This window comes from Flavobacterium sp. Root901 (assembly GCF_001429765.1).
Taxonomy (GTDB): domain Bacteria; phylum Bacteroidota; class Bacteroidia; order Flavobacteriales; family Flavobacteriaceae; genus Flavobacterium.
The window spans coordinates 578,975-636,645 of sequence record NZ_LMJB01000005.1 but is presented as its reverse complement, the minus strand read 5'-3'; the positions used below and the strand labels follow the sequence as shown (position 1 = coordinate 636,645).

48 protein-coding genes and 1 tRNA gene (1 of these 49 cut by a window edge) are annotated in these 57,671 nt (G+C 34.9%); 26 read left to right on the top strand and 23 right to left on the bottom strand.

The window, feature by feature from the left end:
- Positions 1 to 11 precede the first annotated feature (11 nt).
- Complete coding sequence (locus ASE21_RS06455; RefSeq protein ID WP_057121784.1) at positions 12 to 1,262, top strand: NAD(P)/FAD-dependent oxidoreductase; 1,251 nt, start codon at positions 12 to 14, stop codon at positions 1,260 to 1,262.
- A gap of 14 nt (positions 1,263 to 1,276) precedes the next feature.
- Here ASE21_RS06455 and ASE21_RS06450 read toward each other — a convergent pair whose 3' ends face one another.
- The 14 genes from ASE21_RS06450 to ASE21_RS06385 form a co-directional block, all read right to left on the bottom strand.
- On the bottom strand, positions 1,277 to 1,882 hold the full coding sequence (locus ASE21_RS06450) for a hypothetical protein (protein ID WP_057121783.1): 606 nt from the start codon (positions 1,880 to 1,882) through the stop codon (positions 1,277 to 1,279).
- 163 nt (positions 1,883 to 2,045) lie between these two features.
- Positions 2,046 to 2,612, bottom strand: a complete 567-nt coding sequence (locus tag ASE21_RS06445; RefSeq protein ID WP_128414662.1) for a hypothetical protein — start codon at positions 2,610 to 2,612, stop codon at positions 2,046 to 2,048.
- A 66-nt stretch (positions 2,613 to 2,678) separates the two neighbouring features.
- On the bottom strand, positions 2,679 to 2,951 hold the full coding sequence (locus ASE21_RS06440) for a hypothetical protein (RefSeq protein ID WP_057121781.1): 273 nt from the start codon (positions 2,949 to 2,951) through the stop codon (positions 2,679 to 2,681).
- The gene (locus ASE21_RS06435; protein WP_057121780.1) at positions 2,930 to 3,163 is read right to left on the bottom strand and encodes a hypothetical protein; all 234 of its coding nucleotides are present in this window, start codon (positions 3,161 to 3,163) and stop codon (positions 2,930 to 2,932) included. Before ASE21_RS06435 ends, ASE21_RS06440 begins: the two co-directional genes overlap by 22 nt.
- 867 nt (positions 3,164 to 4,030) lie before the next feature.
- Positions 4,031 to 4,285, bottom strand: a complete 255-nt coding sequence (locus ASE21_RS21555; RefSeq protein ID WP_410503558.1) for an IS1-like element transposase — start codon at positions 4,283 to 4,285, stop codon at positions 4,031 to 4,033.
- A 533-nt stretch (positions 4,286 to 4,818) separates the two neighbouring features.
- A complete protein-coding gene (locus tag ASE21_RS21550) occupies positions 4,819 to 6,630 on the bottom strand; it encodes an RHS repeat domain-containing protein (protein WP_057121774.1) in 1,812 nt (603 codons plus the stop codon).
- The gene (locus ASE21_RS22385) at positions 6,606 to 6,737 is read right to left on the bottom strand and encodes a hypothetical protein (RefSeq protein ID WP_262487401.1); all 132 of its coding nucleotides are present in this window, start codon (positions 6,735 to 6,737) and stop codon (positions 6,606 to 6,608) included. The genes ASE21_RS21550 and ASE21_RS22385 overlap by 25 nt, the downstream gene beginning before the upstream one ends.
- A 140-nt stretch (positions 6,738 to 6,877) precedes the next feature.
- Positions 6,878 to 8,131, bottom strand: a complete 1,254-nt coding sequence (locus tag ASE21_RS22225) for a 3-coathanger stack domain-containing protein (RefSeq protein ID WP_057121772.1) — start codon at positions 8,129 to 8,131, stop codon at positions 6,878 to 6,880.
- Positions 8,132 to 8,157: 26 nt separating this feature from the next.
- On the bottom strand, positions 8,158 to 8,489 hold a 332-nt coding region (locus tag ASE21_RS22220), incomplete at its 3' end, for a DUF6443 domain-containing protein (RefSeq protein WP_242410241.1).
- Positions 8,490 to 8,543: 54 nt separating this feature from the next.
- Positions 8,544 to 11,969: an RHS repeat domain-containing protein gene (locus ASE21_RS06405; RefSeq protein WP_242410234.1), complete on the bottom strand. Its 3,426-nt coding sequence runs from the start codon at positions 11,967 to 11,969 to the stop codon at positions 8,544 to 8,546.
- Between the two features lie 470 nt (positions 11,970 to 12,439).
- Complete coding sequence (locus ASE21_RS06400) at positions 12,440 to 14,125, bottom strand: sodium/sugar symporter (RefSeq protein WP_057121767.1); 1,686 nt, start codon at positions 14,123 to 14,125, stop codon at positions 12,440 to 12,442.
- A 247-nt stretch (positions 14,126 to 14,372) separates the two neighbouring features.
- Entirely contained in the window at positions 14,373 to 15,434 is a 1,062-nt protein-coding gene (locus ASE21_RS06395) for a UDP-glucose--hexose-1-phosphate uridylyltransferase (RefSeq protein ID WP_057121766.1), read from the bottom strand.
- A 16-nt stretch (positions 15,435 to 15,450) separates the two neighbouring features.
- Positions 15,451 to 16,611, bottom strand: coding sequence for a galactokinase (galK, locus tag ASE21_RS06390; protein ID WP_057121764.1), 1,161 nt, complete (start codon positions 16,609 to 16,611; stop codon positions 15,451 to 15,453).
- Between the two features lie 23 nt (positions 16,612 to 16,634).
- Positions 16,635 to 17,690 (bottom strand): aldose epimerase family protein, encoded by a 1,056-nt coding sequence (locus ASE21_RS06385; protein ID WP_057121762.1) that lies wholly within the window; start codon positions 17,688 to 17,690, stop codon positions 16,635 to 16,637.
- A 101-nt stretch (positions 17,691 to 17,791) separates the two neighbouring features.
- Here ASE21_RS06385 and ASE21_RS06380 point away from each other — a divergent pair, with 101 nt between their 5' ends.
- Positions 17,792 to 18,790: a GntR family transcriptional regulator gene (locus ASE21_RS06380; RefSeq protein ID WP_057121760.1), complete on the top strand. Its 999-nt coding sequence runs from the start codon at positions 17,792 to 17,794 to the stop codon at positions 18,788 to 18,790.
- Between the two features lie 311 nt (positions 18,791 to 19,101).
- Here the strand turns inward: ASE21_RS06380 and ASE21_RS06375 are convergent, their stop codons facing one another.
- Positions 19,102 to 19,791, bottom strand: coding sequence for an NUDIX hydrolase (locus tag ASE21_RS06375; RefSeq protein WP_057121758.1), 690 nt, complete (start codon positions 19,789 to 19,791; stop codon positions 19,102 to 19,104).
- Between the two features lie 567 nt (positions 19,792 to 20,358).
- Between ASE21_RS06375 and ASE21_RS06370 the strand changes: the two genes are divergently transcribed.
- The 14 genes from ASE21_RS06370 to ASE21_RS06305 all read left to right on the top strand — a co-directional run bounded on the left by ASE21_RS06370 (position 20,359) and on the right by ASE21_RS06305 (position 42,216).
- The gene (locus ASE21_RS06370; protein WP_057121756.1) at positions 20,359 to 23,415 is read left to right on the top strand and encodes a SusC/RagA family TonB-linked outer membrane protein; all 3,057 of its coding nucleotides are present in this window, start codon (positions 20,359 to 20,361) and stop codon (positions 23,413 to 23,415) included.
- 31 nt (positions 23,416 to 23,446) lie between these two features.
- Positions 23,447 to 25,009, top strand: coding sequence for a RagB/SusD family nutrient uptake outer membrane protein (locus ASE21_RS06365; RefSeq protein ID WP_057121754.1), 1,563 nt, complete (start codon positions 23,447 to 23,449; stop codon positions 25,007 to 25,009).
- A 166-nt stretch (positions 25,010 to 25,175) separates the two neighbouring features.
- The gene (locus ASE21_RS06360; RefSeq protein WP_057121753.1) at positions 25,176 to 26,186 is read left to right on the top strand and encodes an arabinan endo-1,5-alpha-L-arabinosidase; all 1,011 of its coding nucleotides are present in this window, start codon (positions 25,176 to 25,178) and stop codon (positions 26,184 to 26,186) included.
- A 50-nt stretch (positions 26,187 to 26,236) separates the two neighbouring features.
- Positions 26,237 to 27,784, top strand: coding sequence for an alpha-N-arabinofuranosidase (locus ASE21_RS06355; protein ID WP_057121751.1), 1,548 nt, complete (start codon positions 26,237 to 26,239; stop codon positions 27,782 to 27,784).
- 11 nt (positions 27,785 to 27,795) lie between these two features.
- A complete protein-coding gene (locus tag ASE21_RS06350; RefSeq protein ID WP_057121749.1) occupies positions 27,796 to 29,415 on the top strand; it encodes an arabinan endo-1,5-alpha-L-arabinosidase in 1,620 nt (539 codons plus the stop codon).
- Between the two features lie 301 nt (positions 29,416 to 29,716).
- Positions 29,717 to 30,658, top strand: a complete 942-nt coding sequence (locus tag ASE21_RS06345; RefSeq protein ID WP_128414660.1) for a glycoside hydrolase family 43 protein — start codon at positions 29,717 to 29,719, stop codon at positions 30,656 to 30,658.
- Positions 30,659 to 30,771: 113 nt separating this feature from the next.
- The gene (locus ASE21_RS06340) at positions 30,772 to 31,752 is read left to right on the top strand and encodes a family 43 glycosylhydrolase (RefSeq protein ID WP_057121745.1); all 981 of its coding nucleotides are present in this window, start codon (positions 30,772 to 30,774) and stop codon (positions 31,750 to 31,752) included.
- 273 nt (positions 31,753 to 32,025) lie between these two features.
- A complete protein-coding gene (locus ASE21_RS06335; RefSeq protein WP_242410233.1) occupies positions 32,026 to 34,008 on the top strand; it encodes a glycoside hydrolase family 127 protein in 1,983 nt (660 codons plus the stop codon).
- Positions 34,009 to 34,150: 142 nt separating this feature from the next.
- Positions 34,151 to 36,136, top strand: coding sequence for an alpha-L-arabinofuranosidase C-terminal domain-containing protein (locus ASE21_RS06330; RefSeq protein WP_057121743.1), 1,986 nt, complete (start codon positions 34,151 to 34,153; stop codon positions 36,134 to 36,136).
- 166 nt (positions 36,137 to 36,302) lie between these two features.
- On the top strand, positions 36,303 to 37,994 hold the full coding sequence (locus tag ASE21_RS06325; protein ID WP_057121741.1) for a ribulokinase: 1,692 nt from the start codon (positions 36,303 to 36,305) through the stop codon (positions 37,992 to 37,994).
- A complete protein-coding gene (locus ASE21_RS06320; RefSeq protein ID WP_057121739.1) occupies positions 37,978 to 38,679 on the top strand; it encodes an L-ribulose-5-phosphate 4-epimerase in 702 nt (233 codons plus the stop codon). The genes ASE21_RS06325 and ASE21_RS06320 overlap by 17 nt, the downstream gene beginning before the upstream one ends.
- A 159-nt stretch (positions 38,680 to 38,838) precedes the next feature.
- The gene (gene araA / locus ASE21_RS06315; RefSeq protein ID WP_057121736.1) at positions 38,839 to 40,347 is read left to right on the top strand and encodes an L-arabinose isomerase; all 1,509 of its coding nucleotides are present in this window, start codon (positions 38,839 to 38,841) and stop codon (positions 40,345 to 40,347) included.
- Between the two features lie 103 nt (positions 40,348 to 40,450).
- Entirely contained in the window at positions 40,451 to 41,635 is a 1,185-nt protein-coding gene (locus ASE21_RS06310) for an aldose epimerase family protein (protein ID WP_057121735.1), read from the top strand.
- A 119-nt stretch (positions 41,636 to 41,754) separates the two neighbouring features.
- Positions 41,755 to 42,216 carry an OsmC family protein gene (locus tag ASE21_RS06305; RefSeq protein WP_057121733.1) on the top strand — a complete coding sequence of 154 codons (462 nt, stop codon included), beginning with the start codon at positions 41,755 to 41,757 and terminating at the stop codon, positions 42,214 to 42,216.
- A 21-nt stretch (positions 42,217 to 42,237) separates the two neighbouring features.
- Here the strand turns inward: ASE21_RS06305 and ASE21_RS06300 are convergent, their stop codons facing one another.
- Together ASE21_RS06300 and ASE21_RS06295 are read right to left on the bottom strand one after the other, a co-directional pair.
- Positions 42,238 to 43,011: a hypothetical protein gene (locus ASE21_RS06300; protein WP_057121731.1), complete on the bottom strand. Its 774-nt coding sequence runs from the start codon at positions 43,009 to 43,011 to the stop codon at positions 42,238 to 42,240.
- 143 nt (positions 43,012 to 43,154) lie between these two features.
- Positions 43,155 to 43,234, bottom strand: a tRNA-Leu gene (locus tag ASE21_RS06295).
- Positions 43,235 to 43,524: 290 nt separating this feature from the next.
- On the opposite strand from ASE21_RS06295, the gene ASE21_RS06290 reads away from it, so the two are divergent.
- The 4 genes from ASE21_RS06290 to ASE21_RS06275 all read left to right on the top strand — a co-directional run bounded on the left by ASE21_RS06290 (position 43,525) and on the right by ASE21_RS06275 (position 46,799).
- Positions 43,525 to 44,466 (top strand): ribose-phosphate pyrophosphokinase, encoded by a 942-nt coding sequence (locus ASE21_RS06290; RefSeq protein ID WP_053472911.1) that lies wholly within the window; start codon positions 43,525 to 43,527, stop codon positions 44,464 to 44,466.
- Between the two features lie 55 nt (positions 44,467 to 44,521).
- On the top strand, positions 44,522 to 45,133 hold the full coding sequence (locus ASE21_RS06285) for a 50S ribosomal protein L25/general stress protein Ctc (RefSeq protein WP_057121729.1): 612 nt from the start codon (positions 44,522 to 44,524) through the stop codon (positions 45,131 to 45,133).
- A gap of 284 nt (positions 45,134 to 45,417) precedes the next feature.
- Entirely contained in the window at positions 45,418 to 46,047 is a 630-nt protein-coding gene (gene pth / locus ASE21_RS06280; RefSeq protein WP_057121727.1) for an aminoacyl-tRNA hydrolase, read from the top strand.
- Between the two features lie 140 nt (positions 46,048 to 46,187).
- Positions 46,188 to 46,799, top strand: coding sequence for a superoxide dismutase (locus tag ASE21_RS06275; protein ID WP_057121726.1), 612 nt, complete (start codon positions 46,188 to 46,190; stop codon positions 46,797 to 46,799).
- 461 nt (positions 46,800 to 47,260) lie between these two features.
- Here ASE21_RS06275 and ASE21_RS06270 read toward each other — a convergent pair whose 3' ends face one another.
- The 4 genes from ASE21_RS06270 to ASE21_RS06255 form a co-directional block, all read right to left on the bottom strand.
- Positions 47,261 to 49,159, bottom strand: a complete 1,899-nt coding sequence (locus ASE21_RS06270; protein WP_057122352.1) for an amidophosphoribosyltransferase — start codon at positions 49,157 to 49,159, stop codon at positions 47,261 to 47,263.
- 83 nt (positions 49,160 to 49,242) lie between these two features.
- A complete protein-coding gene (locus ASE21_RS06265) occupies positions 49,243 to 50,166 on the bottom strand; it encodes a PfkB family carbohydrate kinase (protein ID WP_057121725.1) in 924 nt (307 codons plus the stop codon).
- Positions 50,167 to 50,437: 271 nt separating this feature from the next.
- Entirely contained in the window at positions 50,438 to 50,833 is a 396-nt protein-coding gene (locus ASE21_RS06260; RefSeq protein WP_057121724.1) for a hypothetical protein, read from the bottom strand.
- Positions 50,817 to 51,404 (bottom strand): RNA polymerase sigma factor, encoded by a 588-nt coding sequence (locus ASE21_RS06255; RefSeq protein ID WP_057121723.1) that lies wholly within the window; start codon positions 51,402 to 51,404, stop codon positions 50,817 to 50,819. Before ASE21_RS06255 ends, ASE21_RS06260 begins: the two co-directional genes overlap by 17 nt.
- A gap of 303 nt (positions 51,405 to 51,707) precedes the next feature.
- On the opposite strand from ASE21_RS06255, the gene ASE21_RS06250 reads away from it, so the two are divergent.
- Positions 51,708 to 52,052 carry a DUF6249 domain-containing protein gene (locus ASE21_RS06250; RefSeq protein ID WP_057121722.1) on the top strand — a complete coding sequence of 115 codons (345 nt, stop codon included), beginning with the start codon at positions 51,708 to 51,710 and terminating at the stop codon, positions 52,050 to 52,052.
- Positions 52,053 to 52,112: 60 nt separating this feature from the next.
- Here ASE21_RS06250 and rnhA read toward each other — a convergent pair whose 3' ends face one another.
- Both rnhA and purN read right to left on the bottom strand, forming a co-directional pair.
- Positions 52,113 to 52,589 (bottom strand): ribonuclease HI, encoded by a 477-nt coding sequence (gene rnhA, locus ASE21_RS06245; RefSeq protein ID WP_057121721.1) that lies wholly within the window; start codon positions 52,587 to 52,589, stop codon positions 52,113 to 52,115.
- A 102-nt stretch (positions 52,590 to 52,691) separates the two neighbouring features.
- Complete coding sequence (gene purN, locus ASE21_RS06240) at positions 52,692 to 53,255, bottom strand: phosphoribosylglycinamide formyltransferase (RefSeq protein WP_057121720.1); 564 nt, start codon at positions 53,253 to 53,255, stop codon at positions 52,692 to 52,694.
- 175 nt (positions 53,256 to 53,430) lie between these two features.
- Here purN and ASE21_RS06235 point away from each other — a divergent pair, with 175 nt between their 5' ends.
- From ASE21_RS06235 to pyk, 5 genes are all read left to right on the top strand, one after another.
- Entirely contained in the window at positions 53,431 to 53,667 is a 237-nt protein-coding gene (locus ASE21_RS06235) for an acyl carrier protein (RefSeq protein WP_007137004.1), read from the top strand.
- A 240-nt stretch (positions 53,668 to 53,907) separates the two neighbouring features.
- Entirely contained in the window at positions 53,908 to 55,161 is a 1,254-nt protein-coding gene (fabF, locus tag ASE21_RS06230) for a beta-ketoacyl-ACP synthase II (protein ID WP_057121719.1), read from the top strand.
- A gap of 9 nt (positions 55,162 to 55,170) precedes the next feature.
- A complete protein-coding gene (gene rnc / locus ASE21_RS06225) occupies positions 55,171 to 55,911 on the top strand; it encodes a ribonuclease III (RefSeq protein WP_057121718.1) in 741 nt (246 codons plus the stop codon).
- 125 nt (positions 55,912 to 56,036) lie between these two features.
- Positions 56,037 to 56,525: an IPExxxVDY family protein gene (locus ASE21_RS06220; protein ID WP_053472898.1), complete on the top strand. Its 489-nt coding sequence runs from the start codon at positions 56,037 to 56,039 to the stop codon at positions 56,523 to 56,525.
- A gap of 5 nt (positions 56,526 to 56,530) precedes the next feature.
- Positions 56,531 to 57,671, top strand: partial view of a pyruvate kinase gene (gene pyk, locus ASE21_RS06215; RefSeq protein WP_057121717.1) — the 5' portion only. 293 nt of this gene lie beyond the right edge of the window; 1,141 of the gene's 1,434 nt are visible here — the first part of the coding sequence; its start codon is at positions 56,531 to 56,533; the stop codon falls past the right edge of the window.

Here is a 57,671-nt window from a genome sequence, read left to right as displayed (position 1 = left end):
ATATTTTTATTATGACAAAGGAGTTTGTAGATGTTTTAGTAATAGGCGCCGGACCATCCGGATGCGTATCGGCATCGTATCTTCATAAAAACAATGTTAAGGTAAAAGTCGTAGAAAAACAAAAGTTCCCGAGACTTGTTGTTGGTGAAAGCTTAATTCCAAGAGTAATGGATCATTTTGCAGAAGCAGAATTGTTTGACGCTCTTAATTCGATGAACTTTGAAAAAAAACTTGGAGCTCGCTTTATCAGAGGTGAAGAAATCTGTGTTTTTGATTTCAGTAAAAAATTTGGAGAAGGCTGGGACTGGACCTGGCAGATTCCAAGAGCTGATTTTGACAACACAATGGCTCAGGAGGTGATTCGAAAAGGGGTCGATCTGGAATTTGAAACCGAGGTTTTGGAGGTTTCTTTTGAAGGTAAAAATTCGAAAACAATTGTAAAAGATAAAGACGGAAATCTAAAAGAAATCCATGCAAAATTTATTGTCGACTCCAGCGGATATGGACGCGTTTTGCCAAGACTTTTAGATTTGGACACACCTTCAAAATTAGATCCGCACTCATCGATTTTTACGCACGTAAAAGACATTAACAGACCGGAAGGTGAGGAAGGAACGCAGATTTCGTTTGATATTCTTGAAACAGAAGTCTGGCTTTGGGTAATTCCTTTTTCTAACGGAAACACCAGTTTAGGAGTTGTTGGTCCAACAGATTTTATTAATTCGCTATCCGAAAATAAAGATAACGCCGAGGCTTTGAAGAACGCTATTCAGCTATCAGATTATTATATTCAGAGATTTAAAGGGACAGAATTTTTGTTTGAGCCTGTAAAACTGGAAAATTATTCACGGGCAGTAAAAAGAATGTACGGCGATGGTTTTGCCTTAACAGGAAATAGTTCTGAGTTTCTTGATCCTGTTTTTTCATCAGGAGTAGCTTTTGCAACTGAATCCGGAATGCTGGCGGCAAAATTATATTTAAAAGAATCGCAGGGAATTCCTGTAGACTGGGAAGTTGAATTTACACAATATATGAAACGCGGTATTTCGGTATTTACAACTTATGTACAGGAATGGTATACCGGAAACCTGCAGACTTTGTTTTTCCATCAGCCGGAAAATATTGAGGTAAAAGAAAAAATTTGTGCTGTTTTAGCAGGTTATGTCTGGAATGAAGACAATTCGTTTGTCAAGAAACATGACCATGTAATTAAGAACATGGCGTATTTATTAAATATGCAAAAAGAACAAAGCCCTGAATAATCAGGGCTTTTTTATTATTTGAATGCTTTTTTCAGTAAAAGTTTAGATAACGATTTTGCTGTTTTTGCATATCCTTCTCCAATTCTTGATTCATTACTGTAATTATTTCCCCATTGATCTCCGGGAGCTTCTTCACTTGTAATTTCAAGTAAAACATTTGATTTATTTGCCGTTTCAACAAATTTTAAATTTGTAGTCACTTTTGCAGGTTGTTTCATAATTCCTGCATCCCAGCCCGGATAAATCCAAACCGTCTGAACGATTAAAGTGTAAGGTGTACTTAAACCTTCCTGAAAACTTACATCTTTATGTTCTTTAGTCAATACTGTGTTAGCAATTTCTAAAAATTTTGGTGTCCAGATCTGGTCTTTTGCTGCGACCCATCTTTTGTACCAAAGATTTCCATTTCCTTTTGCTTTTTGATCTAAATCAGCTTTGTGTTCTTCTATATATTGTGCTTCAGATTTTTTTTCTTTCATCATAGTGAAGCTGCTATAATCAAATACTGTATTGATTTCTTTTTGATCTTTTAAAAAATCAAAGTTTCCTTTTACTACTTCCATGTCCTGAGCAAAAGCAGTTCCGGAAATAATAAATAAAGCAAAAATTAGTTTTTTCATTTTTTTCTGTTTTGGTTAATTACGACGCTAAAAATAATTAAAATGTTTTGATAAATACTTTTTTCTTGTTAAATTATAATTATGTTTGGATTCATTACTGCATTCCAATATTTCAAATATATTATAAATAAAAATATATACTTACTTTAAGATATTATCAAAATTATCTATTAGTTACTTCAAATATTTCGCCATCATTACTTTCATACTTTATTAAACCGTCTATTTTGTCCCAAAAAAACGTTTTCATATAGTTATTGCCTGAATTATCAGCGTTTATTTTATCTTGAAATAGGTAAGCTGATTTATAGACTTTGCCTGTAGTGGATAACACCACTTTTCGTTTAATTAATCTATCTACGTTTTTAGAAAATTCAAGCCCAAAAATTCTAAAGAATGGTGCAGTCTCATCATCAACGTTACTTTTTATTATTGAAACCTCGCCCTTACAGTAAAATTTATTATGACATATATTGGGCTTTAAATCAATATTTATGCCTTGGTTTTGTGTGTCTCCAATGGTAAGCCATTGGCAATTCTCATTTGTAATAAATTCTGTTTTATCTATAACTTTTACAGTGTCAATGCTTCCTAGGTTACTTTTAAAAATCAAAATGTCTCCTTTTTTATATGGATTTAGCCATTCCTTTTCATTTTTGGTCAAATTTACTTGCTTACAAGTACATGAATATATAGCAAAGCAAATTGTTATTAAAATACATTTTTTCATAATTTTTAGACGTTTGCATTGGTTTATGAGGAACTCTTTGCATATCGAGGACTTTGCGCACTAGTATTAATATTTTTGAATATATTCTATCCAATTACTAGGGTATTTCTTTTTAATTTTTTTTAAAGTCATTTCAGGAATAGGCTCATCAAAATAATTATGGCCTTTATTTTTTAAATATTGAATGATTTGTTTCTTTTGCTTGTATTTGGTTGATTCCAAATCAAAAACACATTGCCTTAAAGCCTTTAAAATATAAATGTTTTGACCTTTTGCATGTTTTGACATCGGTAAATTATAATTGGCTCCTCTCATAATTAAATAAAGTGCAACATCCATTTTTCTAATGTAATTGACAATCCAAGAGGTAAGTCTGTATGGCCTTCATTATAATAATTTAAATCAGCCCCTGCATCAACTAATAATTTAACTTTTTCAAGACTAGTGGAATCATAATAAGAAATAGCAGAGGTCAGTACTGTTTTTCTGGTTTGATCACCTTCTTTTGTTTGAACATTTTCTATTGAATTGGATAAAAGATCAAATCTCAATTTTACAGCTTTATCGACTTCATTTTAATTCGTAATAATTTCTTTTCTATAATCAAAAGAATCTTCAAATCTAGCTAATATCGTATAATCTTTGTTAAGTAATAAACTCTCCTTTTTAGGTTCGAATCCTTTTTCATCATAGTATATTTTATAGACATTTTTATACTCTTTGAAGTTTACTACCCCTTTTGTACAAATGAAAAAAATGTCAAGTTTTCTATCCACAAAAAAGCATGTATCTTTCTTTGTCTTCCTAAAGTATAAATACTTTTCATTGTCATCTTGCACATTTAAAAAAATAAAAAGATCTGATTCTTTCTTATAAAAAACTTGCTTAAAAGCAATGAGTTTTTTCCCTTTTAAATTAGTTGATATATATTTTTCTGTAATCGAATCGTTCTTAAATTCATATTCCCTGAGCGAAAAACCTATTACAGAATCATTTTGAGAACTAATTTTATAATATATTTTTTACTACTATTTGATTTTCTATTTTGCTACAAGAGAAAAAAATAAAGGGGTATAAATATTAAATAAATCCACAATATTATTTTATTCATTTTACTTCTTTTTTTTAGGATTAGTTTCTTGACCCCGTTACCCGCCTGTTAGTGCAGATTTGTAATCTGTGCCCGCCAAGATTATTCTCAATATATCACAAAATTATTCTTATAATAGTTTTTTAAACCTGAATAATTCCTTGCAGGAATAAAATAATAATCTTCTGCTAAATTAACCGTTTATCTCTTTACTAAACATCTTTTAAAAATAAAAAGTACAGTATAAAGCTGTACGTTTTTATTCATTATTGAGTTACTTTGAGGGCACAGATTGCAAATCTGCGCTATCGTTGTCGACATATCCGCGCTATCTTTCAATTGATATAATTCTTTTCAATAATGTCGTAGCAGATATTTTTAGTATTCTTGCGGTGCTTCTTATTCCTAGTCCTTCTTTTATGAACAGCACTATCTCCTGATTGATATCCCTTTTGTAGGCGTTGTAGCTATAGTCAAACTGCTGTCTTCTTTGACAAATACAACATTTATAGCGTTGATTTCCGTTAGATTGAAATCCATTTTTTATGCATTTGCCATTGCAAAAATTACATTTTATTTTCATGACCTTATTTGAAACACTAAGGTAAGGCAAAAGCATTTTAAGGCTTATTTAAAGACAAAAAAAGAAAGAGACGGCCAGCAGGCCGTCTCTTTTTCTATTCAATAAATAAAATTTATATTCTTTTTCAGTAAGTTAAGTGGTTAAATTATAAAAAACACCTAATCTGTAACACTACCCGTTTGAAGTGGCTTTTTTAAATATTAGCAGAGTTCTATATTTAGTTAGATTTATTATCATTTAATAATTGTTCTTTACTTTCTTTATCATATTTTTCAGTAAAAATTTATAACACAAATACCAAAAAATAACAAATGTAATTAATTGGACAATTATCACTGCAGTGTAATATTTACCAGCTATTAGTATTCCAAAACTTAGAATACTCACAGGAAATGTAATTAGCAGTGCTACTAGAACCCAATCTCCATAAAAAGGGGGATATGAACACAAAACAGCTATTGTTCCTAAACCAACATATAATAAGGACACTAATAATGAATTTTTTTTTGCTTTTCTTTTTAAACTTTCCATAATTATTTACTTGATGGTTGATTATTTACTCCTTTATTAGCCACACTATCCCATATTAAAACCGTACCCAATCCTCCATTATAAGGACTACTTAATTGGATTATTGTCTTACCTGCTGAAAATAAGCCTAAACCAACACCTAACAAACCAGCTTGTACTTTTGTTTTTATATCTACTGGTAACGTTAATATTGATAATTCTTGTCCCACGAATCTCCAATCTGCACCTATAGCTTTGGAGTCACCAAAAAGTCCTCCCGCTCCTGCTGTTCCAATATTTGCATACCTTCTGTCGTGTCCGATAGCTGGATATTCTGCAAGACTGGAAGGAACATAAGAAAAATCATCAGCTCCACTATATGTTTTTGGATTATTTCCTCCAGGATAAGTTAAACCTAATAGATTTTGTCCAATTGTTCTAGTATCTAAACCATTGGGAGTTAGGTTTTTTTGAACTCCATGCCAAAAATTACCAAACGACTTTTCATCTTCATAACCCATAATTCCACCGCCTTCTTGTTTATATGTCGTAACCGAAAATTCATCTGCTAAAGTCGAACCATCGCTTAATTTACCTTGTCCACCTTCTGACATCTCTCCCTCAATAAAAGTACTTTGTTGTGCAAATGTAGGAGAATTATTCAAAGCATTATTTTCAAATCCTAAGTAAGACATGTAACGTTTTATGTCCTCTGCTTTATTTGTAGTATATCCACCCGCAGTAGTTTCCCATAATCCACTTGGGTCTATAAATCTAATAGGATTATTAAAGCAATAACGATTAGGTGTTAAGTCATAAGCTAATTCAGCTAATGGGTCAGGATTTTGCATTCTGCCAATTGCAGGGTCATAATTTCTCATACCATAGTCATAAACATTAAGCCCCAGCTCGTCTTGGAGCTCTTTCCCGTTGTACTTATACTTATTCTCAACACCTATTTTTACATTATTATACCCTTCCTGTTTCAAACCAAACGGGTAATAGTTGCTTTCTTCCTTTATGGCAAGTGTCTTGTCATAACTTAGACGGACATTGCCCAGATGGTCTTTGTACTGGTAAACATACTTATAAGAACCCGATACAGGCTCTACATAACCTTCGGCAGTTGGAAAGAATTTCAATACAGCATTATCATACTGATAACCTCCCAGATAGTCTGTTGTTATGGCAGCTTTACCTGTTTCATTTACAATTTTCTGCACTTTCTCTCCCGCAGCATTGTAAATATAAGCAATGTTTCCTGTTGCGGCAAAGGTTATTTTGGCGGGCAGGTTTAACTGGTTATAGGTTATGGACGTGATGTTTTTGTTGTTGTCTTTGATCATGTTCCCATTGGCATCATAACTGTAATCATCAACGGTGTTTGCTGCGCTGTCTGTAAAGCCATACCCTTTGTAGGCTGCAGGTGCGCTGTCTGTAACTTTCATTAATGTGTTGCTGTTATTGTTATTGGCATAATCGTACTTTAAATTATCGATCTGCTGCGTGGTCTCGCTGTTTCCGTTTCGGGTAAGTTTGGCAATATTTCCGTTTTTATCGTAAGTCAGGGTTTCATCGTAAGCATTTAGTACAGTGCCTTTTTTATAAATACCTTCTTTTAATCTGTTAAGATTGTCGTATTTGTAGCCGTAATTTCTTATTATGCCGTTGTCTGAATTGGAGGCCCAGTAAGTTTCAGCAATATTTCCATTGTATAAAGGTTTTACATCCGTAATTCCGGATTGAGCTGTATTATAATTGATCTTAAAGGCAAACAAATCTTTTGGGTCACCGGTTTTGGAAAGTGCATTTATATCGTTATAGCAGTCAGCCATCCGCGGATGTTATACGCATAATTAACATTCTGTGCTGGCGCTGCTTCTGTATTCCCTACTTTTTTAGAAATGAGCTGTCCGAGTTCATCATAACTGTTGCTGGCCATAAGCTCGACAGTACCGGAGTTTATCTGATGGGTTTGTGTAAGCAGCCTGTCCTGGGCAGAATAAGTAAAGACGTCTTTGGTGATAAGCTCGGTATCTGTGCTGAGCCTTTTATGTCTGGTGATACTATATTGTGGTTTGCCTAAAAAGTCCAGTTTACTGTCTGTATACGTATAACCTCCGCAGTACTGGTGGTAAGAACCCTTGTCCAGGAACCCGCCGTCAGGCCTTTTATCTGCCCGGTATTCAGCACAGTCTGTGTTTCTACAGCTGTCGGGACAGCAATGGCGCCGCCGCTTAGAAAAGCATAATTATCATAATAACTTACAGTTAGAAGCTTGAAGGCCTTTGGCTCTACAGCATTGGTATAATAAACGGTAATACCATCGATAGTTATACTGGACTGTCTGCTTTCGTTAATTACAGCTGCACCATTCTGTGAGGTCTGCAGGGTAATCCTTCCGGCTGGGGTTGCAGCAGCGGCTGTTGACCACCCTGTATATACCGGACGGTTAAAAGCATCGTATTTGGTAATAAGCCATCCTGCGGCAGTTAAATCGGAGAAAGGGGAATTGGCAGGGCCTGTTGCCGCAACACGGTCCAGTTTATCATACACAATAAACTCCCATTGCTTACCCGGAAGTTTTTTCTCAGCCAGACGATTTTTAGTATCGTATTTGTACTGATAACATAAATTATCCAGGACACTCTGTGTCCCGTTGTCTATTACAGCACTGAAAGTGCTTCCTGTCTGTGCATTAAACCCCGGCAGCAGACGGATCGAATTGGAGGCCGTCAGCTGGAGTGTGTTTCCGGAGGTGGTTACAGCCGTTGAGGTGATATCTGCCTGCAGTCCCGATGCAGTTCCTATTAAATCAACAGCCTTTGGCGGGATTACATAAGTCAGGTTTCCGTAAATGTCATAGACATAATAAGTATCATGTTTGACCCCGGCATCGTAAGTTCTTTTTAAAACAACCTGCCCTTCTTTATTCTTAAATTCTACTGTTGATCCGGCACTCTCTACAGGACTGGCTGCGGTGTTTTCGTCATAAGTAACGGTTTTGAAAAGCTGTGCAGCAGCATAATACCCGCCGTTTACAAATGAAATGTCATATAGTCCGGAAGCAGCATTCCATGTAGTTGTGGCTGTAAGAAGTTTTACATCATTGGCAATATTGGTCTGGTAATCGAGTTTTATCTCATGTCCTGATCCTGATTTCCAGTCATTTCCAGGAGCAGCTTGTTTCAGGACACGGCTTAGGGGAGAAGATTCGAGTTCTTTTCGGCTGAAAGGATTATTTGTGGCTTCAAGTGCTGGGTTTCCGTTTACCGCCTGGTTAGGGCTTCCGTAATAAGATACCAGTTTTGTTTTGGCGGCAGCATCAAAAGCCATGGCAGAAGTTTCGGCCTTAAAAGGCNTTTCCGTTTACCGCCTGGTTAGGGCTTCCGTAATAAGATACCAGTTTTGTTTTGGCGGCAGCATCAAAAGCCATGGCAGAAGTTTCGGCCTTAAAAGGCAGGTAATCTTCGGCCTGTCTGCCAAAACCATCATATTCCATATGAGTCACGATGTCTTTTCCTGAATGGGACTGCTGCCAGTCAATTTTCTGCACCGGTCTTCCAAGTCCGTCAAAATAGGTTACAGTCTGCGCCGCCTGCTGAATTGTTGGGGCTGTTATTTTTATGGTACTTGGTGTTTTATAAGTAACGGTTTTGATGTAGTTCTCCGTTTGTGTCTGGCTGTTTGCCATAACAGGAAACAAAACCAAAAGGAGTTTTAGGAAATTTTTCATGATGGTTTTGGTTTATGGTTTGTAGTTGTACTGGTTTTCTGAAAGAATATTTCCATTATTGTCTTTTACAAATTCCAGTCTGCCAAAACTGTCATAGCTGTAGGTTGTTGTTTGTCCTTTCGGATCGGTAATGGTGCTTATACCAATCAAAGGAATATGAGTATAAGTTGTGACCATCGCATTAGGAACTGCTGCCCTTAAAGAATTTAAAGCTTTAATTAAATCACTTTCTGTTCCTGTATTCGAAAGATTTTGTAAATTAGAAACGTATGATGAAACTTCAATATATGATGCGTTTTCTATTTTAGCGATAGGCTGTGTTTTATTGTAACCCCAGATTATGGAAACAGGAATTCCACTTTCTAGAGTATACAGAAGAATATTACCTTTGTCATCATATTGATTAAATGTTATTTTTTTATCAGAAGTTACTATTGCAGATATTCCTTTATTAGCATACATATATCTCGGCAGTAATAAACTGCTTGTATTTGCATTTTTTTCGTAACCTGTTTTTTGTTCCGATAGTTTTACTGTGTTTCTGAAATTTTGTGTATTGAGCGGCATTCCAGTCATGTTAGCAGCTATTAGATCAGTTACAAATGGTTCAGTGGCCATTTCAGCATCTTTTGGATAAAAATATTTGGTTTCCAGTGTTTCCTGATTGGAATTACTGGAAGTTTGTGAGGATAATAATGTATGATTAATCCCTCTGTAATTATAATTGATAATGGTACTTACAGGATTTGCACCATTAATATCATAAGTGATTTCCTGAGTAGATTTTAAATAATGCCAAAAACTATAGTTTTTGTATGCCACAATGCTGATATTATCAATGTTGGCCAGATTTGTAATTGTTTTTGGGAGGGTTGCTCCATAACATGGATGCGTTATATATGTAGTCCTGTTGTCATGGCCCGGCGCGATGCATGTATAACCATCTCCAAAAAATATTTCGTTCATTAGTATTTGATGTGTGTGATTTGCAACACAGGACCAATAAGGTGTTTTTTTTGTCAGATCAGCTGTTGTACATTGATATGTAACTGGCGCTGAGGCAATTTTTTCATAATTTTTTCTTGTACTGTATGATATGGCTTGTTTTCTTAAAGCACTTCTTTCTTCATATTCATTTATAGTTTGTTTTACTATTTTAAGATCTTTATTGAAATAGTTTATTTTTTTTAATAAACCATTATCCCAGCCTAAATTAGAAAAAGGAGCACTTCTTACGTCATAAGTACCTATTACAAAACCATCTGCTCCATCACGGTGAACAATAAATTCATGTTCTTCTCCTCCATTTAAAAAGGAATCTGATCCATATGAAATAGTCACATAATTATAAAATACATTTGAACTGCCTGTATCAAATAAAGATGTTAAACTACTTGAAGATAAGTTTAAATAGGTTGCTGAACTTATCACACCAAATTGTCCTGCACCTGGAGATTCTAAAATTTTCTCTACTTTATAGCGGTCTATATAATAAGGATCTTGTCCTTTGTTTCCTGTCGATTTGGTGAGATCGTCTTTTTTAGCATAATAAAATCTTTTTATAACAGGTTCAGCTGACGAAGAAGAATAATCAGAAGTACGCTGTACTCTTATTCCTCCTGTAATAATATTTGCCGGTGTTGTAGTAGGTGGTCCCGGTACATAATTATAGTTTATTGATGATGATGTACAAAACCATTCAGCGGTCAAGGTTATAGTGTAGCTTTGGTTTGCGGCTGCAATAAAATACAGGTTTTTAGCCTCAGAACTTGTATTTGGAGTTATTTGATAAAAATTCATGCTTACAATTGACTTGTTATCAGATCTGTAAAGTGATTCATATCGTTTTGCAGTATCATTGTAAACACTTAGAGTAGCTTTATTTTTTCCAATGTTAAAATTAGAATCTAAGCAATAAAAACTTACTCCTGCTACTAGGGGTACATTTTGTAGAAAAGTGCTGGTAAATGTTGACTGCGAAGTTTTACTGTTTATTTCTTCAGTGGTTACTGCACTAATGGATTTATAAATCGGAGTTTGCGGAATACTTCGAATGCCATAATAGTCATTAGGTTCGTAATCAAATAAAGTATATCCTTTGGTTGGATAAATGATTTTTGTTAGTAAGCCAATTTTCGCAAAATTTTCATTAGGTTCTTTATCTGCTCCATTATAATTTACAGATTCAAGTTCATAAGCTGTAAGTTTAGGTACAATATTGACATTATTTTTACCATTATAATAACCCCAATGATCCTGGCTTAATGATAATCTTTTAGGAAAACTCTCTTTGCTAAGATATTCAAATTGATAACTTTGATTAAGATCTTTAAATTGAATTTTATCTAAAAAAACTCTTTTATTAGCCGTTGTAGTATATGTAAAATTGATGCGGTCAATTTCTGCTGCACTTCTATCCTTTATCGTGATCTGAGATATTTTGTTATTGCCGGACGTTACATCTGCACTTGAGGCAGATAAATAAGTAAATGCAACTTCCCCATAAACAGAATTAGTACTTTTTATTGACCTTATTGCTTTCCCGGCTAAATTTATTGTATGGTCAGAAATGGAACTTAAACCGCCTGTGGGGTATTCAAGATTACCCGCCTCATCATATTGTATACGAGGATAAAGCATTCTGTAAGTCTGTGACTGTGAAGCTGTGTAGGAGGAAACAGCATTATCATAACTAAACAGTATCTCATCTCCTTTAGGATGTACAATGCGGCTTAAATACCAGGATGTAACGCTTATATTTGGGATAGAATGACCACTTCCCAAAACCCTTTGCGTAGTGATTTCCTGATTGTCAAAATAATATTTGACTCCATCAGGTGTTGTAACTACAAAATTTATACTTTCTGAGGTTAGTGTATATTCAATTTTTAATTCCTGAGCAGGTATTAAATTGATGCCGCCCTCATTATTGAAAATAAATTTGCCTGAATATTTTCCAAAATTAAAACTAAAGATATCGGCCTCTGTGTCAACATCATTTTCTCCAATATATTGATAAAAATCTAACGCAGGTGGTGAATAACGGCCCATTTCTTCAGTTATGGAAATAGGGATAGGATATTGGCCTCTTTCTTCGTCTGGTTTATCTCTTACCATTCTTGTAATAACTCCTCCGAAGCTTAAATTCCAGCTTTGTCCAACATTTGATGAAATTTCATCAACTTTAATTCCATTAGAACTGTAAAACATAGTAATCGGGACTTCCAGATTGGCAGTTTTATAAGTATAAAGAGGTATGTTGATGTTTTGCGAACCAGTAAATAAACCAACTGGTGTATTTCCATAGTTGCCCAAACCATAGGCCGTAGGAGAAGGAGGTATCATATTAGGAACGTATTTAGCCGGATCATTTTCAGATATTTGTGCATTTAGTGAAAATACTATAAAAAACAGTGGACAAATAAATACTGAAAACATTTTTATACTATTTTTTTGGTTAAAAAAACAAATGAGAAGCAATAACGGAGATAATTTTTTCATTAAATTGAATAAAAACATTAAAATTTACAAATCTGGTTTAAGAAGATTAGATTCAAACATTTTCATTTACAGTATATTTTCTATATAAATTCAAAAAGACATTTAACAAGTGCGTACGCATTGAAGAAATAATCTTTTTTATCATAAAGAAAAATCACCGATGCAGCGATTTCAAAACGAAATGATTGTTTTTTCTAATAGAATTTGTGTGGAAATTTAAAACTGTCTTTACTTTGCAAGTATTGGTATTAGTAATGTAAAACTATAATAAAATATTAAAGCACCAAAACAAATAACAAGAATTTACTTATTATTTTAATATTTGATTCTAACTAGATGAGCTTCAAAACAAAAAAGGGATCCTAAAATAGGATCCCTTTTCACTTCAAAATTACTTTATTAATAAATTACCAGAATTTAACGTATAAAGCGATAATAATCAGTAATGTAATGATAATTAGAACAGTAGTTTGCGGTTTCACGGCAAACATACCCGGATCAGATTCAAAAGCTTTTGGATTTACTTTTGGCCCTGCAAAACTCATTGCAACCATAACTAAAGTGGTGAATAAGAAAGATAATCCCATACAAATGTGGAAAGGAATTTCGTAAATGCCTTTAGCATTTTTATACGCAGTATATAATAAAGTCTCGTTTCCGAATAAAGCCGGAGCATATTCGTTGAATAAAACAGACAATACAAATCCTAAAATAACCCCAACGATAGCAGCTGCTCCCGTAGTTCTTTTCCAGAACATACCTAAAACAAACATTGCAAAAACCCCAGGGCTGATAAATCCGGTGTATTTTTGAATGTATGTGAAACCACCTACACCACCAATTCCCAGGATATCATTCCATGTAAATAAAACGGCTAAAAGCATTGCGGCAAAAACGGCAATTCTACCAATGTTTACCTGCTGTTTTTCGCCAGCTTCTTTTTGAATGTATTTTTTATGAATATCTAAAGTATAAATCGTCGAAATACTGTTTACTTTTCCGGCAAGCGAAGCCACAATTGCAGCAGTCAAAGCCGCAACAGAAAGTCCTTTTAAACCTGTTGGAAGGAATGTCAATACTGCAGAATAAGCACCGTCTTTTCCTCCAACTAATTGAGGTAAATGTCCGTCTTTGTATAAAACGAAAGCAGCAATTCCAGGAAGCATTACAATCAACGGCATCAATAATTTTAACATACCGGCAAATAAAATTCCTGTACGTGCAGTTTGTAAATCTGCACCAAGAGCTCTTTGTGTAATGTATTGGTTACATCCCCAATAATTTAAGTTGATAATCCAGATACCGGCAAGGTAAGACATCAAGCCTGGGAAGGTCAAATATTTATCAATATCATTTTGAGATGAAGCTGCAGTTGGTTTCGGAATGATCATTTTGAAATGTTCCGGAGCTTCTTTCATTAAAACTTTAAAACCGGCAATTGCATTTTCGCCAACTCCAAAATATTGTCCCACTGTAGTTAAGGCGATATAAGAAGTTACCAATCCACCAATGATTAATACAGCAACCTGAATAACGTCAGTATAAGCCACAACTTTCATTCCTCCAAGAGAAATAAACAAAGCAAAAACAGCTAAACCAACCATAATAACGTGAAGATATTCTCCTCCCGCAAGTCCATTAATCGCAACTGCACCTAAATACAGAATAGAAGTTAAGTTGACAAAAACATAAAGAAACAACCAGAAAACAGCCATAATCAAAGCAGTCGATTCGTTGTAACGTGTTTTTAAGAATTGAGGCATCGTGTAGATCTTATTTTTAAGATAAACAGGAATAAACCAAACAGCTACAATAATTAAGGCAATAGCAGCTATCCATTCGTAAGCGGCAACAGCGATTCCTAAAAAGAAACCTTCACCACTCATTCCGATGAATTGTTCTGCTGAAATGTTTGATGCAATTAAAGAAGCTCCAATTGCCCACCATGTTAAATTTCCTTCGGCAAGAAAATAGGCTTTTGCGTCTTGTTCGTCTTGTTTACGTTTGCGATAAACAGTGTAGCCGTATACAGAGACTACGATAAAGTAAATGATAAAAACCGCATAATCTGCGAGTGAAAGCCTTTGGTCCATTGTTAATAGTATTTTAGATAATTAGTATAGATTGTTTAAGTTAAAAAGTTTAAAAATGATATTTGTTTTGGTTAATGCGTTTAAATTTGAAATATGTGTTTTTATTCTGTTATATTTTTATCAAATTAAGAACAAAAGCCAAATTTAAAATAAAAACTTAAAAAACAACTATTTTAAATGTGTTATTTACATTTATAGACGGTAAATTCTGTTAAATTTTTAGACCGCAGGTTATAAACCTAAAAATTTAGTCAATTTTTACAGCATTTTTATAATGAATCTCCGCTTGCTGTCTTAAAATTTCGGCGCTTTTTTCGGGAGTAATATCTCTTTGCGATTCTCCCATCATTTCATATCCTACCATGAATTTTTTTACAGTTGCAGAACGAAGCAAAGGCGGATAAAAATGCATATGAAAATGCCATTCAGGATGATCGAAACCGTCTGTTGGCGCCTGATGGATTCCTGACGAATACGGAAATGAAGTATTGAATAAATTATCGTATTTAATCGTTAACTGTTTTAAAATTTTGGCATAAGCCGAAACTTCTTCAGCGTTAAAATCAGTTATTTTGCTGATTGCTTTTTTGCTTACAATCATCGTTTCATAAGGCCAGATTGCCCAGAATGGAACCAATGCAACAAAATGTTCGTTTTCGATTACAATTCGCACTCCGGCTTTTAACTCGGCCTGAACGTAATCTTCTAATAAAGTTCTGTGATTTTTATCAAAATAAGATTTTAAACTGTGATGCGTTTTTTCAACCTGAGTTGGCAGTGAAGACTGCGCCCAGATCTGACCGTGTGGGTGCGGGTTGCTGCAGCCCATTACACTCCCTTTGTTTTCAAAAATCTGAACGTGATTGATATATTTAATACTTCCTAAATCAGTATATTCTTTTTGCCATGTTTTTACAATGTTTTCAATATCCGAAACTTCCATTTCCGGTAAGGTAAGATCGTGTCTTGGAGAAAAACAAACCACTCTCGAAATTCCCTGTTCTGGTTTTGCCTTAAAAAATGTATGTTTAATATCTTCTTCAAAAATAATTTCATCCTGTTTTAATGCAGCAAAGTCATTGTCAAATACAAAACTGCTTTTGTATGCAGGATTATTTACTCCGTTTGCACGGGCATTTCCGGGACATAAATAACATTCCGGATCATGTTTTGGGAGTGATTCTGTCGAAATGGTTTCATTTTGTCCCTGCCACGGACGTTTTGCACGATGAGGTGAAACCAAAACCCATTCATTAATTAAGGGATTAAAACGTCTGTGAGGATCTTCGTTAATGTCAAAATTTTTCATTGTGTTGTGTGTGGTATTAAAGTAATGTTGTTCCGTTTGAGATTTTTACATCATAAAATTTTAATTGAATCCCAAATGTATCTAAATAAAGATTTGAAAACTTACTTTTTACCTCATTTTCATGTCCTTTTTTAATTAAATTTATAGTGCAGCCGCCAAAACCGCCTCCCATTACACGGGAACCAATTATTGCATTATCTGCTTTTGCGGTATCTACAAGCATGTCGAGTTCGGCGCAGCTTACTTCATATTCCTGCGATAAACCATAATGGGTTTCAAAAAGCAATTGTCCTAAAAGTTCTATATCTCCTTTATCCAGAGCTTCGCAGGCTTTTATGACACGGTTAATTTCTTTTACAACAAAATAGACTCTTTTAAAAACAGTTTCACTCATTTTGTCCTGAATGCTTAAAAGTTGTTCTTCAGAGCAGTCTCTAAAACTTTTTACTTCCGGAAAATTGTTTTTAATGATGGATAATCCCTGTTCACACTCAATTCTGCGGGTATTATATTCAGATGTAAAAAGGGAATGTTTAACATTACTGTCAAATAAAACAAGAGAATACTCTTTAAAATCGGCATTATGATATTCAAAATCCAGCGTGTTGCAGTCTAATTTTATTACTTTATTTTCAAGACCATGAACGCTCGAGAACTGATCCATAATTCCGCAGTTAATCCCAACCCAGTGTTCTGCCTTTTGTCCTAATAATGCTATATCGACTTTTTCAATTTTTAAATCAAAAAGCTGTTTAATTCCGAATATCATTCCGCACTCTAAAGCTGCAGAAGAAGATAAACCGGATCCAACCGGAATGTTACTGCTAAAAACACAATTGAAACCTTCAAAAGAAAATCCGTTATCCTGCAATTGTTTTATGACACCGCGAATGTAATTGGTCCAGACAATGTCGCTCAATTTAACCTCTTCAGTTAAATCAATTTCAAATTCTTCGTTTAAGTCAATTGCGATAATTTTTGATTTTTTGGAATTGCTTTTTTCAAATGCAAAACAAATAACCTTATCTATTGCGGCCGGCAGAACATAACCATCATTGTAATCAATATGCTCACCGATAATATTAATTCTTCCCGGAGAAAGCACCACTTTTTCTGGTTTAGATCCAAAAGACTTTTCAAAAAAAGCAGTAGTATTTTGTATTAAAATGTCATTCATTGTATTGTAATTGGCAGTTAGTTTTAGTTGATATTCTCAAATTTGTAAACTGTTTTCTGAGTATATATTTCGTCTTTTTTTAAAACAGGATTCGGAAAACGCGCCTGATTTGGAGCATCCGGAAAATTTTGGGTTTCAAAACAAATACCGCTTGTCGAATGATAGACAGCATTGTTTTTTCCTTTTAAAACATCAAAACAATTTCCGCCTACATATATATGTACACTTGGCTGATCTGTAAAGACATTCATTTTCAAATTGTTTTTTGAGCTCGATAAAGCGGCAACAGCCTCATTTGTTGTTTTAAGGACAAAGGAATTATCGATTGAAGCCGGACAATTCTTCTCAGTTCTAAAATCAAACTCGTGATGGTTAAGGTCAATAAATTTTCCTGTTGGAATATTTTCCTGATTGGTTTCTAACATTTTTTCGGCATCAATAAAAATCTTCTGATTTAAAACGCTTGTCTGGTGCCCGTCAAGATTAAAATAACTATGATGCGTTAAATTTATAATCGTATCTTCTGTCGAAACTGCTTTGTACTCTAATTTCAATTCATTTTCTTCAGTCAGGGTATAGGTTAAATCAACCTGCAATTCTCCCGGATAATTTTCATCTGAATCCTCGCTTATAAGACTAAAAGTTACAGATGGATTTTCGCCTGAAGTCTGGCTGGTAACATTCCATGTTTTTTTTCCAAAACCAACATTGCCGCCGTGAAGCGAATTTTCGTTATTGTTTTGGTTTAACTGATACGTTTTTCCATTTAAAGCAAAATTTCCTTTATTAATTCTTCCGGCATAACGGCCAACTGTTGTTCCAAAATAAGGCGCACTTGGCAGAGAGTAAGATTCTAAATACGAAGAAAGGGAATCAAAACCTAAAACGACATCAACTAGATTTCCATTAGAAAGCGGAATTTGTAAAGACGTTACCGTTGCTCCATAATTTATAATCTCTGCTTTCATACCGTTTTTATTTGATAATTCGAAAGAATGAATTTCGTTGTTATCTGGCATGAAACCAAAGGATTTAGAATTATTAGTTTCCTTTAAATGCGATTTATGTTTTATTTCCATGTAAATTTTGCCAAAAATGAAATTCAAAAATAGAAACATTTTTTATTTTTGCATACCAGTACCTACCAGTTTTTGTATATTGCACAAAATTCACTTTTCGTATGAATATAATTTCGATCCAAAATAACATTGGTCTGCCAAAATATAAACAGATTATTCTTTCAATAGAAAAAGCAATTGAAGAAGAAAAGCTTGTAAAAAACGACCGCCTTCCTTCAGTAAATAAAGTGTGTCTGGCTTTTTCGATGTCGCGCGATACTGTTTTGCTGGCATATGATGAACTTAAAAAAAGAGGAATTATTTATGCCATTCCCGGAAAAGGATATTACGTTAAAAGCGTTGAAATCACTATAAAACAAAAGATTTTTTTACTTTTTGATGAGTTGAATATTTTTAAAGAAGACATTTATAATTCGTTTTTAAACAACATTGGCAAAAATGTTCAGGTTGATATTTTCTTTCACCATTTTAACAGCCAGGTTTTTCAAAAGCTGATAAACGACAGCAACGGAAATTATACAAAATACATATTGATGCCGACAGATTTAAAAGATATTCTGAATTCGATAAAAACCCTACCAGTAGGTGAAGTAATTATTCTGGACCAGACCAATCCTGATTTAAAATCCTATCCGGCGATTTATCAAAATCATCAAAAAGATATTTTTGAAGGTTTGAAAAAAGGAAAAGAAAGACTGAATAAATACAAAAAATTAATTTTGATTTTTCCGGGATTTAGAGAACCATTGGGAATGAAACTGGGTTTTGAAGATTTTTGTGCCGAATATCACTTTGAATCTGAAATTATAACTGAATTTACAAACAGGGAAATTACGGCAGGAGATTTATACATTATTCCGAATGATCGTGATTTGGTTCGAGTAATCGAAAATGCGAGAGATAAAAACCTAAAACTGGGAACTGATTTTGGTATAATATCATATAATGAAACACCGCTGAAAAAAATTGCGGCAAACGGAATTACAACCATTTCTACACATTTTGAAGCAATGGGAAAGATTCTGGCCGAAATGGTTTTGAAAGGCAAAAAAGAACAAATTGAAAATAAATCATCTTTAATTATGCGTAATTCGTTATAACTTATTTCACAGCAAAACACCTTTTTGTTTAATAAACCAATTATAAATTAATAAAAATTATTTTTTTGTTTTGAAAGATTTATTTTGTTTACATTTGCAAATGTAAATTTTACACTTATTAATTGTTTTTATCGATTAGTGTTCATAATAATCGTTGAAACAAAGGTTAAAAGATAATTGTTTATTTTTTTTAATAGTAGTTTTATTGAAGAAAAAACCCTGAAAGTTGTGGATTTCAGGGTTTTGTTTTTTTATTAAATTGCCACAGATTAAAAGGATTAAAATGATTTTTTAAATCTGTGGCTAACTTTTTATAAGTTCAGGACAAAATCGTTTAAGAGTTTCTCTTCATATTTCTCTTTATTGAACGTATACAAATAAGATCCTTTTCTGGATGACTGCATATCTTTTTCGTCAAGCTTGTTCAGGATTTCAAGAGAATTAATTTTGCTGATAAAGTTTCTCTTATCTAACTCTTTGCTTAAAATCGCTTCATACAATTCTAAAAGCTGGCGCATAGTGAATTTTTCAGGAAGCAATTCAAAGCCAATAGGTTTTATGGAAGTTTTATAACGAAGTCTTTTTATAGCATTTTGAACCATTTCATTGTGGTCAAAAATTAAGTTTGGCGCATCGTTAATTGGAAACCATTCTGCATGATAATTTTTAATTAGTTCGGCATTATGATTTTCAATATTGATCAAAGCAAAATAGGAAACAGATATTGTTCTTTCGACAGGGTCACGATCAATTTCACTATAAGCATATAACTGCTCCATATAGATATCGTTTAAACCTGTATATGTATTTAAAATTCTGATAGCGGCATCGTCTAAAACTTCATCACGTTTTAAGAATCCGCCAATCAATGACCATTTTCCTTTTTCCGGTTCAAAATCCCTTTGAATTAAAAGTATTTTTAAACCGTCATTGTCGAATCCAAAAATAATACAATCTACCGCTAGTAAGACCTTATCGGCAGAGCTATAATTGTTTAGCATATTCAATATTTTATTGGTAAAGATATAAACTTCCTGATTTCTATCATAATTTATTAATGTAGATTTCACACTTACATAAATAACTCTTTAGAAATAGCGTTAAAAAATCTTTTTTTTGAACAAAAATAACATTCATTTTTCTTTTTATGATTTTTTTAAGTCTAAAACAGGACATTACAGGATAGTTTTTTGAATGAAAGTTCAAAATAAGGGCTAAAACATAAGTATAGAATAAGTTTTTATTTACAAAATTAAAGTTTTTCTCGCATTCAAATAACTAAAAAACAGCTCTTTTATCATTTTTTTAATGCGATGCTTTTTTGCTTAAAAAGAGGCATTTTTATAAAAAGTGTAGTTTTTACACAATTAAGCTTTAAAAAATGGTTGTTTTTTTGAAAAAAACAGCAAGATTTTAAATGTTTAGTTTACACTTAATTTACGATATGTGTTTTTTTTCACTTGTTTTTTTGTCATATTAATTTGTTTTTGAGGTTTTTTTTTAGTTAAATTTACAAATGTAAGATTAACACTTATTAACTAACAAAAACCAACCTTAAATAAACCAGTATGATAACAAACCAACAATTAATTTTTTACCGCAATTTTTTATTGCCAAAAAAAGACTGGATTTTAGCAATCTTTATGCTATTATTTGCTGTTAATCAAATGTCGGCTCAGGGCAGAGTGATTAACGGAGTTGTTACTTCGGCACAAGATAATCTGCCTCTGCCGGGAGTAAATATTATGATTAAAGGAACCAAAACAGTTGCCACAACTGGATTTGACGGAGAGTATTCGATTAAGGCATCTCCAAATGATGTTTTAATCTATTCATTTATAGGATTTCAAAACAAAGAAATCGCTGTTGGAAATCAAACAAAAATCAATATTACTTTAAATGAAGACACCAATAAATTAAATGAAGTAGTAGTTATTGGTTACGGAACACAAAAGAAATCTGACTTAACAGGATCTGTAAGTGTCGTAAATATGGAATCTGCTAAAAAAACAGTTACCTACGATGCGGCAAAAATGCTTCAGGGACAAGTTCCGGGAGTAACGGTTCAGTCATCTGGCGAACCGGGAGGTTTTGTAAACATTAAAATCAGGGGGATAACTTCATTTACAAACAATAATCCGCTTTTTATTATTGACGGAATTATGGTCGACGCGCCGTATGATTTTGCTCCGGGAGAAATAGAATCGATGCAGGTTCTTAAAGATGCATCTTCGGCCGCTATTTATGGTGTTCGCGGTGCCAACGGAGTTGTAATTATTACAACGAAAAAAGGAAAAGAAGGCAGGATGGATGTTAAATTTAAATCTATTGTTGGTCTTCAGACAGTACCAAAAAAATGGGATGTCACAGATCGTCTGGGCTATCAAAAAATTACCAGCGAAGCCGAAAGAAACCGAGATATCAGAGCAGGTGTTCCGGTAAATATTGCACCAGGAAACGATCCTTCAAGTCCTTCCTATATTTCAAATGTAAATACAGACTGGCAGAAAGAAGCTTTGCAAACAGGTGTTGTACAAAATCAGGCACTTACATTTACAGGCGGTGCAGAAAGTTTAGCGTATAGTTTTAATGTCGATTATTTTAAAAATACAAGTTATGTAAGAACACCTCAGGATTATGAGAGATTGTCTACCAATTTGAATTTGAATGGTAAAAAAGGAAAATTCAAATATGGAGCAAAAATGGGCTACACACAATCTGATAAAGAGATATTTAATGAATATAATGCCGGACAAACCGTGATCAGCGATATTTTAGGAGCGGTTCCAACCATGCCGGTTTACGATCCAAACAGACTTGGCGGATATGGAGGAACAGATAACCTAACGCAGAGAGCTATTTCGATGAACCCTATTGGCTATAATAATTTGATAGAAAACAGCGGAAAGAGAAACAGATTTCTTGGAGATGTCTGGGCAGAACTTGAAATTGTAAAAGGCCTAAAATATAAACTTGACGTAAGTTACGACAGAACAGATTGGGAGAATAGAAAATTTATTCCACCAAGTGATTTAGGATGGTATTACATTACTACAAATGATGAAGCTTCGCTGGATATTTCGACAGGAAATGAGTTGAGAACATTCCTAAACAATTTATTGACTTATGAAGTAACTCTTGGAAAACATAAAATTGATGCGTTAGCAGGATGGATTCAGGAAAAACGCGACAACCATAGTATAACGACCAGAGGAGTTGGATTTGAACCGGGTGAAATCAGCATGCTTCAATATGCAGATGCAAGAAATGCATCAGAATACAAATTTACTATTACGGGAGTTTCATACATAAGCAGATTAAATTATTCTTATGACGACCGTTATTTACTGCAGGCAAACTTCAGACAAGATAAAACCTCTCTTTTCAGCCAGATAAATAACTCTGCAAACTTTTACTCTTTTTCAGGAGGATGGAGAATCAGCAATGAAAAGTTTATCCATTTACCATCCTGGGTAAGCAATATTAAACTTAGAGGAGGTTACGGTACAATTGGTAATAATACTATTCCGCAATACTTTTTTGCAACTACCGTAAACAGCTTTGCAGGTTACGACTTTAACAACGAACTGGCTCCGGGAACAACTGTTGTAAGTGCCCTTGATCCAAATGTTCATTGGGAAAAAACATCGAGTACAAATATTGGACTTGAGTTAGGTTTTTTAGATAATGATCTGCAGTTTACAGCAGAATATTTCTTAAAAAAATCAGATGATTTACTGCTTGGTGTGCCGCTGCCCTTTTCAACAGGCGCATTTCCTTCTAATGTAACAACAAATGCAGGGGCAATGCAAAATTCAGGAGTTGAGTTTACAGCATCTTACAGCAATCACCATCATAAATTTAAATATGATATTGCGGCAAACTTTGGTACTCTGAAAAATGAAATTACAAAAATTGGAGTAAACGGAAACCCTATTTACGGAGCAGTTTCTAAAACAGAAGTAGGCAGATCTGCAGGAGAACTTTTTGCATGGGAAGCGATTGGTATTTTTCAAAATGCAGCTGAGGTAGCTTCTTCGCCAACACAAACAGGTGCTGCACCTGGTGATGTAAAATTTAAAGATGTAAATTCTGATGGAATAATTACAGATGCCGACAGAACTTTTCAGGGTGTTACAATTCCTAAATATGGTTTTGGTCTTAATTTTAGTGCTTCTTATTCAAACTTCGATTTTTCAATGTTTTGGCAGGGAAGCGGCGGCAATAAAGTTTTTAATGCCATGTACCGCAATTTAATGATCGGACAATATACCAATCACCACACAGATGAATTGAATTACTGGACACCAACAAATACAAATACAAACGTTCCGGCACCGGTTATTGGAGATCCTAACGGAAATGCCAGAGATTCTAACAGATTTATTGAAAGCGGAGATTACGTTAAATTACAAACAATGGAAATTGGTTATAATATTCCGTTTAAAGATAAATTTATTCAAAAAGCCAAAGTTTATCTGAATGGTCAAAACCTGCTGACAATTTCCAAATACAAAGGATATGATCCTGATTTTAACAGTGACGGATTAATTTCAAGAGGATATGATGCAGGATCTTTTCCAAATCCGAGAACCATTTCTTTAGGAGTAGAAGTAAGTTTCTAAAACCGGTTTAACCCATTAAAAACGTATTACAATGAAATATAAAATATTCAATTATATAGCAGTTTTCTTTCTGCTGGCTTTGGTAACAACAAGCTGTGTTGATAATGAAGACTTAGAACAGCTTGACCCAAATAATAATGCAGTCGATTCGTTCTGGCAGACGGATCAGGATGCACTGCAGGGAGTAAATGCTGCTTACGGAAGTTTATTAACAGACGGGACATACATGAGAAGTACGCCATTACTTCTTGATGCAAGGGCAGATGATGCCCGCACAAACAGCCCATGGGGTTCTATGTACAATGCCGGACATTTTAACTCAAACGTAGCAGATGCTGCCATTTACGGATGGGCTTACGAAACGTATTATCAGGGAATTTACAGAGCCAATCAGGTTTTGACAAATGTACCGGGAATTGATTTTGCAGATCAGGCTTTAAAAAACAGAATTTTAGGTCAGGCATATTTTTTAAGAGGATTATATTTGTTTCATGCCGTAAACCTGTTTAAAAATGTTCCGCTTCCAACAGAATTAGCCGTTTACTATCCTCAAAAAACACAAGAAGAAGGATGGGCACAAGTTATCGCCGATTTTAAGTCTGCTGCTGATTTACTGCCTAATTCTTATGATGGAATTTCAGGATTAGATGCCGGACAAAAAGGCCGTGCAACTAAAGGTGCAGCATTAGGATATTTAGGAAAAGCTTATTTATTTATAAAAGATTTTACTAATGCCAGAACTACTTTTAAGCAAGTGATCGATTTAGGAGTTTATTCTTTAGTTGCAAATTACCGCGATAATTTTACAACAGCGAATGAAAACAATTCAGAATCTCTTTTTGAGGTGCAATTCAGCAGAGATGCCGGAGGTGTTGATTTAGGCTGGGGAGGTGCTCCTGCATCTGGCTGGGGGAAAACCTCTGCGCGTGCCATTACATATGCGCCAAGAGCGTTTGGCTGGACAGATGTACAGCCAACATGGGCTTTATTTAATGAATTTCAGCAGGAAAAAACAAAAGCAGGAACAGTTGATCCTCGTTTAGACGCCACAATTTTCTATAATAAACCTGGTGGAATGCAATTGTATGGAAAAGATTTTGCCACTTTTTATGCTGCAAGTCCAGGAGACTTAAATGATATATTCTGTAGAAAATATCAAAATTCTGATGGAGAATTTGCAGACGAATATGACTGGCGCTCCGGAATCAACGAACGATTGCTTCGCTATGCCGACATTCTTTTAATGTATGCTGAATGTTTAAACGAAACAGGCGATACTCAGGGAGCTTACACTTATATTCAAATGGTAAGAAACAGGGTAAACCTGCCTGACTTATCTGTAACAAAACCGGGCATGACTCAAGATCAGATGAGAGAACAAATTGGTCATGAAAGATTTCTGGAATTTCCTCTTGAAGGACACCGTTTTGATGATATCCGTCGTTGGGGATGGTTAGATAATCCAACAAAACTAGCATGGCTGAAAGCCAGAGATGCCGAGTTTAATTCTTATACAAAAGGAAGGGAATATTATCCAATTCCGCAGCTGGAAATGGATAACAATCCCGGAACTGTTCAAAACGACAGTTATTAAGTTTTCAGTTTTCAGTCACAGTTTACAATAAGACGGAACTAAAAATACATTTTGAGTTAGTTAGAGTTTAGTACTATATGGCAGATTAATAGTCTGTCATATGGTATTATAAAAGAGAATGCGATTACAAGATTAAGTATTGAAACAGTAACTAAAAATTTGAAAAATGAAAACAATTACAAGTTTGGTTTTATTCGCAATATTATTCGCAAGTTGTCAAAATGAAGATATTACAATCCCTGCAAATGAGAGTGCGGCACAAGCAGCAGAGCCTCAAAATTCTCAGGTAAAAAATTTAACTGCCAAAACAGTAAGCGGAAACGTTCCGTCTCATGATCCTGGCACAATTGTAAAAAGCGGTGTCAATTATTATGTTTTTACAACAGGAGATAATATTCCTATGACCTATTCAACAAATTTAACAAGCTGGACCTGGGGAACCTCTGTATTTACTTCTACGCCAGGCTGGATTACAGGATATGTACCGGGTTTTAATAAAACATTCTGGGCTCCAGATGTTGCATGGTTTAATAACAGATGGAATATGTATTATTCCTGTTCTACTTTTGGATCTGCGACTTCTGCAATTGGTCTGGTTACTACACCGGCAATTTCTCAAAGTGCAGGAACAAACTGGACAGATCGCGGAGTTGTTGTTTCTTCTTCCTCGGCTTCAGATGTAAATGCGATCGATCCTTCTATTTTAGTTGACGGTTCAAATGTTTATATGGCTTATGGTTCATGGCATGCCGGAATTGGAGTTATTCAAATTAATCCTTCGACAGGAAAAACTACCGGAAGCAAAACTATTGTTGCAGGCGGAAACGGCGCAAGTTGGGAAGCACCTTGTTTAATTAAAGAAGGCAGTTATTATTATATGTTTGTAAACCGGGGCACTTGCTGTAATGGAGTAAACAGCACCTATTATATTGTTGTAGGCCGTTCGACAAGTCCGTTTGGGCCTTTTGTAGATAAAAACGGAGTTTCTTTAAAAAGCGGCGGCGGCACTACTGTTTTAGCAGCACAGGGAAATTACATTGGTCCGGGTCATTTGTCAAGAATTGCAGGGACACAAAAAGGGTCAGTACATTATTATGACGGAGCCGATAATGGAAATCCGAAACTTGAAATTGTATATTTTACATGGTCATCAGGATGGCCGTCACTTTCTTATTAAAATAAAATTAGAGGAAATTTTTCGGAGTTTCCTCTACAATAAAAACCACTATGAAAAAAGCACTTTTAATCTCATTTCTATTTGCACTTTGTAATCATGTCAGTTTTGCCCAAAATCAAACTACAGTAATTGCAATAAAAAATAATGCTGATTCGCCAGCTATCAATAAAAACATCTATGGTCATTTTGCCGAACATTTAGGGCGTTGTATTTATGGCGGTTTTTTTGTGGGCGATACATCAAAAATACCAAACACAAACGGTGTTAGAAATGATATTGTTAAGGCTTTAAAAGAATTAAAAATCCCAAACTTAAGATGGCCGGGCGGCTGTTTTGCAGATACTTATCATTGGAAAGACGGAATTGGGCCTCAAAACCAAAGACCGACTATTGTAAACAAATGGTGGGGCGGTGTAACAGAAGACAATAGTTTTGGAACACACGATTTCCTTAATATGTGTGAACTTTTGGGTGCGGAACCTTATTTATCCGGAAACGTAGGAAGCGGAACCGTTCAGGAATTAGCAGACTGGGTACAGTATACCAATTTTAGCGGGAAAAGTCCGATGAGTGATTTACGTCAGAAAAATGGCAGAAAAGAACCATGGAAAGTAAAATTCTGGGGAATTGGAAATGAAGCCTGGGGATGTGGTGGAAACATGACCGCAGAATATTACGCCGGAGAATACCGCAAGTTTGCCACATTTATGTCTGATTGGGAAAATACAGGAGGAATTACCAGAATTGCTTCAGGATCAAACAGCTCCGATTACAACTGGACAGAAGTTTTAATGAAAAATATTCCACTCAATATGCTGGGCGGACTTGGAGTTCACCATTACGCTGTTATTAACTGGGAAAAAAAAGGAAGCGACAGGGAGTTTTCTGAAGAAGGTTATTTTAAAACCATGCAGTCGGCTTTAAAAATGGAAGAGCTGGTTACCAAACATGCTGCTATTATGGACAAATACGATCCGGAGAAAAAAGTTGCCATGATTGTAGACGAATGGGGAGGCTGGTATGAGGTAGAAAAAGGAACAAATCCGGGATTTTTATATCAGCAGAATACCATGAGAGATGCAGTTTTGGCCGGAGCAACGCTTAATATTTTTAATAATCATGCAGACCGTGTTCGTATGGCCAATTTGGCTCAATGCGTAAATGTTCTGCAAGCCGTAATCTTAACAGACAAAGCAAGAATGATTACAACGCCGACATATTCTGTAATGAAAATGTATGCTGTACATCAGGATGCAAAATTACTGCCGGTAAGTTTCCAATCACCATTATATACTTTTAATGGAGAAACACTGCCTGCGGTTTCAGCTTCGGCATCAAAAGATAAAAATGGAGCAGTTCACATTTCTTTGGTAAATGTTGACGCAAAAAATAAAAACAAAATAGAAATTGATGTAAATGATTTAGGTGTAAAAAACTTCACAGGAACTATTATAACATCGGCTAAATTACAAGATTACAATTCATTCGAAAATCCGGACAAAATTGTTCCAACCGTTTTTAAAGGTTTCGAAAACAAAAAAGGAAAACTTGAAATTACAATTCCTCCTTTCTCTGTTGTTGTTTTAGAAGGAAAATAAAATAGAAACAAATGAAAAAAGAAAACGTCATTATAAAAATCATTTCTTTCATCGGATTTTTTGCTGCAGTGATTTTACTAACGAGCTGTTCCAAAGATGATCCGGCGCTAGAAGAACCAAATCCGGATCCTGTAACACCGCCTGTTGTAACACCAGCATTTGCAGGGCCTGCTTATGCAGATAATTATACCGCAATAGCGGGTTGGGGAAGCAGGTCACAATGGAATTTAGCCAACGTGCACGATCCGTCAGTAGAAAAATCAGGAGAGTATTATTATATGTATCAAACCGATGCTTCCTACGGAAATGCGCATGATGGCAACGGACATTTCTTTTACAGAAGATCAAAAGATTTGATCAATTGGGAATTTATGGGAGCTTCTATGACTACAGCACCAGCCTGGGTAAAAGATTCTCTGAATAATAAAAGAGCGAGAATGAATCCCGCACTTCCTCCAATCGAAAATCCGAATTACGGATATTGGGCACCTTGCGTTCGCAAAGTTGGGAATAAATTCAGAATGTATTACAGTATTGTAGTTACCAATCCAATTGTTGGAACCGATACGAATACTTCCTGGACAGAACGTGCCTTTATTGGTTTAGCCGAAACAGATGATTTGGCTTCGAACAATTGGACAGACAAAGGAATGGTAGTTTGCTCAGAACCGGACGGGATAAAAAGTTATGTTAGAAACGGAGGAAACGATTGGGATGCGTATTTCAAATTCAACGCCATCGACCCCAGTTTTATTGAAACTCCAGACGGCGAACAATACTTAATTTACGGTTCATGGCATTCCGGAATTGCAGCTTTAAAATTAAATCCGGCAACAGGAAAACCAGACAAACTAAAAACAATTGACGATTACGGAGTGCGAATTGCAGGACGCGGCAATGTAAATACTAATCGCTGGCAGGCACTTGAAGGGCCTGAAATTATCTACAACCCAGATACACAATATTATTATTTGTTTTTGGCTTATGATGAATTATCGGTAGCTTATAATACAAGAGTGGCCCGATCCAAAAACATTCTCGGACCTTACGTAACCAATACCGGTATCAGTATTACAAATGGTGCAGAATGTTATCCCGTTATAACGCATCCATATCAATTTAAAAATCATACAGGATGGGTTGGATTTTCGCATTGTGCTGTTTTTCAAAACTCAACAACTAAGAAATGGTTTTATGCCTCGCAGGCAAGATTGCCGGAAGGTGTTGCCGGAATCGCCGTTTCAAATGCGGTTATGATGGGACATGTCCGCGGCATTCAATGGACAGAAGACGGCTGGCCTGTTATAGAACCGGAACGCTATGCAGGAGTACCGGCAGCGAATTTTGCTGAAGGAAATCTGGTAGGAACCTGGGAACAAATCACGATGAATTATCAGTACAAAACCATGCAGAAATCCGTGACAATTTATTTAACCGCAGATAAAAAAGTAAGCGGTGATGTAACCGGAACATGGTCGTACGACGCAACAAAAAAAATCGCAACCATAAATGGAGTAAAATGCAATGTAATCGATGCCTGGGATTGGGAATCAGCAACACGAAAAGTAACATTAAGTTATACCGGAATCAACAGTGCAGGACTAGCAGTCTGGGGTAAAAAAGTGAATTAAAAATATGCCACAGATTTCACAGATTAAAAGGATTAAAAAATCGGCATGATCTGCAAAATCAGCGGGAGAAAATATTTAAAAACATAGAAACATAGATTTTAATTGAAAACAAAAGAGCTTAAAAAACAAATCTAGATTTGAACACATAGTCCCGATCCCGAAACTTCGGGACGAGATGAATTTAGAAAAATGAAATGCCTTTTTAGATAAAGCAGAACTATGATTCTATGTGTTTAAATAAAAGAACGATTAGAAAAAAAACATTTTAATCCTTTTAATCTGTAGTAAAAAAATAATGGTAATGAAAAACCTATTTACAAGCCTTTCTATTTTGTTTTTATCGATGGCGGGTGCACAATCGGTAAAAACAAACAATCCCATTATCACCGATAAATACACCGGAGATCCAGCCGCATTAGTCTACAAAGAGAAAGTCTATTTGTATGCCGGACATGATGAAGCACCAAACGATTTTCACTTTTATAAAATGAACGAATGGCTCGTATATTCTTCTTGTGATATGAAGAAATGGGAATCCCATCCCGTTCCGTTAAAGACGAGTGATTTTAAATGGGCAAAAGGCGATGCTTGGGCTTCACAGGTAATACAACGAAACGGAAAATTTTATTGGTATGTAACGGTTGAACACGGGACAATTCCCGGAAAATCTATTGGTGTTGCGGTTTCAGACAGTCCGCTCGGGCCTTTTAAAGATGCATTGGGAAGAGCTTTAATTACCAACGATATGACCAAATTTACTGATATAAGCTGGGACGATATCGATCCGACAGTTTATATCGATTCAGACGGACAAGCTTATTTGTTTTGGGGAAATACTTCTTGTCATTATGCCAAATTAAAAGAAAACATGACAGAAATAGACGGGGAAATTCATCATATAGAACTTCCAAATTTTACGGAAGCACCATGGATTCACAAACATAAAAATTGGTACTATTTGTCATACGCTTACGAATTTCCGGAAAAAATCGCTTATGCCATGAGTAAGTCAATTACCGGACCGTGGGAATATAAAGGGATTTTGAATGAAATTGCCGGAAACAGCAATACCAACCATCAATCCATAATCGAATTTAAAGGGCAGTGGTATTTCATTTATCACAACGGAGCATCAAAACCGGATGGAGGAAGTTTTAGAAGATCCGTCTGCATCGATAAATTATTTTATAACAAGGACGGAACGATGAAACGAATTGTAATGACGTCTGAAGGAATTCAATAGTTAGTTTCAGTCGCAGTCACAGTTTTCAGTTTGTTCATGAAACATTCAGATGGACTTACATGGCCTAAAAGTTTTCAGATAAAGCCAAACTTAAATTTACTTATATAACTTATATGGTTTACAAAAACATAAAATATGCAATTTCAATTCTAATCTTCCTAATTGGTGGAATTTCTTTTGCGCAGGAAATTGTAGTTCACGATCCCGTTGTCATCAAACAAAAAGACACGTATTATTTGTTCTGTACCGGAAAAGGAATCAGCGTTTTTACTTCCAAAGATTTAAAAAACTGGAGTCCAGAACCACAGGTTTTTGCAGAAAAACCAGTTTGGGCAGATGGCGTTGCAGCCGATTTTAAGAATCATATCTGGGCGCCGGATATTTCATTCCATAACAATCAATATTATTTGTATTATTCGGTTTCGGCTTTCGCCAAAAATACATCGGCAATTGGCTTGGCTATAAATAAAACATTAGATCCAAAAGACAAAAATTTTAAATGGGTCGATCAGGGAATTGTGATTCAGTCGCATCCCAACCGTGATATGTGGAATGCTATTGATCCGAATTTAATTTTGGATGAAAACAATACGCCGTGGCTTTCTTTCGGTTCTTTTTGGGAAGGATTAAAATTGGTAAAATTAAATCCGGACTTAAAATCAATTGCTGAACCTCAGGAATGGCATACGATTGCCAAACGAAAAAGAACCTTCGAATTAGCAGATTCAGATCCCGGAGACGGCGCACTTGAAGCTCCTTTTATTTTCAGGAAAAATGGTTATTACTATCAATTTCTTTCCTGGGATTTATGCTGTCGCGGAGAAAAAAGCACCTATAAAGTGGTTGTTGGAAGATCAAAAAATGTAACAGGACCTTATGTCGATAAAGAAGGAAAACAGCTGGATCAGGGCGGAGGAAGTTTAGTAGTTCAGGGTGACGAAAATTACTTTGGGGCAGGACATAACAGCGCCTACACTTTTGATGGTAAAGACTATATTTTTTATCACGCCTACGAAAAGAAAACCAATGGAACACCAAAATTAGTAATGAAAGAAATGAATTGGGATTCCGATTTATGGCCTGTTTTAAAATAAATAAAAATTATCAGCCACAGATTTTCAGGATTAAAAAGATTAAAATAAATCTGCTTAATCTGCGGGAGAAAAATTTAAACACATAAAAACATAGGTTTTTAAAAATGAATAAAAGAGTTCAAAAAACAAATCTAGATTTGAACACATAGTCCCGATCCTGAAACTTCGGGACGGCATGAATTTAGACAAATGAAATGCCTTTTTACAGACAACATAAAACTATGTTTCTATGTGTTAAAATAAGTGCTCAATATGTTAGAATAAAATAAAACAATGAAGAAATACAACTTACCAATTTTAATGATTTTCATGTCATTTTTAGTTTTTATTTCCTGTAAAGAAACTAAAAATGGTGTCGTACAATCGTCTAAAATATCAGCTGCAAAAGCGGGTTACGAAATTGAACCTGTTAACATTCAAAATGTAAAACTGAACGATTCGTTCTGGCTTCCAATTATTAAAAGAGTGCAGGAAATTACGATTCAATATGCGATCCAAAAATGCAATGAAGAAGGTCGTTTTGAGAATTTTTTAATTGCCGGAAAACAAAAAACCGGAACCGTTCGCGGAGAAATGCCTTTTGACGATACAGATGTTTATAAAATTATTGAAGGTGCATCGAATACGTTAATCAGTGCGCCAGATCCGAAATTAGAAAGAGTTTTAGATTCATTAATCGCAATTGTAAAAATTGGTCAGGAAGCAGACGGATATTTGACGACATGGAGAACCATAAATCCGGCAAAACCACCCTGTACCTGGGTTCCGGTGATTGAAGGAAAACGCTGGGAATCATTGCAAATAAGTCACGAATGTTATAACGCAGGACATTTGATTGAAGCGGCTATTGTGCATTTTGAAGCTACCGGAAAAAGAAATTTCCTTGACATTGCGATCAAAAATGCCGATTTATTAGTGCGGACTTTTGGTGAAAAGCCAGGTCAGATAAGAGGTGTTCCGGGACATCAAATCGTAGAAACCGGACTAATGAAATTATATCAAATTACCGGAAAAGAAGATTATTTAAAACTGGCGAAATATTATCTGGACAATCGCGGGAATCCAAATGATCATAAATTATATGGTGAATACGCACAAGATCATATTCCGGTAATTCAGCAAAATGAAGTTGTGGGCCACGCGGTAAGAGCCGTTTACATGTACGCCGGAATGACGGATATTGCAGCTTTAACAAAGGACAAAACCTATGAAAATGCCGTAAATAATTTATGGCATAATATGGTGAACAAAAAAATGTACATCACCGGAGGAATTGGTTCAAGACACGACGGAGAAGCTTTTGGAGCAAATTACGAGCTGCCAAATCTCACCGCTTATAATGAAACCTGCGCTGCAATTGGCGATGTATACTGGAACCACAGACTGCATAATTTATACGGTAAATCAGAATATTTTGATGTCATAGAACGCACGATGTACAATGGATTGATTTCGGGAATTTCGCTTAACGGAAAACAATTTTTTTATCCGAATGCCTTAGAATCAGACGGTGTTTATAAATCGAACAGAGGTTCCTGCACACGTCAGGCCTGGTTTGATTGTTCATGCTGCCCAACAAATTTAATTCGTTTTATTCCATCGATTCCGGGATTGATTTATTCTAAAACCAATGATATTTTGTATGTCAATTTATACGCTTCAAACAATGCTTCTTTTACTTTAGGAAAAACAGATTTACAGATTTCACAGCAGACTTCGTATCCCTGGAACGGAAAAATTGCGATTTCAGTTAATCCGAAAAAAGCACACCAATTCACCATAAAACTTCGTGTTCCGGGATGGGCGAGAAATGAGGTTTTGCCTGGCGATTTATATACATATAAAAAAGCTTCAACTCAAAAATCAACGATAAATATTAATGGAGAATCAATAAATGTTCAGCCGGAAAACGGTTATTACACCATTACAAGAAATTGGAAAAAAGGGGACAAAATTGCGCTTAATTTTCCAATGGAAGTTCAGGAAGTAGAAACAAATTCAAAAGTAGAAACCAATAAAAGCAAAGTTTCTTTAGAATACGGACCAATCGTGTACGCTGTTGAAGAAGTAGACAACAAAAATAATTTCGATAAAATCAACATCAGGGCCGGAGATACATTCAAAGTAAAAAAAGAAGAAAATTTATTGAACGGAGTAAATGTTATTGAGAGCGAAAAATTCAAAGCAATCCCCTATTATTCATGGTCAAACCGAGGCGTAAACAAAATGAAAGTCTGGCTGGATTATAAGAATTAAGAGAATAGAAAAAGAGAATAGAAAAAAGAAGTTCTGGTTGCCACGAATTACACGAATTTCCACAAATTTAAAACTATAAAAATTCGAGAAATTAGTGCAATTCGTGGCAAAAAATAAAAAAACCACACAACAATAAAACATAATGAATCAAAATCTAATCAAAAAAGCTACGATCTGCGGACTATTGTTCAGCAGCGTTTTAGCATCGGCACAAAAAAATAATTTACAAGTTGAGGTTTCAAAAACTGTTGCAAAAATACAGCCTACGATGTACGGAGTGTTTTTTGAAGATATCAATTTTGCTGCCGACGGAGGATTATACGCTGAAATGATTAAAAACAGATCTTTTGAATTTCTGTTTCCGATGATGGGATGGAATGAACCCAACAGCGATCGTCATAAACTAAACCAGCAATCCGGAATTGCAAACGTAATTCAGTATTCGCAGCAAGGAACCAATCACAATTATTGCCGCGTTACGATTAACGATGCTTCGGGTTATGAGTTGATTAACGAGGGTTTTAGAGGAATGGGAATAAAGAAAGACCTGAAATACAATCTGACCTTAAAAGCAGCCAAAATATCAGGAAATATTTCTAAAATTAAAATTCAGTTTATAGATAAAAACAACAAAGTTTTAGGAGAAACTTCTATTACGCCAACATCACAAAACTGGACAGATTATACTGCGCAATTAACAGCAACAGCAACAGAAGCAAAGGGAAAATTAAAAATCACTTTTGAAGGAAACGGAGTAATTGATTTAGACAATATTTCATTGTTTCCGGAAGATACCTGGGCGGGAAGAAAAAACGGATTGCGTAAAGATTTAGTGCAATTATTATACGATTTGAAGCCAGGATTTTTACGTTTTCCGGGAGGTTGTATTGTCGAAGGAAGAACGCTGGCAGAACGTTACCAATGGAAAAAATCGGTTGGAAAAGTAGAAGACAGAGAAACGGCTGTAAACCGTTGGAACATGGAATTTGCACACAGACCTGCGCCGGATTATTTTCAGAGTTTCGGATTAGGATTCTTTGAATATTTTCAGCTTTCAGAAGATATTGGTGCTTCTCCGCTTCCGATTTTAAGCTGTGGAATGGCATGTCAATTTAATACGGGAGAATTGGTTCCAATGGATCAAATCGATCCGTATGTGCAGGATGCTTTAGATTTAATTGAATTTGCCAATGGCGGAACAGAAACGGCTTGGGGAAAATTGAGAGCAGAAATGGGACATCCAAGGCCCTTCAATTTAAAAATGATCGGAGTTGGAAATGAACAATGGGGTCCTGATTATATCGAGCGTTTTAAAGTGTTTGAAAAAGCCATCAAAGCCAAATATCCAAACATTACGATTGTTTCAGGAACAGGACCTTTTCCTGACGGAGATTTTTACGATTACGGCATGAAAGAATTGAAAAAACTAAATGCAGAAATTGTAGATGAACATTATTACAAAAATCCGGAATGGTTCCGTAAAAACGCAACGCGTTACGATAGTTATGATCGAAAAGGACCAAAAATTTTTGCCGGAGAATATGCCGCTCAAAGTGTTGCAATTGCAAGTCCGGACAATAAAAACAACTGGGAATGTGCCTTTTCTGAAGCTGCATTTATAACCGGAATGGAACGTAATGCTGAGGTTGTTCACCTGACATCCTACGCTCCTTTATTAGCGCATGAAGAAGGCTGGCAGTGGACGCCGGACATGATTTGGTTTAACAATTTACAGTCGTATGGTACGGCAAATTATTATGTTCAAAAATTATTTTCAAACAATAAAGGAACAGATTTAATCAGCATTACAAAAGACGGAAAGGCAGTTACGGGACAAAATGATTTGTTTGCTTCTGCAGTAAAAGATGTGAATTCTAAAGAAGTGATTTTGAAAATTGTCAATACATCTTCTGCTTCGCAAAATTTTACGATTGATTTAAAAGGAGCAAAATTAGATGTAAAAGGAACAGCAATTACTTTGAAAGGGGATGGTTTAAATGATGAAAATTCTTTTGCTGCTCCAACCAAAATCAGTCCAAAAGAAACTGAATTTAAAGTAGATGGAAATAAGGTACAATACGATTTTCCATCGTACTCAGTGACCGTTTTGAAAATTAAGATGAAATAATCGCAGCATTATAAATGTAAAATCAACGTTTGCAATTTGATTTTCGACGAAATACCTGATTTGATGCATTATTTGTAAAAATTAATGAGCCAGATTTTATTAAGTGTTTTTTATACACTTATGAATTATTTATAATTATATTTGTCAATATTTAAAATAAATTAGAATGAAAAATTACGTAATAGGATTGGACTACGGAACAGATTCTGTTCGAGCGGTGCTTATTGACGCAGAAAATGGGCAGGAGCTGGCATCGAATGTTTCTCATTACAAAAGATGGAAAAACAAACAATATTGTGACGCTTCTATAAATCAGTTTCGCCAGCATCCTTTAGATCATATTGAAGGACTGGAAATTACCATTCAAAATGTTGTAAAAGAAAGTAAAGTTGATCCATCATTAATAAAAGGAATTTGTATTGATACAACCGGATCTTCTCCTGTTCCGGTTACTAAAGACGGAACGCCATTGGCATTGACAAAGGGTTTTGAAGAAAATCCAAATGCGATGATGGTGTTGTGGAAAGATCACACCGCAATAAATGAAGCAAACGAAATCAACGAACTGGCAGTAAGCTGGGGCGGAGAAGATGTAACAAAATACGTTGGAGGAATTTACTCGTCTGAATGGTTTTGGGCAAAAATCCTTCACATTGCAAGACAAGACGAAGCCGTTAGAAATGCAGCGTATACCTGGATGGAGCATTGCGATTTAATGACGTATTTGTTGATCGACGATAAAGATTTAAAAACGTTTAAAAGAAGCCGTTGCGCCGCAGGACACAAAGCAATGTGGCACCCGGACTGGAACGGATTACCTCCGGTTGAATTCTTAGAAAAATTACATCCGTATTTAGCACAGCTTCGTGGTAATTTATATGATGAGACGTATACTTCAGATTTAGCTGCAGGAAAATTAAGCCAAGAATGGGCAGACCGTTTAGGGCTTTCAACAGATACCATTATTGCTGTTGGAACCTTCGACGCGCATTCTGGAGCTGTTGGAGCCAAAATAGAAGAGAATACTTTAGTTCGCGTTATGGGAACTTCAACTTGCGATATTTTGGTGGGTTCTTATGATGAAGTGGGAACAAAAACTGTTCGCGGCATCTGCGGACAAGTGGACGGATCTGTTATTCCGGGCTTTATTGGACTGGAAGCCGGACAATCAGCATTTGGCGATTTATTGGCTTGGTACAAAGAATTATTGATGTGGCCGACAGAACATTTATTAGGGACTTCGTCTCTTTTAAACGAAACTCAAAAAGAACAATTAAGAGAAGAATTCAGTGATAAATTGATTGTAGAATTGACGAAAGAAGCAGAAAAGATTCCGGTTTCAGAAAGTCTTCCAATTGCTTTAGACTGGATCAACGGAAGAAGAACTCCAGACGCGAATCAGGAATTAAAAAGCGCGATTTCAAATTTATCATTAGGAACAAAAGCGCCACATATTTTTAAAGCTTTAGTAAATGCAATCTGCTTTGGAGCAAAGAAAATCGTAGACCGTTTTGAAGAAGAAGGTGTAAAAATCGACAGCGTTATCGGAATTGGCGGCGTTGCCCGTAAATCTCCTTTTATCATGCAGACTTTGGCAAACGTTTTAAACAAGCCAATTAAAATTGCAGCTTCAGACCAAACTCCTGCTTTAGGTGCAGCAATTTATGCAGCTGTTGCCGCAGGAATTTATCCAAACGTAATTGAAGCCAGCCAAAAAATAGGAAGCGATTTCGACGGAGAATATTTCCCTCAATTAGATAAAGTATCGGCTTATCATAAACTCCTTTTAGCTTATGAACAATTAAGCGCTTTCGCCGATCCAAACATTAAAATAGCACAGCATGAGCTCTCTTTATAAAGATTTAAAACAAGAATGCTACGAGGCAAACATGCAGTTAAATGCATTGAATCTTGTGGTTTATACTTTCGGAAACGTAAGCGCGGTAGATAGAAAAAATGGTGTTTTTGCCATTAAACCAAGCGGTGTTCCGTACGAAGATTTAAAACCGGATGATATCGTAATTGTTGATTTTGATAATAACGTTATCGAAGGAACCATGCGTCCGTCTTCTGATACTAAAACGCATGCGTATTTGTATAAAAACTGGCCAAATATCGGCGGGGTTGCCCATACACACGCAACGTATTCTGTGGCCTGGGCACAGTCGCAGCAGGATATTCCGATTTTCGGAACAACGCACGCAGACCATTTAACAGCTGATATTCCGTGTGCGCCACCGATGGCAGATTCTTTAATTGAAGGAAACTACGAGCACAATACCGGAATCCAGATTTTGGATTGTTTCAAAGAAAAAAATCTTTCTTACGAAGAAGTAGAAATGATTTTAATTGGAAATCACGGTCCGTTTGCGTGGGGGAAAAATGCTGCAAAAGCGGTTTACAACAGTAAAGTTCTGGAAGTTGTAGCCGAAATGGCCTATCTGACTTTACAGATAAATCCGAACGCACCAAGATTAAAAGATTCATTAATCAAAAAACATTACAACCGTAAACACGGAAAAGATTCGTATTACGGACAGTAATTTTAGTTTCAGGTTTTTTTTGTTTCAAGTTTCAAGTTGTTGGGACGTGAAACTTGGAACGTGAAACAAACAGAAACAAAACAAAAAATAAACAATTCAAGCTTTTTCAGATTCCAGCAAACTTGAAACCTGAAACTTGAAACAAAATAAACAATAAAAATGATAGACATTTCTCAAAAAGAAGTTTGGTTTGTAGTAGGAAGCCAGGAATTATACGGTGAAGAAACACTTAGAAAAGTAGCAGAACATTCGCATATAATCGCAAAAGGATTAGATGCTTCATCTTCAATTCCGGTAAAAGTGGTTTATAAAGATGTGGTAAAATCGCCTTCGCAGATTTTAGACGTTTGCTTAGCGGCAAACTCGGCTAAAAATTGTATCGGAATTATTGCCTGGATGCATACTTTTTCGCCTGCAAAAATGTGGATTGGCGGTTTAAGTATTTTGAAAAAACCATTATGTCATTTACATACACAATACAATGCCGAAATTCCGTGGGGAAGCATCGATATGGATTTCATGAACCTGAACCAATCGGCCCACGGAGATCGTGAATTCGGTTTCATCATGTCCAGAATGCGTAAAAAACGTAAAGTTGTAGTGGGACACTGGGAAGACGAGAGAGTTCAGAAAAAATTAGGAATCTGGACAAGAGTAGCATTAGGCTGGGATGAACTTCAAAACCTAAAAGTAGCCCGTATTGGAGACAATATGCGTGAAGTTGCCGTTACAGAAGGAGATAAAGTGGAAGCTCAGATTCGTTTTGGAGTTTCGGTAAACGGATATGATTCTTCAGATGTTACTAAATATATTGAAAAAGTAACAGACGCAGCATTAAATGATTTATTAGCCGTTTATGAGCAATCCTACAACTTAACCGATGCTTTAAAAGAAGGCGGCGCGCAAAGAAGTTCATTAGCAGAAGCGGCAAAAATCGAATTAGGTTTAAGAGCTTTCCTTGAAGAAGGAGGATTCGGTGCTTTTACAGATACATTTGAAAATCTTGGCGTTTGGAAACAATTACCGGGAATCGCAACACAAAGATTAATGGCCGACGGTTACGGTTTTGGCGGTGAAGGAGACTGGAAAACTGCTGCAATGGTACGAGTTTTAAAAGTAATGAATATTGGCCTTGAAGGAGGAACGTCTTTTATGGAGGATTACACATATCACTTTACACCGCAAAAATCTTATGTTTTAGGTTCTCACATGTTAGAAATCTGCCCATCAATTGCAGACGGAAAACCTTCTTGCGAAGTACATCCGTTAGGAATTGGCGGAAAAGAAGATCCTGCTCGTTTGGTATTCAACTCTCCGGCTGGAGATGCGATCAATGTTTCTTTGGTAGATATGGGAACTCGTTTCCGTTTGATTGTAAACGAAGTTACAGCAGTTAAACCAATGGCTGAATTGCCAAAACTTCCTGTAGCTCGTGTACTTTGGGATTGTAAACCAAATTTGGATATCGCAGCAACTGCCTGGATTTTAGCCGGCGGAGCGCATCACACGGTTTACAGCCAGTCAGTTACAACTGAATATATGGAAGATTTTGCAGATATTGCCGGAATCGAATTATTGGTTATTGATGAAAAAACTACGGTAAGAGACTTTAAAGATAAAATCAATGCCAATGAAGCTTATTTCCATTTGTTTCAGCATGGATTGTAATCTTAGATACTAAGAATTCTAAGTTGCTAAGGTTCTAAGTTTTTTTGTTACTTTTAGACTTTAACATCTAACATTTACTTTTACAAACCAAAAAAGATCATTTATGAATGTAATAAAACGTTGTGTTTTTGGCTTAAGCCTTTTAGGTCTGGCAGCAACTTCAGTTCAATGCAAAAACGATAAAAAAATGGATGAGACCACAGTTTCTTCAGATAAAAAAGCAGCAGTTACAATCGAGAAATCAGATTATGGAACTACTGCCAAAGGCGAAAAAGTTGAAAGCTATAAATTGAAAAACCAAAATGGGATGGAAGTTGATATCATCACTTTTGGCGGAAGGATTACAGATCTAAAAGTACCTAATAAAGAAGGAGTTTCAGAAAATGTTGTAATTGGATTTAATTCTTTGGCTCAATACGAAAAAGAAAATCCGTTTTTTGGAGCTTTAATCGGAAGATATGGAAACCGAATTGCTAAAGGTAAATTTTCGCTTGACGGAAAAGAATATCAGTTAGCAATCAACAATGCACCAAATGCATTGCACGGAGGACCACAAGGGTATTTTAATGTAGTCTGGAAAGCAGATGAGGTTAAATCCGGCGATACGGCTAGTTTAAAATTATCTTATTTGAGTAAAGATATGGAAGAAGGTTATCCTGGAAACCTGAAAGTTTTTGTGACTTATACTTTAACAAATGATAATCAGTTAGAAGTTTTGTATGAAGCAACAACAGACAAGAAAACGGTTGTGAATTTAACACAGCATTCTTATTTCAATTTATCTGGAGATTTCACCAAAACAATTTTAGATCACGAATTGACTTTAAATGCAGATAAATTAGTTCCGGTGGATGCGACTTTGATTCCGACAGGAAAATTAGAAGATGTTGCCAATACGCCTTTCGATTTCAGAAAACCAAAATTAATTGGAAAAGACATCGCAGTTAAAAACGAGCAATTAGAAAGAGGAAAAGGATACGATCACTGCTGGGTTTTAAACAATTCTGAAAAAGGAAAAACAATTATTGCAAAAGTATATCACGCATCAAGCGGAAGAGTTATGGAAATGACAACAGATGAACCTGGAATTCAGTTCTATTCCGGAAATTTCCTTGACGGAACGTTGCCAATGCCAAACGGCGGTACTTTTGCACACAGAACCGGACTTTGTTTAGAAACTGAACATTATCCGGATTCTCCAAACCAGAAAAATTTCCCAACAACGGTTTTAAACCCGGGAGAAAAATACAAAACTAAAACTACCTTTAAATTCTCAGTAAAGAAATAGTTTTAGAATTTGTTTATTAGTTTAGTTCTCTAGAAAACCTCGAAAGTAATCCTTTCGAGGTTTTTTTATTTAGAGTTTAAGAAGGAAATTGCAGCTTATAAAAATCTTAACTTAGCAAAATGAAACATTTATTTAAAGCACAGTTAAACTGGACTTCAAACCAAAATTCAGGTGAATCAAAGAAATTCTACAACAAAACCCATAAAATCCAAATAGAAGGAAAATCAGTTTTAGATGTTTCGGCTGCAAAAGCTTTCAAAGGCGATCCGGAATTGTATAATCCGGAAGATTTATTGTTGGGCAGTTTAGTTTCCTGTCACATGATGTCCTATCTATATGTCTGCTCACAAAACGGAATTGAAGTTTTAGAATATTCAGACAACGCCGAAGCAACACTCGAAGTTAATCCGGACGGAAGCGGAAGATTTGTTGAGGTTCGTTTATATCCAAAAGTTACAATTGCAAACTCAGATAAAGTGAATCTGGCTTTAGAATTGCATTTTAAAGCTAATCAATTGTGTTTTATTGCTAATTCATGCAATTTTCCGGTTTTGCATCATGCAAGTTGTGAAGTCAGATAATAATTGAGATTTCGTGTAAACTTAGGTATACTCTAAACAAATCACAGCCTTCTTTAATTCAAAATTATGAAACAAATAAATCTGGTCTGCAGCATCTTGCTGAAAGTCGTATCCTTCCATGCACGCAATATAATCGAAAAGGTTTCCATTTTTGTCTAAAGGCTTATCAATAAGATTTTCTCCGGAAAAACTGCATTCATCTAATGGTAAATTATCTATATTAATTTCTAACAGTACACCATTGATTTTCTTTTTCTGATGCTCTTTTACATACTCAGAATCTTTATCATTATAAAGATCCTCAGGAGTTAGTTTTAGTAATCTTTCTAATTTTCTGATTCCGTTTACAGTTAATCCGGGCCTGTAAAAATCTTTATCATATAATTTTCCAAATTTTTTATAATAAGATTTTTTTAGTTCATACATAGCCTGATTAAAATTAAACTGAATCTCTTCATCAGTGTATTCAATATCTAAGTTTCCTGGTAAAATTTCTCTAGAAACAGTAAAATAATCCCATTCCGAATCAAATTTATATTTGCCATCAAGAATGTCAAATCCAAACATGTCATATTTTGTAAATTCGGAATGAAATGAAGTAGTGGTTTGTCCAACACTTCCGTTATAGATTTCTTTTACAGAAATAAAATGCAGCCAGTAATTTTTATCTTTTGAAATAAAACCCAAATTAATGGAGCATAAGGGAAGAAAGTACTTTTTGTGATTATCAAGATCGTCATAAAAGACATCCTGATATTCAGGAAAAATCTTTATATACGCTTCAGGTATTTTCATGGTATGCCAATTTAAAAAGCAAAGATATTATTTTAGGTAAAATCTTACTTTTAAAAAAAGTGTTTTTTAGGAAATTTTTTGATTAGAAAAATAAAAAGAGGATAAAACTAAAAAAACCTCTTTCGTTAAGAAGAGGTTTTTTGTACCCGGAGCCGGAGTCGAACCGGCACGGTTTCCCACAGGTGTTTGAGACCAGCGCGTCTACCAATTCCGCCATCCGGGCTTAGCAGACGAAAAAATAAAGGATAAATCAATTATTTTAACGCAATAGAATGAGTCATTTCTGTGCCCATTCCTTTAACACGGTGCAAATGTAAAAAATTAAATTAAATGTTCTACTAAAAATACTTAAATATTTCCTTTCAGTGTCCAATAAATTTTATAAATTTGCACCTCGTTAAAACGAAGCACACACAACTAACTACACCCGAGGCATTTATACTTTCCTTTGCTTTATCTAACTAATAAAGGCAAATTGTATGAAGCGCATCGGAGTAAAAACAACAAATTATAATGTCGCACCTAGAACCAGAAGCTAAAATTTTTGCTTGTTCACAAAGTGTTTATCTTGCAGAAAAAATTGCAGAACAGTACGGAATTCCGTTAGGAAAAGTAACGATGTCAACGTATAGCGATGGAGAATTTCAGCCGTCTTACGAAGAATCAATAAGAGGATTACGTGTTTTTATCGTTTGTTCTACTTTCCCGTCGGCAGATAATTTGATGGAATTGTTATTAATGATTGATGCGGCAAAACGCGCATCAGCAAGACATATTACAGCTGTTATGCCTTATTTTGGCTGGGCAAGACAGGATAGAAAAGACAAGCCAAGAGTTCCAATTGGAGCTAAGTTAGTAGCAAACCTGCTGACAGCTGCAGGAGCAACGAGAATCATGACAATGGATCTGCATGCAGATCAAATTCAGGGATTTTTTGAAAAACCAGTAGATCATTTATTTGCATCTACAATCTTTTTGCCTTATGTGCAGAGTTTAAATTTAGAAAATTTAACTATTGCATCTCCAGATATGGGAGGATCAAAGAGAGCTTATGCTTACTCTAAGTTTTTAGAATCAGATGTAGTAATCTGTTACAAACAAAGAAAAGCAGCCAACGTTATTGACACTATGGAGCTGATTGGTGAAGTAAAAGGACGTAACGTAATCTTAGTAGACGACATGATCGATACAGGAGGAACTTTAGCAAAAGCAGCCGACTTAATGATCGAAAAAGGAGCGCTGAGTGTAAGAGCAATTTGTACACACGCTATATTATCTGGCGGTGCATATGAGAAAATTGAAAATTCTAAATTAACAGAATTGATCGTAACCGATTCAATTCCGTTAAAGAAAGAATCAAACAAAATAAGAGTAGTGAGTTGTGCACCTCTTTTTGCGGAAGTTATGCACATGGTGCACCACAACAATTCCATTAGTGGAAAATTTATAATGTAAGACACAAGGCTTACATCAAATAAGAATATTTATTTAATAACTATATTTTTTTACAATGAAATCGATTACAATTAAAGGATCAGAAAGAGAAAGCGTGGGCAAAGTGTCAACTAAAGCCTTACGTAATGCTGGACAGGTACCTTGCGTTTTATACGGAGGAAACCAGGCAGTACATTTCTCAGCAGACGTTGCTGCATTCAAAAACTTGGTTTACACTCCAAACGCTCACACAGTTGTGATCGAACTTGGAAAAGGAAAATCATTCAATGCAATTTTACAAGACATTCAGGTTCACCCGGTATCTGACAAAATTTTACACATTGACTTCTTCCAATTATTTGATGATAAAGAAATCACAATGGAAGTTCCTGTAAAAATCGTTGGTACATCTAAAGGTGTTCTTGCGGGAGGGGTTTTACGTTTAAACCAACGTAAATTAAAAGTTAAAGCTTTACCATCAAATCTTCCTGATTTTGTTGAGGCTGACATCACTCCACTTGAAATGGGTAACAAATTATATGTTACTAAAGTTGGAAAACCAGAATACAAAATTATGCACCCGGACAATACAGTTGTTGCTCAGGTAAGAATTTCTCGTGCTGCTATGAAAGCTGCTCAAGAAGCTGCAAAAGCTGCAAAAGCTCCTGCAAAAGGAAAGAAAAAATAATTTTTTTCAAATTCAATACAAAAAGCATCAATCGAAAGATTGGTGCTTTTTTTTTGAGGTTTAAAGAGACAAAAGGTTTTGTTTGTTTGCGATTCTTTTATAGATGTCTCCTTCTGTAACATGACAGAAAATGAAATCTGCCCAATCTCCAAAATTTGCGAGAGGTTTCTTTGCGTCCTCTGAGGTTAAGCCATGTCTAATTGACTAGTTATCTAATTGACACATTTTCTAATTATCTAAGATCAACATTGTCCAATTCTCTAATTAACCTTACTTTTGCAAACATGATAAAATGGATAACAAAACTGTTTTCATCAACATCAAAAGAAGAGAACACAGAAGACAATATGAAAAAATATTTAATAGTCGGTTTAGGAAATATTGGCGCCGAATACGTAAATACAAGGCACAATATCGGATTTAAAGTATTAGACTTTTTAGCCAGAAAAGAAAGCCTTTCATTCGAAACCGTAAAATTAGGATCTTTAGCAGAATATAAGTTTAAGGGAAGGACTTTCCTTTTGCTTAAACCAAACACTTATATGAACCTTAGCGGAAAAGCGGTAAAATACTGGATGGACAAAGAAAATATTCCGCTGGAAAATATTCTTGTAATAACAGACGATTTAAACTTGTCTTTCGGAACCATCCGAATTAAGCCTAAAGGCAGCGATGGCGGTCATAATGGACTTAAAAACATTAATCTTGTGCTGAATACACAAAATTATACCCGTTTTAGATTTGGAATCAGCGATCAGTTTAAAAAAGGACAGCAGGTCGATTATGTTTTAGGCGAATGGAACGATGAAGAAAATTCAAAATTGCCGGAACGCTTAGAAACTTCAGCAGAAATTATAAGATCTTTTGGAACTGCAGGATTAGAAAATACAATGACCACTTTTAACGGAAAATAAAGATTTACAGGTGTTTAATCTTGAAAAAGCTGTTTTATAAAGTATTTAAATCGAATTATAACGAAATAGTATTTTCAATTCCAAAGTTAAATGTCTAAATTTGGGATAAATTATTATAAACCATAAAAAATCATAATATCATGGCTTTTGAATTACCACAATTACCTTATGCATATGATGCATTAGAACCACATATTGATGCACGTACAATGGAAATTCACCATTCAAAACATCATAATGCTTATACTACAAATCTTAATGCAGCTATCGCTGGAACAGATTTAGAAGGCAAAACAATCGAAAACATCTTAATTAATTTAGATAAATCTAACACTGCAGTTCGTAATAATGGTGGAGGTTTTTACAACCACAATTTATTCTGGACTGTTATGTCTCCAAATGGAGGTGGATTACCAACAGGAGATTTATTAGCTGCTATCGAATCTTCTTTTGGAACTTTCGAAGAATTTAAAGCAAAATTTGCTAAAGCAGGTGCGACACAATTTGGTTCAGGATGGGCTTGGTTAGTTGTTCAAAAAGGTGGAAAATTAGAAGTAGTAGGAACTCCAAATCAGGACAATCCATTAATGCCAGAAGTTGCTGGTAACGGCGGAACTCCAATTTTAGGAATGGATGTTTGGGAGCATGCTTACTATTTAAACTACCAAAACAGAAGACCAGATTATATTGAGGCTTTCTTCAATGTAATTAACTGGACAGAAGTTGCAAGAAGATTTGCTTTAGACAAATAAGAAATAGAATAAAAAAATAGAGAATAGACGGATGGCCAAAAGGGTTGTTCGTCTATTTTTTTGTTTTTTATTTAAAATCTATATCCTGTTATTTTAATAAAATAAAAAAGGCGGAATTTCTTCCACCTTTTTTGCCCCAAATCTACCATAAACTTAACCTACTAATGTTATGGTTTTATAAATGTATGGAATGAATTTTTATTAAGAAAATTTTTCGGATGAAAGGTAAAAATATCCGATGAAATGTAAGTGTAATCTCTTAAAATCGAAATACTTGAGTTTATTCCAATAAAAAAGGTGGAATTTCTTCCACCCTTTTTGCCCCAAATCTACCATAAACTTAACCTACTAATGTTATGGTATTTCAAAAGTATTGTAGCTTTTCATTTTTACCAAAGAAACAGGATGAACGGCAAAAAAAACCGATGAAATGCACAAATTAACCTTTTGTTAATACTTTTTTAATAAGCTCTCGCATCTTTACCTTCGTAAAAATTCATAAACGCACGATTTACAACACGGTTTCCTCCTGGGGTAGGATAATCGCCTGTAAAATACCAGTCGCCAAGATTTTTAGGACAGGCAATATGTAAATCTTCTACTTTTTGAAAAATTATTTTTACTTCGGCATTGATTTCAGGAGAACTTAACATCTCAGCAATTTTATCTGAAATCTCTTCTGGTGTAAATTGATCGTAAATTGCAGTTACATAATTTACAACATCTTTATCTGCAAAATTTTCCTGTGCTTTACATTTAGCATAAACTTCATCAACAATATGATATAAGTTTCTTTCTTTTAATAATGTTAAGGCAGCTCTAAAGGCAACAAGTCCCTCAAGTTTTGCCATATCAATTCCGTAACAATCAGGATAACGTATTTGTGGTGCCGATGAAACGATTACAATACGTTTTGGTTTTAAGCGGTCCATCATTTTAATAATACTCATTTTCAATGTAGTACCACGAACAATACTATCGTCGATGATAACCAGGTTGTCTTCTGGTTTGATTACACCATACGTAACATCGTAAACGTGAGCAACCAAATCGTCACGGCTGCTGTCTTCTGTAATAAAAGTTCTTAGTTTAGCATCTTTTATGGCTACTTTCTCTGTACGTATTTTTACAGCTAAAAGTTCCTGAAGTGTTTCTGTTGTTAGTGTATTTCTGTTTTCCAGAATATAATTGTTTTTTCTCTGATTTAAGAAATCCTGGGCAGCTTCGACTAAACCATAAAAAGAAGTTTCGGCTGTATTTGGAATATAAGAGAAAACAGTATTATCAGTATCGCTGTCAATTGCCTTAAGAACAGCAGGTAATATTAATTTTCCTAAATTTTTACGTTCCTGATAAATTTCAGCATCACTTCCTCTTGAAAAATAAATCCTTTCAAAAGAGCAGGCTTTTTTAACGGTTGGTTCTAAGATTTGTTTCATCGAAACGTTTCCGTTTTTCTTGATAATCAGGGCATTTCCCGGATCGATTTCCTGAACGCTTTCAAAAGGAACATTAAATACAGTTTGAATAACTGGTCTTTCTGAAGCGACAACAACTATTTCATCATCCTGATAAAAATATGCCGGACGAATTCCTGCCGGATCCCTAAATACAAAAGCATCTCCATGACCTAATAAGCCGGCCATTGCGTAACCTCCGTCTAAATTTTTTGCCGAGCGTGCCAGTATTTTTGCAATATCCAGACGTTCTGCAATTACAGGCGAAGCATCTCTTTTAGAATATCCTTCGGCTTTACAGTCCTGGTACAGCTGCATTACTTCTTTATCTAAGAAATGACCAATTTTTTCCATTACTGTAACCGTATCGGCCATTTCTTTTGGATGCTGTCCCAGTTCAACCAGATTTTCAAAAAGCTCTTTAACATTAGTCATATTAAAGTTTCCGGCCAAAATTAAATTACGGTGCATCCAGTTGCTTTGACGTAAAAACGGGTGGACACTTTCAATACTGTTTTTCCCAAAAGTTCCATAACGAACGTGTCCTAAGAACAATTCGCCAACATATGGAATTTCAGATTTTATTCTGTTAATATCGTCACCAATTTCCGGATTAGCTTTTAATTCTTCGCTAATACGCTCATTAATTTGTTTAAAAACGTCCTGAATTGGCTGCGAATGATTCGAACGCACCCGGCTGATGTACCGCTGCCCCGGATCAACATCAAGTTTAATGCTTGCAAAACCGGCACCGTCTTGTCCGCGGTTATGCTGTTTTTCCATCATTAAATACATTTTCTGAATTCCGTAAAAAGCAGTTCCGTATTTTTCTTTATAATATTCAAGCGGTTTAAGAAGTCTGACTAAGGCTATACCACATTCGTGTTTTAAAGCGTCGCTCATTTTTTTTATTTTTTTTGTTGTGTGTTGTAAGTTGTGTGTATTAACGTAATAAAAAAGCCCCGTGTTATCGAGGCTCTTAGGCATTATATTTCTATGTCAAACTGAGTTAACGACTTAAATTGCTGTAATCGAATCGCTACTTCAGCCTTAGTTAATGTTTCCATCCTTTCGGTTCCAAATTTCTCTACACAGAACGAAGCTAAATTTGAACCATAAATTATTGCATTTTTCATATTGCCAAATGAAATGTTTTCACTTTGTGCAATAAATCCGGAAAATCCTCCTGCAAAAGTGTCTCCGGCTCCAGTTGGGTCAAAAACATCTTCAAGTGGTAACGCCGGTGCAAAGAATACTTCTCTATTGTGGAATAAAAGTGCGCCGTGTTCTCCTTTTTTGATCACCACATATTTTGGTCCCAATTCCTGGATTTTAGCAGCAGCTTTTACTAATGAATATTCACCGGAAAGCTGTCTTGCTTCTTCATCATTGATTGTAATAACATCTACACGTTTAATAACGTCTAATAATTCCGGAAGAGCGCAATCCATCCAAAAGTTCATTGTATCTAAAACAACTAATTTTGGTTTTTTTTCCATTTGGTCTAAAACACTGCTTTGTACTAATGGGTGTAAGTTTCCTAACATTACCACATCAGCATCTTTATAGTTTTGAGGAACTTTTGGCTGAAAATCAGCTAAAACATTCAATTCAGTAACCAGAGTGTCTCTTGAATTTAAATCGTTGTGATATAAACCGCTCCAGAAAAAGGTTTTTCCTCCTTTTACAATTTCGATACCAGAGATATCAATATTTCTTGAAGTTAAAAGATCTAAATGTTCTTGAGGAAAATCGTCGCCCACTACAGAAACTATGGCCGATTGCAATTTAAAAAATGATGCTGATAAACCAATATATGTTGCAGCTCCACCTAATATTTTATCTGTTTTTCCGAAAGGAGTTTCAATCGCGTCGAAAGCAACTGTTCCAACAATCAATAATTTATTCATTTTATGAATTTCGAATTAGGGTGCAAAGATACTCTATAAGTTACAATCTTGCAACGGTTTAGGTTCTCAAAATTTTCTTAAAAAAATGACAACGATTTCGAAGTAAAACTATTGTAAATGAATTGATTGAAATTGATTTTCAGAAGCGTTTAAAATATGTTTTCTAGATTTAAAATGCAACTTATATCCTGAAAAAGTACTTTAGGGTTTTATGAGTTTTTTTAAAAGAAGAAACTTTGCTTTTTATGTTTAAAATACATAATGAATTTTCTTATAAATTATATTTTTTATCAAAATAATTCTTCAAGACCCCAATCTGAATCAACATCATAATCGGGACAATTAAAAGTGTATATAATAAAGTTTTTGAAATGTGAATTCCTGAAAACAATCCTGAAATTTTATCTACATACGGAGTTTTTACATCTAAAACAGTATCTGTTCCTGTAAAGAAAGAAACGTAGATAATCAATAATGCCAAAGCGATTCCAATAGAAATCCATACTGATTTAGAAATCAACGGTTTGTATGTTTTGAGTTTTTTCTCTTCCAAAACCAAAACTTCAGACATTATTTTTGAGGTAAAGTCAAAAGACGGCGTTTGCAGTTTGTCTTCGCTCATCATTTTCTCTATAAGTTTTTCTAAGTTTTTATCGCTCTCTTTCATAACATTCTATTATTTCTGGTTCTAACTGCTGTCTCAAAATTACGGCTAATTTCTGCCGGCTCCTAAATAATTTTACTTTTACATTATTGGCTGATATATTCATTGCTTTTCCAATTTCTTCCAGATTCTGATCTTCAAAATAAAATAAAGTCAACAGGAAGTTTTCGTCTCCGGGCAATAAATTTAAACACTTTTGAATGGTTTGCTTTCGTTCTTTTTCTTCTAAAGCACTCAAAGCATTGTCCATTGTTTTAATTAAGTGTGAAGAAAATTCATCAATGGAAATATTTAAATCCTCTTTTTTATTTTTCTTTAATCTGTCCAGACAAGTATTATAAGCAATTTTATAAATCCATGTCGAAAATTTAGAATCACCTTTAAATTTATTCAAAGAACTGTAAATTTTTATAAAAGTGTCCTGTGCAATTTCTTCTGCTTCCTCCCGGTTCTTAACCATTTTAAGTGCCAAAGTAAAAATCATATCTTTATAACGATCAACCAGCACGGCAAACGCATTAGTCTCGCCCTGCCGTATTTTGTCAATATAATGTTGATCATTTAAAGTACTCATATTATATAGGACGACAGTTTGCTTATTTAGGTTACAGGATTTGGTGAAAAAAATTAGATAATTAGAAAATTTGGCAATTCCAAAATTGATAAAGAATTAAAATTGTGCAACTTGTCAAAAGTTTTTAAACTTTGACAATTTGTAATGTCTAATCAAGTGCTAAGTTAATTGATTGTCAGAAGTTTATTAATTATCTAATGGTCAAATTTTCTAATTATCTAATTTTTTTCACCAAATCCTGTAACCTCATTTCAAAACCTGTCGTCCTATGGGTATATCAATCAATTAAAAACATAAAAAATCATGGATGACAAAATCTTAATCCCAATTAGTTTCTTTTTAATGATCTTCGGAATCGTTTATTTAATTTATTCAACAAGAAACAGAGAGCGTCTGGCACTTATAGAAAAAGGTGTCGATGCAAGTATCTTTTTTAATACCAACCAAAAAAATGTTCCCGCCTGGAAAGTTTTCGTTATAAATACAGCTTTTCTTCTTATCGGAATTGGTGTAGGACTTTTTATTGCTTTATTTTTAACAACCTATACAAAAATGAATCCTGATGTAGTGTATCCGGCTACTATCATTACGATGTCTGGAATTGGATTGCTGGTAGGATTTAATAAGGCAAAAGATTTAGACAAATAAAAATCAGTAAGAAGATTTAAGTTAGTACAAAAAAACGCATCATATATATGATGCGTTTTTTTATTCTTTAGAACCAATGGTTTCATAGTAAACATCGACCGAAAGTTTAGGCTGCATCGATGCCATAACGGCAAGTTGATCGCAGCGTTCGTTTTGAGGATGGTTGTTATGTCCTTTTATCCATTTAAAATCTACCTGGTGTCTGCGGTATACAATTAAAAAACGTTTCCATAAATCGGGATTTTTTTTTCCTGTGAAACCTTTTTTTTCCCAGCCAAAAACCCATTTTTTTTCAACTGAATCAACGACATATTTAGAATCAGAAATTATAAGAACTTTCATGTTTGGCTTTTTTAGTTTTTCTAAACCAACAATTACCGCCAGAAGTTCCATTCTGTTATTGGTAGTAAGGCGAAAACCTTCGTAAAATTCTTTTTTATGCGGTGTTCCAACCAATTCCATAACCACACCGTAACCTCCGTTTCCGGGATTTCCTTTTGCAGCGCCGTCTGTATATATATGTACTTCGTGAGACATTTAATTATTTTTGATTTTAGACTTTAGATTGAATAAACGTTGTCTAAAATTATTTTCTGAATTAATTTTTAAATTGGAATTTGAAACTTGTTTTTTGTGATTTTACTGATCCAGTAATTTGTGAATAATCTCAGGAAAATGTTTTTGCTCTAATTCGTGAATCTTTTCGGCAACTGTTTCCGGAGTATCTTCGTCTGTCAAAAGAACATTTTGCTGAAATATGATTCCCCCTTCATCATAATTCTCGTTTACATAATGTATAGAGATTCCGGTTTCTTTTTCCTTATTGTTTACAATGGCTCTGTGAATGTGCATCCCGTACATTCCTTTACCTCCGTACTTTGGCAAAAGTGCAGGATGAATATTTATTATTTTATTTGGGTATTGTTCAATTATGTTTTCGGGAAATTTCAATAAAAAACCGGCGAGAATAATCAAATCCGGGTCGATTTTTTGTATTTTTTGTAATACATTTCGTTCTAAAAGTTCGTTTTTTGAGAAGATTTCGACAGGAATTTGATGATTTTTTGCTCTGTCAATAACTTTTGCGGAAGCATTATTTGTAAAAACCGAAACAACTTTTCCAATTTCACTGTTCGAAAAATACTTTATAATGTTCTCTGCGTTAGTTCCTGATCCTGAGGCAAAAACGATTATTTTTTTCATAATAGAATTTATTTTGAGACTGCAAAAAACGGAATAAAAATCGAAAATAAATAGGATTAAAAGACCTTTCTTGAAATTAATTTTATAAATTAGTGTCACATTTATAAACTAAATCATGGTTTTAAAATAAAGTTTTTTATTTTTGCCAACAAATTAAATTCTAAAATTAAAGATTATGTCAGACATTGCATCAAGAGTAAAAGCGATTATCGTAGACAAATTAGGTGTTGACGAAAACGAAGTTGTAACAGAAGCAAGCTTCACTAATGATTTAGGAGCTGACTCATTAGACACTGTTGAGCTTATTATGGAATTCGAAAAAGAATTTGATATTCAAATTCCAGACGATCAAGCAGAAAACATTGCTACTGTAGGTCAAGCTATTTCTTATATCGAGGAAGCTAAAAAATAATAATACCACACCCGAATTTTAAAAATTGCAATTTTTGAAATTCCAAATTCCAATTCCGGAATTTGTTTTTTGAGATTGAGATTTGTTAAAAATCGGGTGTTATTATTTTTTTAAAATTTAAATTTCGATTGGTTTTCAATCAAAAAGATATATTTATATTGTAATACCCATGGCTCTTAAGTAGCAATACAGTTAAGAAAGCAATGGGTTTTATTTGTTTAAGACACAAAAAACATATTTATGGCATTAAGGCGAGTTGTTGTAACAGGATTAGGTGCACTTACTCCTATCGGGAATAATATCCAGGAGTATTGGGATGCACTTGTGAATGGGGTAAGCGGAGCCGCTCCTATCACATATTATGATACAGAGAAGCATAAAACGAAATTTGCCTGCGAAGTAAAAAACTTCAATATTGAAGATTACATGGACCGTAAGGAATCTCGCAGACTAGATAAATTTGCTCAATATGCAATTGCTGCCAGCGATGAAGCTATTAAAGATGCTGGACTTACTAATGATAATATCGATAAAACAAGAGTTGGTGTTATCTGGGGAGCAGGAATTGGAGGTTTAGAAACTTTCCAGGAAGAAGTAATTTATTATGCTAAAGGTGATGGAACTCCAAAGTTCAATCCGTTTTTTATTCCAAAAATGATTGCCGATATTGCTCCTGCGCACATTTCAATGCGTAATGGCTATATGGGTCCAAATTATACAACGGTTTCTGCATGTGCATCTTCTGCAAATGCATTAATTGATGCTTTCAACTACATTCGTTTAGGAATGTGTGATGTTATCGTATCGGGTGGTTCTGAAGCTGCAATTACTATTGCCGGAATGGGAGGTTTTAATTCTATGCACGCTTTGTCTACTAGAAATGAAAGCCCTGAAACAGCTTCAAGACCTTTTGATGGAACCAGAGATGGTTTCGTTTTAGGAGAAGGAGCAGGAGCTTTAGTTCTTGAAGATTACGAACACGCAAAAGCAAGAGGCGCAAAAATTTACTGTGAAATTGGCGGAGGCGGAATGTCATCTGATGCTTACCATTTAACAGCACCACATCCGGAAGGAATTGGAGTTATTGCGGTAATGAAAAATACTTTAAGAGATGCCGGAATGAACCCGGAAGATGTTGACCATATTAATACGCACGGAACTTCTACTCCATTAGGAGACGTGGCCGAGTTAAAAGCGATTAGTGCTGTTTTTGGAGATCATGCAAAAACAATCAACATCAATTCAACAAAATCAATGACAGGACACTTACTAGGAGCTGCCGGAGCTATTGAAGCAATTGCTTCTATCCTGGCAATGAAAAACGGTATTGTTCCTCCAACGATTAATCATACCGTTGTTGATGAAAATATCGATCCGTCATTAAACCTTACTTTAAACAAACCTCAAAAAAGAGAGGTAAATGTTGCTATGAGTAATACATTTGGTTTTGGTGGACACAATGCTTGTGTATTGTTTAAAAAAATCACTGAGTAATTTTCGCTTATGAATATTATCAAAAAAATATTTTCTAAATCCCGTTCTCTAGAAGACGGGATTTTTTTTGACACTATTCAGAAAATTCTTGGTTTTCCGCCTGTAAATATTGAATTTTACAGAAAAGCTTTTACTCACAGGTCGTCAAATAAATTAGATGAATCAGGGCATCCTATCAATTATGAACGTTTGGAATTTTTAGGAGATGCGATGTTAAGTGCCGTAATTGCTGCACATTTATTTAATAAGGCGCCAAATGGAGATGAAGGTTATTTAACCAAAATGCGTTCAAAAATTGTAAGCCGGGAACATTTAAACGAGCTTGGTAAGGACTTGAATTTAGTGCGTTTTGTAGAGAGTAAAGTACCGGTTCAGCATTTTGGAGAAAATATTCATGGTAATATTTTCGAATCGCTGATTGGTGCTATTTATCTCGATAAAGGGTATTCCTATTGTGAAAGATTTATTCAAAAAAGAGTAATTACGCCTTATGTCGATATTGCACGACTTGAAGGAAAAGTAATTAGTTATAAAAGTTTGGTTATCGAATGGTGTCAGAAAGAAAAGAGGATCTTTCATTACGACATTTTTGAAGATAACGGCATTGACGGACAGCGTTTGTTTGGTGTCAAATTAAGTATAGACGATAAAGTAGTAGCAAGAGCAAGGGCAACGTCAAAAAAGAAAGCAGAAGAAAAAGCATCGCAGAGAGCCTATTTTGCATTTCAGGAAAAAATTGACAAGAAATAATTACAAAAATGATGTAATTTTCTTAATGCTAAATCGTTTTCGTTTATAAATTAACAAAAACAAGCTGCACATAACTATTGATGCTTCGTTAGAAATAGTATATTTACAACTTGATTTTTCATGACATGGCTATTCATAGATTGGATTTAGACGAATTTGACGAAATTGATTATTATTTAATGGCAATCCATACTTCATTAGAAGATTATAGACTCGCCTATTTTATCAATAAGAACCTTCCGATTAACTTAAGTAAGAGCAAAAACGAGATCCATGCTCAGACTAAAGAAGGTGAGGCAAATTTTTCGAGATTTTATTATTATGATTCTGAGAAAGCTGTTTCATGGAATTTGATTCAGAATAAAAATGAAATCATTTCTGTGAGTACAAATGATTTCCAGAATTTGTTTTCTAATGAAACAAGTGAGGTTTCTACAACAATTCATTTACTTCCTGAATTCAAAAAGGTAGATTTTTTCCTGAAGATCGATAACAGCGAAGAGGCTGTTGATTTTTCAGAAATTCAGCAACAACTAAATTCAATAGAAAGTATTGCGGCAATTTATGCAGTTGATACCAATAAAATAAAATCAAAAAACAATCTAATTTTTTAAAAAAAATGTTAACAAGTAAGAAAACCAAAATTGTTGCTACACTTGGGCCTGCCTGTAGTACAAGAGAGATCATTAAAGATATGATCGATGCAGGGGTTAATGTGTTTAGAATCAATTTTTCGCATGCAGATTACGAGGGAGTAAAAGACAAAATCAATATCATTAGAGGATTAAACGAAGAGTTTGGTTACACTACAGCAATCCTTGGAGATTTGCAGGGACCAAAACTTAGAGTTGGTGTGATGGAAGAAGGTACTGTTGTACACGATGGAGATGAAATCACTTTTACAACTGCTGAAGATATTATAGGAACTGCTCAGAGAGTGTTCATGAAATATCAAAATTTCCCAAATGATGTTAATCCGGGAGAGCGTATTTTGCTTGACGATGGTAAACTTATTTTCGAAATCGTTTCGACAGATAAAAAAACAGAAGTTGTTGCAAAAGTTATTCAGGGAGGAGAATTAAAATCTAAAAAAGGGGTTAATCTTCCAAACACAAAAATTTCTTTGCCGGCTTTAACTGAAAAAGATATTGCAGATGCAATTTTTGCAATTGAACAAAAAGTAGACTGGATCGCACTTTCATTCGTGAAAACTCCTCGCGATTTACAAGATTTACAAGAATTAATTGCTAAACATTCAGAATATAAAATCCCAGTAATTGCTAAAATTGAAATGCCGGAAGCTCTTGAGAACATGGATAAAATTGTAGCATACTGCGACGGTTTAATGGTAGCTCGTGGAGATCTTGGTGTTGAGCTTCCTGCTCACGAAGTTCCGTTGGTACAAAAAGACTTGATCCGCAGAGCAAAAACGGCCAGAATTCCGGTTATTGTTGCAACACAAATGATGGAGACAATGATTACGAGTTTAACGCCTACAAGAGCTGAAGTAAATGACGTTGCGAACTCAGTAATGGACGGTGCAGATGCTGTAATGTTGTCTGGAGAAACTGCAACAGGAAATTATCCTGTACAGGTTATTCAGAAAATGACACAAATTTGTGAGGCAGTAGAAAATTCTCCGCTTATTCAGGTTCCTCAAAATACACCTCAAATTAAAACAAAACGTTTTGTTACTAAAACAGTTTGTCACCAGGCTGCTTTATTGGCAAATGAAATTGAAGCTAAAGCAATTTGTACTT

Coding starts and splice junctions, on each gene's coding strand:
- ASE21_RS06455 (WP_057121784.1), top strand. CDS start 12: ATGACAAAGGAGTTTGTAGATGTTTTAGTAATAGGCGCCGGACCATCC.
- ASE21_RS06450 (WP_057121783.1), bottom strand. CDS start 1,882: ATGAAAAAACTAATTTTTGCTTTATTTATTATTTCCGGAACTGCTTTT.
- ASE21_RS06445 (WP_128414662.1), bottom strand. CDS start 2,612: ATGAAAAAATGTATTTTAATAACAATTTGCTTTGCTATATATTCATGT.
- ASE21_RS06440 (WP_057121781.1), bottom strand. CDS start 2,951: ATGGATGTTGCACTTTATTTAATTATGAGAGGAGCCAATTATAATTTA.
- ASE21_RS21555 (WP_410503558.1), bottom strand. CDS start 4,285: ATGAAAATAAAATGTAATTTTTGCAATGGCAAATGCATAAAAAATGGA.
- ASE21_RS21550 (WP_057121774.1), bottom strand. CDS start 6,630: ATGGCTGACTGCTATAACGATATAAATGCACTTTCCAAAACCGGTGAC.
- ASE21_RS22385 (WP_262487401.1), bottom strand. CDS start 6,737: ATGGCCAGCAACAGTTATGATGAACTCGGACAGCTCATTTCTAAAAAA.
- ASE21_RS22225 (WP_057121772.1), bottom strand. CDS start 8,131: ATGGCTTTTGATGCTGCCGCCAAAACAAAACTGGTATCTTATTACGGA.
- ASE21_RS06405 (WP_242410234.1), bottom strand. CDS start 11,969: ATGTTTTCAGTATTTATTTGTCCACTGTTTTTTATAGTATTTTCACTA.
- ASE21_RS06400 (WP_057121767.1), bottom strand. CDS start 14,125: ATGGACCAAAGGCTTTCACTCGCAGATTATGCGGTTTTTATCATTTAC.
- ASE21_RS06395 (WP_057121766.1), bottom strand. CDS start 15,434: ATGAAAAATTTTGACATTAACGAAGATCCTCACAGACGTTTTAATCCC.
- galK (WP_057121764.1), bottom strand. CDS start 16,611: ATGAATGACATTTTAATACAAAATACTACTGCTTTTTTTGAAAAGTCT.
- ASE21_RS06385 (WP_057121762.1), bottom strand. CDS start 17,690: ATGGAAATAAAACATAAATCGCATTTAAAGGAAACTAATAATTCTAAA.
- ASE21_RS06380 (WP_057121760.1), top strand. CDS start 17,792: ATGAATATAATTTCGATCCAAAATAACATTGGTCTGCCAAAATATAAA.
- ASE21_RS06375 (WP_057121758.1), bottom strand. CDS start 19,791: ATGCTAAACAATTATAGCTCTGCCGATAAGGTCTTACTAGCGGTAGAT.
- ASE21_RS06370 (WP_057121756.1), top strand. CDS start 20,359: ATGATAACAAACCAACAATTAATTTTTTACCGCAATTTTTTATTGCCA.
- ASE21_RS06365 (WP_057121754.1), top strand. CDS start 23,447: ATGAAATATAAAATATTCAATTATATAGCAGTTTTCTTTCTGCTGGCT.
- ASE21_RS06360 (WP_057121753.1), top strand. CDS start 25,176: ATGAAAACAATTACAAGTTTGGTTTTATTCGCAATATTATTCGCAAGT.
- ASE21_RS06355 (WP_057121751.1), top strand. CDS start 26,237: ATGAAAAAAGCACTTTTAATCTCATTTCTATTTGCACTTTGTAATCAT.
- ASE21_RS06350 (WP_057121749.1), top strand. CDS start 27,796: ATGAAAAAAGAAAACGTCATTATAAAAATCATTTCTTTCATCGGATTT.
- ASE21_RS06345 (WP_128414660.1), top strand. CDS start 29,717: ATGAAAAACCTATTTACAAGCCTTTCTATTTTGTTTTTATCGATGGCG.
- ASE21_RS06340 (WP_057121745.1), top strand. CDS start 30,772: ATGGTTTACAAAAACATAAAATATGCAATTTCAATTCTAATCTTCCTA.
- ASE21_RS06335 (WP_242410233.1), top strand. CDS start 32,026: ATGAAGAAATACAACTTACCAATTTTAATGATTTTCATGTCATTTTTA.
- ASE21_RS06330 (WP_057121743.1), top strand. CDS start 34,151: ATGAATCAAAATCTAATCAAAAAAGCTACGATCTGCGGACTATTGTTC.
- ASE21_RS06325 (WP_057121741.1), top strand. CDS start 36,303: ATGAAAAATTACGTAATAGGATTGGACTACGGAACAGATTCTGTTCGA.
- ASE21_RS06320 (WP_057121739.1), top strand. CDS start 37,978: ATGAGCTCTCTTTATAAAGATTTAAAACAAGAATGCTACGAGGCAAAC.
- araA (WP_057121736.1), top strand. CDS start 38,839: ATGATAGACATTTCTCAAAAAGAAGTTTGGTTTGTAGTAGGAAGCCAG.
- ASE21_RS06310 (WP_057121735.1), top strand. CDS start 40,451: ATGAATGTAATAAAACGTTGTGTTTTTGGCTTAAGCCTTTTAGGTCTG.
- ASE21_RS06305 (WP_057121733.1), top strand. CDS start 41,755: ATGAAACATTTATTTAAAGCACAGTTAAACTGGACTTCAAACCAAAAT.
- ASE21_RS06300 (WP_057121731.1), bottom strand. CDS start 43,011: ATGAAAATACCTGAAGCGTATATAAAGATTTTTCCTGAATATCAGGAT.
- ASE21_RS06290 (WP_053472911.1), top strand. CDS start 43,525: ATGTCGCACCTAGAACCAGAAGCTAAAATTTTTGCTTGTTCACAAAGT.
- ASE21_RS06285 (WP_057121729.1), top strand. CDS start 44,522: ATGAAATCGATTACAATTAAAGGATCAGAAAGAGAAAGCGTGGGCAAA.
- pth (WP_057121727.1), top strand. CDS start 45,418: ATGATAAAATGGATAACAAAACTGTTTTCATCAACATCAAAAGAAGAG.
- ASE21_RS06275 (WP_057121726.1), top strand. CDS start 46,188: ATGGCTTTTGAATTACCACAATTACCTTATGCATATGATGCATTAGAA.
- ASE21_RS06270 (WP_057122352.1), bottom strand. CDS start 49,159: ATGAGCGACGCTTTAAAACACGAATGTGGTATAGCCTTAGTCAGACTT.
- ASE21_RS06265 (WP_057121725.1), bottom strand. CDS start 50,166: ATGAATAAATTATTGATTGTTGGAACAGTTGCTTTCGACGCGATTGAA.
- ASE21_RS06260 (WP_057121724.1), bottom strand. CDS start 50,833: ATGAAAGAGAGCGATAAAAACTTAGAAAAACTTATAGAGAAAATGATG.
- ASE21_RS06255 (WP_057121723.1), bottom strand. CDS start 51,404: ATGAGTACTTTAAATGATCAACATTATATTGACAAAATACGGCAGGGC.
- ASE21_RS06250 (WP_057121722.1), top strand. CDS start 51,708: ATGGATGACAAAATCTTAATCCCAATTAGTTTCTTTTTAATGATCTTC.
- rnhA (WP_057121721.1), bottom strand. CDS start 52,589: ATGTCTCACGAAGTACATATATATACAGACGGCGCTGCAAAAGGAAAT.
- purN (WP_057121720.1), bottom strand. CDS start 53,255: ATGAAAAAAATAATCGTTTTTGCCTCAGGATCAGGAACTAACGCAGAG.
- ASE21_RS06235 (WP_007137004.1), top strand. CDS start 53,431: ATGTCAGACATTGCATCAAGAGTAAAAGCGATTATCGTAGACAAATTA.
- fabF (WP_057121719.1), top strand. CDS start 53,908: ATGGCATTAAGGCGAGTTGTTGTAACAGGATTAGGTGCACTTACTCCT.
- rnc (WP_057121718.1), top strand. CDS start 55,171: ATGAATATTATCAAAAAAATATTTTCTAAATCCCGTTCTCTAGAAGAC.
- ASE21_RS06220 (WP_053472898.1), top strand. CDS start 56,037: ATGGCTATTCATAGATTGGATTTAGACGAATTTGACGAAATTGATTAT.